A 56,275-nucleotide genomic window follows, 5' to 3' on the forward strand; every position below is an offset into this window, starting at 1 on the left:
CCGGGCTCGGCTGGATCCACACCGTCCCGAACGCCGCCGTCCTGACCGCCGGGCTCCTGTACGGCGACGGCGACTTCACCCGCACCGTCACGCTGACCGTCCGCGGCGGCCTGGACACCGACTCGAACGGCGCGACGGCGGGCTCCGTCGCGGGCGTCCTGTGCGGGGCGGCGGCGATCCCGGCACAGTGGCGGGACCCCCTGGAGGACACGGTGCGCAGCGCGGTGTTCGGCTTCGACGGGGTGCGGATCAGCGAGCTGGCCGAGCGGACGGTGCGGCTGGCGGCGGAGGCGGAGAAGGTGGCCTGACCGGCGCGGATCGGTCCGGCCCGGGACCGGGGGACGCCTGGCACCGGCCGCTACCCTTTCCGGATGACCTCTTCACAGACCGCTGCGGACTTCGCCACGTACATCGCCGGTCTGCCCCGCGTCATCGTCGGGGCGGCCGCGCTCTTCCGCGACGCCGAGGGACGGGTGCTGCTCGTCGAGCCGAACTACCGGGAGGGCTGGGCCCTGCCCGGCGGCACCGTCGAGTCGGACGACGGCGAGACCCCGCGGCAGGGGGCGCGCCGCGAGACGGCCGAGGAGATCGGGCTCGACGTGAGCCTGGGACGGCTGCTCGCGGTGGACTGGGTGCCGGGGGCGGACAGGCCGCCGCTGGTGGCGTACCTGTACGACGGCGGGGTCCTCGGCGCGGACGACCTCGCGGCGATCCGGCTCCAAGAGGAGGAACTCCTGTCCTGGCGCCTGGTCCCCCGGGAGGACCTCACCGCCCACCTGCCGGGCGCCCTTGGCCGCCGTGTACTGGCCGCCCTCGACACCCTCGCGGACGCCACGGGCACGGCGGAACTGGAGAACGGCCACAGGGTGGGCTGACGGGGACCGGGGCAGGACGCGACGCGGGCGGGCTCCGTCTTCCGGGGTTCGCGCCCGGCTCCGCGGCCTCGGAGCATATTCGTTCGCCGCGCCCCGGCCGGGCTCCTACCCTCGGCACCATGAACAAGCCTCTGGTCGCGATTCTCAGCGGTGCGGGGATCTCCACGGACTCGGGCATCCCGGACTACCGCGGGCCCGACGGGCTCTGGCGGCGGGATCCCGACGCGGAGAAGCTCGTGACGTACGAGTACTACATGGGCGACCCCGAAATCCGCAGGCGCTCCTGGCGGATGCGGCGTGAGACAGGGGCGCTCCGGGCCGAGCCGAACGCGGCGCACCTGGCCGTGGCCGAGCTGGAGCGGTCCGGTGTGCCGGTGCGGGTGATCACGCAGAACGTGGACGGACTGCACCAGCTCGCCGGGATGCCCGCACGCAAGGTCCTGGAACTGCACGGCACCGCGCGGGAGTTCGTGTGCACGGGGTGCCACGTGCGCGGCCCGATGGAGGACGCCCTCGCGCGCGTCGACGCCGGGGAGGACGACCCGCCGTGCCTGCGGTGCGGCGGCATCCTCAAACCGGCGACCGTCATGTTCGGCGAGCACCTCGACCCGGTCGTCCTCGGTGAGGCGCTGGCCGTCACCAAGGCCTGCCAGGTGTTCATCGCGGTCGGCAGCACCCTTCAGGTGCACCCGGCGGCGGGCCTCGCCGGCGTGGCCGCCGACCAAGGCGCCCGGTTGATCGTCGTCAACGCCGAACCGACCCCCTACGACGACCGGGCCGACGAGGTCGTACGGGAGCCGATCGGCACCGCGCTGCCCGAACTGCTGCGCAACCTGCGGTGAGTGGCCGGCGCGTCGCCGGCGGGCGGCCACGGCAGTGAGCATTCGGCAGGGCAACAGGAAGCGGACGCGCGTCAGTCGAAGAGGGCGGCGCCGCGTTCGAAGTCGAGAAGGCGTCGTTTGCGGTCGAGGCCGCCGCCGTAGCCGGTGAGGCTGCCGTCGGCGCCCACCACGCGGTGGCAGGGCACGATGATGCCGACGGGGTTCTTGCCGTTGGCGAGGCCGACCGCGCGGGAGGCTCCCGAGTTGCCCAGGATCTCGGCCAGTTGGCCGTACGAGTGGGTCTCGCCGTAGGGGATCAGGCGCAGTTGCTCCCAGACCCGGCGCTGGAACGGGGTGCCGTCGAGGTGCAGAGGGAGGTCGAAGTCCTTCGACTCCCCCGCGAAATAGGCCTCCAGCTGCTCCCGCGCCTCCCCGAACGGCGTGTCGTCGGGGTCGCCGAAGTGCTCCTCGGCCGGGCGGTGGCGCTGGCCCACCATGTAGAGGCCCGACAGGACCCCGTCGGTGGCGACGAGGGTGAGGGGGCCGTAGGGGCTGTCGATGACGGTGTGCTGCTTCACAGTCGGTTCCTCGGAGTCGCTCGTGTCGTCAAGTCGCTCAGACGGGCAGGAAGTTGATGGGGTGGCTGTCGGTCGCCCACAGGTACTGCACCGCGTAGGCCCGCCAGGGGCGCCAGGCGGCGGCGCGTGCGGTGAGCGCGGACGGCGTGGAGGGCAGGCCCAGCTCCTTCGCCGCCTTCCGGATCCCGAGGTCGGTGGGGAGGAACGCGTCCGGGTCGCCGAGGGCGCGCATCGCGATGACGTCGACGGTCCAGGGCCCGAAGCCGGGCAGCGCCAGGAGCCGGGCGCGGCTCTCCTCCCAGTCGCTCTCGACGCCCAGACGCAGTTCCCCGTCGGCGAGTTGACGGACGAGGGTGGCGAACGTGGCCCGACGCGTGCGGGGCATTGCGAGCGACCCGGGGTCGACCGCGGCGAGCGCCTCGGGGGCCGGGAAGAGGTGGGTCAGGCCGCCCTCGGGGTCGTCCACCGGTTCGCCGTGCGCGCGGACCAGGCGGGCCGCGTGGGTGCGGGCGGCGGCCGTGGACACCTGCTGACCCAGGACGGCCCGTACGGCGAACTCGGCCTCGTCGACCGTGCGCGGGACCCGGCGGCCGGGCGCCTTGTCGACGAGCGGGGCGAGCAGCGGATCGGTGCGCAGCTGGTCGTCGACGGCCACCGGATCGGCGTCGAGGTCGAGCAGTCGGCGGCAGCGGCTGATGGCGACGGGCAGGTCCCGCAGGTCGCTGAGGGTGAGGCGGCAGCCGATGTGGTCGGGCTCGGGGGTGAGCGCGGCGACACCGTGCCCGTAGGGCAGGCGCAGCGTGCGCCGATAGGCTCCGTCGCGCCACTCCTCGACCCCCGGCACCGCGGTCGCCGCGAGGTGCCCGAAGAGGTTGTCCGGGTTCAGCGGGGCACGGAACGGCAGGCGGAGCGTCAGCGCGCCGGGCGCGGGCGCCGCCTTCCGCGGGACCCGGGTACGCAGCTCGCTCGGGGAGAGCGCGAAGACCTCGCGCACGGTGTCGTTGAACGTGCGGATGGAGGAGAAACCGGCGGCGAAGGCGACCTCGGCCATGGGCAGGGTGGTCGTCTCGATGAGCAGCCGCGCGGTCTGGGCGCGCTGGGCCCGGGCGAGCGCGAGCGGCCCGGCGCCCAGTTCGGCGAGGAGCTGGCGTTCGATCTGGCGGGTGCTGTAGCCGAGGCGTGCGGCGAGGCCGGGCACGCCCTCGCGGTCCACGGTCCCGTCGCCGATCAGGCGCATGGCGCGGGCGACGAGGTCGGCGCGCTGGTTCCACTCCGGCGAACCGGGGCTGGTGTCCGGGCGGCACCGCTTGCAGGCCCGGAACCCGGCCTGCTGGCAGGCGGCCGCGCTCGGGTGGAACGTCATGTTCTCCGGCTTCGGCGGCACCACCGGACAGCTGGGCCGGCAGTAGATCCGGGTGGTCAGGACGGCCGTGAAGAACCAGCCGTCGAATCGCGCGTCCTTGGACTGGACGGCGCGCACGCAGCGCTCGGTGTCGGTGTGCATCCCGTTCCGCATGCCTCAAGGATCCGGCACCGACGGAGCCGAGGCTCGCGAGAATCCGACATGTGCCTTCGGGGAGGGGGACGGGGCGGGAACGGGGACGGGGAGAGAGGCCCCGGGGTGATCGAGCCGAGGCCCGCCCACGCATCCCGCTCCCTCTCACCCCCGCGTCCCGCGCGTCCCGCCCGGCCCACCCAGAGACACATGAAGAGCCGTTCATGTCTCACGGTGCGATGAGTAGGATGAACCCCATGGGTCATGGAGCCGTCACCGCCGCGAAGGACGCCACCGGGCGCGTACGCCTCGACGCGGCCAACGCCGCCAAGGTGGCCACCACGCTCCAGGCCCTGTCCACGCCCTCCCGCCTGCTGATCCTGGCGCGGCTGCGCGAAGGACCGCTGCCCGCCACGGAGTTGGCCGCCGAGGTGGGCATGGAGCAGTCGGCGTGCTCGCACCAGCTGCGGCTGCTGCGCAATCTGGGGCTGGTCGTCGGCGAGCGCAACGGACGCTCGGTCGTCTACGCGCTGCACGACCACCACGTCGCCGAGCTCCTCGACCAGGCCGTCTACCACGTCGAACACCTGCGCCTCGGGATCAGCGACTCCGCCGATTAGCAGACGCCCGGAGCCGTCACCTCACGTACGCGCTCCCGCGCCCCCGCCAAGGGCGACCCACGACCGCCCACCCGGGCGGGCACGCGCCCAGGCCCCCGCCCCCGCCCTCGGGCCTCAGTCCAGCCGGTCGGCGAACGCCGCGTAGGCGCGCTCGTCGAAGAGCACGAACCGTACCTCCTCGACGGGCGGAGCCGCGGCCTCGCGGACGGTCTCCACGGCGATCCGCGCGCCGTCGTCCAGCGGCCAGCCGAAGATCCCCGTGGAGATCGCCGGGAAGGCCACGGTCCGCGCGCCCAGCTCGGCGGCGACCCGCAGGGACTCGCGGTAGCAGGAAGCGAGCAGCTCGCCGCGGTCCTCGTCGGCCGACCAGACCGGGCCCACCGTGTGGATCACCCAGCGCGCGTCCAGCTCGCCCGCCGTGGTGGCGACGGCCCGGCCGGTGGGCAGGCCCTTGCCGTAGTGGGAGGCACGGAGCCGGCGGCAGTCGGCCAGGATCGCGGGGCCGCCGCGCCGGTGGATGGCGCCGTCGACCCCTCCCCCGCCGAGCAGCGAGGAGTTGGCGGCGTTCACGACGGCGTCGACGCTCTGCCGGGTGATGTCGCCCTGGACGAGGGTGAGGGTGGTCATGAGCTGCGCAGCCTCCTCCAGACGGCCTTGGCCGCGTTGTGCCCCGACATGCCGTGCACGCCGGGTCCGGGCGGGGTGGCCGACGAGCAGATGAAGACGGCCGGGTGCGGGGTGCTGTACGGGAACAGGGTGGGCCTCGGCCGCAGCAGGAGCTGGATGCCGGCCGCCGCGCCGCAGGCGATGTCACCGCCCACGTAGTTCGCGTTGCGGGCGGCGAGCTGGGGCGGGCCGGCGGTCGCGCGGGCCAGGACGCGGTCGCGGAAGCCGGGCGCGAAGCGCTCCAGCTGGCGCTCGACGGCGTCGGTGAGGTCGCCGCTCCAGCCGTTCGGGACGTGGCCGTACACCCAGAAGACGTGCTTGCCCTCGGGTGCCCGCGACGGATCGGCGACGCTGGGCTGCACGGTGATCAGGAAGGGCACGTCGGGTGCCCGGCCCGCGCGGGAGGCCGCGTGCAGGGCGGTGGCGATCTCGGCGCGACTGGCGCCGACCTGCACGGTCCCCGCCCGGCGTGCCTCCCGCGCCGTCCAGGGCACGGGTCCGTCCAGCGCGTAGTCGATCTTGAAGACTCCCGCGCCGTACCGGAAGCCCTCGTAATGGCGGCCGAATCCGGCGATACGGGCGAGGGCGGCCGGTGAGGTGTCGAAGACGTAGGCGCGGGCGGGCGGGAGGTCGTCGAAGTGCTTGACCTCGTAGTCCGTGTGGACGGCTCCGCCGAGGTCCTTCAGATAGGCGGCGAGCGCGTCGGACAGGGACTGCGAGCCGCCGCGCGCCACGGGCCAGCCGCGGGCGTGCGCGGCTAGGGCGAAGACGAGGCCCACGGCGCCGGTGCCGACACCGCTGAGCGGGGCCATGACATGCGCGACCAGGCCGGCGAAGAGCGCCTGGGCCCGCTCGTCCCGGAAGCGGCGCATCAGCCAGGTCGACGGCGGCAGACCGGCCAGGCCGAAGCGGGCGAGGGTGACCGGGTCGCGGGGCAGGGAGGTGAGCGGCAGGGACATGAAGTCCCGGACCAGCGTGTCCCATCGGGGCAGGAAGGGCTCGACCAGTCTGCGGTAGGCGCCGGCGTCACGCGGGCCGAGGGAGGCGGCCGTCTCCGCCACCGAACGGGACAGTACCGCGGCCGTGCCGTCCGGGAACGGGTGCGCCATGGGCAGCTCGGCGTGCAGCCACTCCAGTCCGTACCGCTCCAGGGGCATCGCGCGGAACGCGGGCGAGTTGATGCCCAGCGGGTGCGCGGCGGAGCACGGGTCGTGCCGGAATCCGGGGAGGGTCAGCTCCTCGGTGCGGGCGCCACCGCCCACGGTGCCGTGCGCCTCGAACACCGCCACCGAGAAACCGCGGCGGGCCAGCTCCACGGCAGCCGTCAGTCCGTTAGGTCCCGCACCCACCACGACCGCATCGAGCATCGACGGCACCTTCGGACTCCTTTGTCAGCCGATGGCCACTGGGGATCAGGATATGCCGGGGCTCGACGGCCCCGACGGGGCGGGCGGTCACCGGGACGCGTCCCACCGGGGTCAGGGCGTTCCGCGACCGAGCCGGTCCACCGCTCCAGGCGGGTCCCGGACGGGCCGTCCCGCCTGTTCGAGCGGTCCACGGCCGAAGCATCGCACCGGCCCTGGCCCGCACGGCCGAGACGTACTCGCGGCGCGGCGGATCCGTGGTGGAGGCGTCAGACGCCGCGCGCCAGCAGGTCCACCACGCGGCCCGCCGTGGCGGCGTCCCGGGCGGCAGTGAAGGGGAGGGTGTTGCCACCGGTGATGCGGAACGGCTCCCTCGCGAGCGTCAGGTGGGCGCCGCCCGCCTCCTCGACCAGCAGCAGGCCCGCGGCGTGGTCCCAGGCGGCCTCCCAGCTGAAGGCGGTAGCGTCCAACTCGCCCCGGGCGACGGCGAGATACTCCAGTCCGGCGGAACCGCACGGGCGTGGGCGGACGCCCTCGGTGCGCAGACCGAGCAGCGCCCGCTTCTGCTCCTCGGTCGTGTAGTCCGGGTGGGAGGTGGCGACGCGCAGCTCGCCGCCGGGAGCGGGCGGGCCGGAGCGCAGGGGCGTGCCGTCCACGACGGCACCCCCTCCGCGGACCGCGGTGGCGAACTCCTCGCGGGCGGGTGCGAACGTCCAGGAGGCGTGCACGACTCCGTCCAGCGCGAGCGCGACCAGCGTGCAGAACCCGGGGTCGCCGTGCACGAACTGCCGTGTCCCGTCGACCGGGTCGACGATCCAGACCGGGGCGTCGCCGCGTATCGCCTCGTACGTGGCGGGGTTGGCGTGCACCGCCTCCTCGCCGACGACGACCGATCCGGGCAGCAGCGCGGTGAGCGCTCCCGTCAGATACTCCTCGGCCTTGCGGTCGGCGTCGGTCACCAGGTCGTGCGGGCCGGTCTTCTGGTCGATCTCGTGCGCGGCGAGCTGCCGGAAACGCGGCATGATCTCGGCGGCGGCCGCCTTGCGGACCGCCTCTTCGACGTCTGTCACGTGCTGTGCGAGAAACTCTTCGATCATGCCTCCATGACAGCACGGACCTCTGACAATCCCCGCCCGCCCGGTGTATGCCGGGTGGAATCGGCATGAAACACCGGTGCCCGTCCGGCGGGGAGGGCGTCGGGAGTGCGGCGGCCGTCCGCGGGGACGGCGCGCTGGGGGCGCGGCCCTCAGCGCCCGACCGCGTAGCCCTGCATCCCCCGCGGGTTCGCCGCCGCGGACAGCACGCCGGTGCGCGGGTCCCGGGCGACCGCGCACAGGCGTCCCTCGGTCCACGCCCCGCCCACCAGGACGTCGTGGCCCCGGCGCCGCAGTTCCCTCACGACCTCCGGGTCCGTGCGGGACTCGACGGTGACACTGCCGGGGCGCATGCCGCGGGGGTAGAAGGAGCCGGGGAAGCTGTCGTTGTGCCAGTTCGGGGCGTCGACGGCGCCCTGGAGATCGAGGCCGCCGCGCACCTTGGGGCGCAGGGCGACGGCCAGGAAGAAGTGCGTCTGCCACTGGTCCTGCTGGTCGCCGCCCGGCGTGCCGAACGCCATCACGGGCACCCCGTCGCGCAGGGCGAGGGACGGGGTGAGGGTGGTACGGGGCCGGCGGCCCGGGGTGAGGGAGTTCGGCAGCCCCTCCTCCAGCCAGGTCATCTGGAGGCGGGTGCCGAGCGGGAAGCCCAGTTCCGGCACGACGGGGTTGGACTGGAGCCAGCCGCCGCTGGGGGTGGCGGCCACCATGTTGCCCCAGCGGTCCACGACGTCGAGGTGGCAGGTGTCGCCGCGGGTGCCCCCGTCCGCCGCGACGTCCGGTTCGCCGGGCACCGGGGACAGCGGGCTCGCGGCGACGGTGGGCTCGCCGGCGCCCGGCACGCCGAGCGGGTCGAAACCGGCCTCCCCGGCGGCCGTCACGAGCGCGTGGCCGCTGAGCCGCGGGGCGCGTCCTCCGGGGCTGCCGGGCCGCAGCTCGTACGAGGCGGCGTCGCCGACGAGGGCGCGCCTCGACGCGTTGTACGGCTCCGACAGCAGTTCGCGCAGGGGCACTTCGGCCGCGTCGCCGTACCAGGCCTCCCGGTCGGCCATGGCGAGCTTGCAGCCCTCGATCAGGAGGTGCATGTAGTCGGCGGAGCCGGGGGCGGGCAGCTCCGGGGGCAGCAGGGCGAGCTGCTGGAGCATGACCGGGCCCTGGCTCCAGGGGCCCGCCTTGCACAGGGTCCAGCCCCGCCAGTCGTACGTCGCCGGGGCCTCGTAGGACGCGGACCAGGCGGCCAGATCGGCGGCGGTCAGCGTGCCGGTGTGGCGCTCGCCGCTGGTGTCCAGCGTGGGCCGCTCCGCCTGGCGCACCAGGGCCTCGGCGATGAACCCGGAGCGCCACACGCGGCGGGCCGCCTCGATCTGCGCCTCCCGGTCCCCGGCGTCGGCGACTTCGGCGAGCAGCCGGCGCCAGGTCGCGGCGAGGGCGGGATTGCGCAGGAGTTCCCCGGGGCGCGGGGCGCGGCCGCCGGGCAGATACACCTCGGCCGACGACGTCCACTCGGTCTCGAAGAGTTCGCGCACCGTCTCCACGGTCTCCGTGACGCGCTCGACGGGCGGGTGGCCGTCCTCGGCGTATCCGATCGCGTACTTGAGGACGTCGGCGAGGGCGCGGGTGCCGTGGTCGCGCAGGAGCAGCATCCACGCGTCGAAGGCGCCGGGCACCGCGGCGGCGAGGGGGCCGGTGCCGGGGACGAGGTCCAGGCCGAGGGACCGGTAGTGGGCGACCGTCGCTCCTGCCGGTGCGACGCCCTGCCCGCACAGCACCCGCACCTCGCCGCCCGCGGGGGCGAGGATGACGGGGACCTCGCCCGCGGGGCCGTTGAGGTGCGGTTCGACGACGTGCAGGACGAAACCGGCGGCCACCGCGGCGTCGAAGACGTTGCCCCCGTCCTCCAGGACGGCCATCGCCGACTGCGAGGCGAGCCAGTGCGTGGTGGACACCATGCCGAAGGTGCCCTGGAGTGTCGGTCGGGTGGTGAACACGGGCTGACTCCTCGCTGCGGGGCGGGCGTTGGACGATCGTAGGCATGCCCGTCCGGCGGCCGGGCGCCCCTCTTGCCGGACCGTCACGGCGTCGCGGCGACCCAGGGTGTCGTACCGAGGACGTTGACCGGTCCGATGTCGAGGGACTCCGCCGGGCGGATGTTCACGAGGTCGCGATCCCGCCGGGAGCCCACGCGGAGATAGGTGCCCTCCTCCGCCGCCGTCCGCCAGTACAGGCCCGCCCGCGCGCTCTCGCCGGGGGCGAGGGTGAGCGGTCGGGGGCCCGGGTCCCGCGGTGCCATGGCCACCTCGTCGGTGCCCGCGACGGTGCGCACGCCCCCGAGCGGGGCGCCCTCCCCGCCGAGGACGCGGACGAAGGGGTACCCGTCCACCGTGTACGGGCGCTCACCGCAGTTGGTGAGGGTGAGCGTCATGGCGCGCAGTCCCATGGCGGCGTCCACGGGCCCGGTGCCGTAGCGGACACCAGAGCGCGGGCAGCCGGCGGCCGGCTGGACCGGTACGGCGTGCGGGCGCCCGGGCGTGGCCGTCATCCGCGGCGGGATCTCGAAGGGCACCGGCGGCGTGGGAGCGGGAATCCGCTCGGGGTTGCGCTCACGGTCGAGTTCGGCGGAGAGGCCGCAGCCGCTCGCGCCCAGCGCCAGCAGACAGGCGACGGCTGCGCCACGGGACCACCTCGGGCGTATCGCGATCACCCGCCGATCATCGCAGGCGGCCCCCGCCCACGGCCACGGGTCGCCGAACCGGGCGCGGCCGGGTGTCACGCGCCGGTCCCGCGCGCCGTCACCAGCCCCGACTCGTAGGCGAACACGACCAGTTGGGCGCGGTCGCGGGCGCCCAGCTTGGTCATCGCGCGGCTGATGTGCGTCTTCGCCGTGAACGGGCTGATGACCATGTGCGCGGCGATCTCCTCGTTGGTCAGGCCCCGGGCGGCGAGCGCGGTGACCTCGCGTTCGCGGCGGGTGAGGCACTCCAGGCCGGGAGCGGTGGCCCGGTCCGGGGGCCGGGCGACGAACTCTCCGATGAGGGTGCGGGTGACGGACGGCGACAGCAGCGCCTCGCCGCCCGCGACCACCTCGATGGCCTGCAGCAGGTCGGCGGGCTCGGTGTCCTTGAGCAGGAAGCCGCTGGCTCCCGCACGCAGCGCCTCGAAGACGTACTCGTCGAAGCCGTAGTTGGTGAGCATCACGACCCGGACGGCGGCCAGCCCCGGGTCGGCCGCGATGACGCGGGTGGCCTCGATCCCCGTCATCACGGGCATCTGCACGTCGACGAGGGCGATGTCCGGCACCTGGGCGCGCACCAGCTCCACGCCCTGGAGCCCGTCGGCGGCCTCGCCCACCACCTCGATGCCGTCCTCGGCGTCCAGCAGCGCCCGGAACCCGGCCCGCATCAGGGCCTGGTCGTCGACGAGGGCGACCCGGACGGGCCGGCCCGCCGCGCGCCCGCCGTACCCGCCGTCCGGACCGCTCCCGCCGCTGTCCGCGTCGACGCCGTCGACCGCTCCCCCGCCCCTCACGCGGCGCTCTCCGGAAGGCCGAGCGGCAGGGCGGCGCGTACCGAGAAGCCGCCCTCGGTACGCGGTCCGGTGTGCAGGGTGCCGCCGAGGGCGGTGACCCGTTCGCGCATGCCGGTGAGGCCGGTGCCCGGTTCGGGCGGCCGGGAGGCGACGGCGGTCCCGTCGTCGTCCACGCGCACCGCCAACTCGTCCCGCCCGTAGTCGAGTCGGACGCTGACCTTGGCCGGTCCCGCGTGCCGGGCGGCGTTCGTCAGTGCCTCCTGGACGATGCGGTACGCCGCGCGGTCCACGGTGGCCGTGAGCGGACGCTCGTCGCCGGTCACCGTCAGCTCGACGGCGAGGCCGGCCGCGCGGGCCCGCTCCACCAGCAGTGCGGGCGTCCCGGTGGGCTCGTCGGTGCGCAGGACGTCGAGGGTGGCGCGCAGTTCACGCATGGCCTCGCCGCCCGCCTCCTGGATGGCGAGCAGCGCGGGCGGCACGTCCTCGCCGCGTTTGCGGGCGAGGTGGACGGCGACTCCCGCCTGGAGCTTGACGATCGAGATGCTGTGCGTGAGCGAGTCGTGCAACTCGCGGGCGATACGCAGCCGTTCCTCGCCGGCGCGGCGCAGCGCCGCTTCCTCCCGGGTGCGTTCGGCCTCCAGCGCACGCTGTTCGGTCTGGCGCAGATACGCCTGCCAGTTGCGGTCCGCGAGGCCCGTGACGAGGGCGCACAGGAACCAGCCGGCGAGCAGTGCGGCCCGTTCGACGGCGTCCTGTGTCGTGGGACCGGTGAGGAGGTAGGCGGCGAGGAACACGGCGCTCGCGGCGCCCGCCACCGCGCGGTGTCCGGCCCGGGCGGCGGTGTGCACCGCGGCCAGCACCGGCAGCGCGGACAGCGTGCCGGGCTCCGCGTGCAGGACGTACCCGGTGGAGGCCGCCGTGCTGACGGCGAGCACCGCGCGGGGCAGGCGCCGGTAGCAGGCGAGCGCGAGCGAACCGACGACGATCAGCACCCCGTCGAGGGGCGCCGTGTCCGTGTCGAAGGCCGCAGCGGTCAGGACGATCGCGCCGACCAGGACGGCGAGCGCCGCGTCGGCGAGGTCCCTGCGGGTGAGCCGCTCCCCGTGCATGCCCGCACCCTAGACCGGCGCGCGGGGCCGGGGCGTCAGCCCTGTGGACGGCTCCCGCGCTACTCCCGGCGCAGTAGACCGCGGGGTGAGCGGCCCGCTCGGCGCACGCCGGGGTGCCTCCGGCCGTACGACGCGCGAGGGCACGGTCCGGGGCGAGGGTTCTGTCATGACTTCACCCTTCCGGCACACCCGGCCCGTCCCGCCGAAGTCGGCCACCGGCCGCACCGCCGAGGTCTACGCGCAACTGGCGCGGGACTTCGGCATCGACGGTGCCCCGACGTTCGTCGTCCTGTCCTCCGCGCCCGAACTCCTCACCGCCACCTGGGCGTTGCTGCGCGAGTCGCTGATCGCCGGCGAGGGCGACCGCACCGGCAAGGAACTGGCGGCGCTCGGGGTGTCGCGCGCCAACCGGTGCCCGTTCTGCGTGGACGCCCACACCATGCTGCTGCACGCCACGGGGGACCACGCCCTCGCCGAGCGCCTGGCCCGCGGGGAGCTCCCCCGCGACGACGGGCACGCGCGCCTGCTCGCCTGGGGTGAGGCGACCCGCGTCCCCGGCAGCCCGGAGGTGGCGGCGCTCCCGTTCCCGCCCGCGCACACGCCCGCCTACGTCGGCACCGTGCTGTCCTTCCACTTCATCAACCGGATCGTCTCCGCCCTGCTGACCGAGAACCTGCTGCCCGGCAACGTTCAGCGCTTCCGCGCGGTACGCAGTCTGGTGGGCCGCTCGGTGTCCCGGACGGTGCGCCGTCAGGTGGCGCCGGGTGCCGCGCTCGCACTGCTCGACGAGCCGGGCTCGGCGCCGTCCTGGGCGGCCGGGACGACGGCGGGACCGGCGTACGCGGCCCTGCGGACGGCGTCCGAGACGGGCGCCGCCCTGCTCTCCGAGGAGGACCGCGCCCTCGTACGGGAGACGGTGCGCGCCTGGGACGGGCGGCATCCGCCGCTGGGATGGCCGGGCCTGCCGGGCCGGGCGGACCGGCCGGGTGCGCGACTGGCGCTGCTCGCCGCGCTGGCGCCGTACCGCATCACCGACGAGGACGTGGCGGCCTGGAAGCGGCCGCCTTACACGGACGGGTGTCTGGTCCGGCTGGTGGCCTACGGCGCGTTCGCCGCCGTCGACCGCATCGAGAGCGCGCTGCCGCTGGCCGCCCACGAGGAGATCGCGTGACGGTGCCGCCCAGGCGCGGGAGCCCGCGCCGGGCTCCCGCGCCTGAGGGAGTTGGGCGTCCCGGCGTGTGGCCTCGGTGGACCACGGTCCGTCGCCGGTGGGTCACTGTCACCGCGCGGGCACGGAGCGAGTTCGCCCTTCCGCCCCACAGGGACTCATGTGACACTGGCGTCCCGTCCGCAGTGCGGACTCCTTCCGCACCGTCCCCCACGAGAAGTGCGCCGTGCGTTCTCTTCCTCTGCCGCTCGCCCTGACCGCGCGTCTGCTGCCCGTCGCCGTGCTCGCCTCGGCGGGCTGGGCCCTGACGTCCGGTCCGCTGGCCGCGACGCCGACGGCCGACCACAAGCCGGCGCCGAAGACCGGCACCGACACGCCCTCCGCGCCCTCGGCCTCGGCCGCCGCCAGGACGTACACCGCCTCGCCCGAGCCGTGCCGGGGCGTGAGCGTGAAGACCGTCAAGTCCCTTGTCCCGGGCGCCAAGACGGCCGGTCAGGAGATCGCCTCGACGGACAAGTCCGTGCGCCGCACCTGCTCCTGGAACGCGCTGAAGGAGTTCGACTACCGCTGGCTCGACATCTCCTTCGAGATCAAGAAGTCGGACCAGCTGGCCGAGAACGCGTACAAGCAGCGCACGACGGAGAAGAGCGGCGGCGGGGCGGTTCCCGGACTCGGCGACACCGCCTACTCCGTCGTCAACCTCACCACCAAGGACAAGCAGCAGACCCGTGAGGGCGTGGTGGTCGTCCGCGCGTCCAACGCCCTGGTGATCGTCACGTACAACGGCAGCGACTTCGAGACGAAGAAGGCGCCCTCCACCGATGTGATCAACAAGGGCGCCATCAAGGCCGCGAAGGAGGCGGTGGCCGCGCTGGAGGCCGCTCGCTAGAGCGGACCTCCGGCGCGGCCCGCCGCCGGTTCAGGCGCGCTCGGGTTCCCGCCCTCGCAGCCTCATCAGCACCAGGTACAGCACCGTCGACGTACCGAGGCCCACCGCCCAGCCGTAGTCCGCGAGCGGCTCCAGCACCGGGAGGGGCCGGCCGTCGATCAGCGGATGGAAGTCGGCGCCGCCGACGGCGAGGACACCGCCGGTGACGAAGGCGACGACCGCCCGCCAGTTCCAGCCCGCGTCGTACCAGTACCGGCCGCCCTCGCGGTACAGGTCGGCGAGGTCGAGGCTCGTGCGGCGCAGGATCCAGTAGTCGGCGATGAGGATGCCGGCGACCGTGCCCAGCAGGCCGCCGACCAGACCGAGCCAGGTGAAGATGTAGCCCTGCGGATCGGCGTACAGCTTCCACGGGAAGATCAGCACACCGAGCACGCAGGTGACGAGGGCCCCGGTGCGGAAACTGACCCTGCGGGGCGCGACGTTGGAGAAGTCGAAGGCCGGGGAGACGAGGTTGGCCGCGACGTTCACGGACAGGGTCGCGACCAGCACGGTGACGAGCGCGAAGAGGAGGCCGAAGACGTTGTCGGTCTTCGCGGCGAGCTGGACCGGGTCCCACACCGCCTCGCCGTACACGGCCTGCGAACCGGAGGTGACCATGACGGAGAGGAACGCGAACAGCGTCATGGTGGTGGGCAGTCCGAGCGCCTGTCCCCAGGTCTGGGCGCGCTGGCTCCTGCCGTAGCGGGTGAAGTCCGGGATGTTCAGCGACAGCGTCGACCAGAAGCCGATCATGCCCATCAGGGCGGGTGCGAACAGCTTCCAGAACTCCGGCCCCCAGCCCAGCCGGGACGGTTGGTCGAGCAGCGGGCCGAAGCCGCCCGCCTTGCTGCTCATCCACCACAGCATCGCGCCGGCGCCGACGAGGACGAAGGGCGCGGCCCAGTTCTCGAAGCGGCGGATCGTCTCCATGCCGCGGAGGATGATGGCGATCTGGAGCACCCAGAAGACGGCGAAGGACAGCCACATCGTCCAGGGGTGTCCGCCGATCCGCGACGCGTCCGCCCAGCCGTCGCCGAACAGTTTGCCGGCGAGGAAGTAGATCGCCTCGCCGCCGATCCAGGTCTGGATGCCGAACCAGCCGCAGGCGACCAACGCCCGTACGACGGCGGGCAGGTTGGCACCCCGGACGCCGAAGGAGGCACGGGCGAAGACGGGGAAGGGTATGCCGTACTTGGGTCCGGCGTGCCCGGTGAGCAGCATCGGCACCAGCACGATCAGGTTGGCCAGGGCGATCGTGAGGACGGCCTGCTTCCAGTCCATGCCGACGGCTATCAGTCCGGAGGCGAGGGTCCAGGAAGCGGTGTTGTGGGCCATGCCGACCCAGAGCGCCGAGAAGTTGTACGTGGTCCAGGTGCGCTTCTCCACCGGGACCGGCAGGAGGTCCTCGTTGGCGTAGGGGCCGGTGGGCCGGGAGGCGCCCGGCGCGATCTCCACGCGGCCGTCGGGGAGGGTGACCTGAGCGGGTGGCGGGCTGTCGGTGGGGACGGTGTCGGTCATGAGCAGGCCCATCAGGTGAGGAGTGTCGGGAAAGGCCGTGCGGGTGCGGGCGTGGGGGGGGGTGCGCGCGGAGCGCCCGGACCCCCTTCCCGGGACGGCGGGAAGGGGGGACTCGTGGACGTCAAAAGCCTTGCTCGGACTGTTGATTGACGGGGCGTCAATCAGTTGCCTCTACCGGCCGTTGACGACGGGGATGACCTTCGTGCCGTAGGTGTCGATGACGGCTTCCTGCGCGTCGTGCATGTCGTACAGAGCGAACTGGTCGACGCCGAGGGCGCGCAGGGCGTCCAGCTTCTCGATGTGCCGCTCGACCGGGCCGATCAGGCAGAACCGGTCGACGATCTCGTCGGGCACGAACGCGGTGTCGGGGTTGCCACTGCGCCCGTGGTGAGAGTAGTCGTAGCCCTCGCGGGCCTTGATGTAGGCGGTCAGCTCCTCCGGGATCACACCGGAGTGGTCGCCGTACCGGGAGACCAGGTCGGCCACGTGGTTGCCCACCATGCCGCCGAACCACCGGCACTGCTCCCGCGCGTGGGCGAGGGCCTGCGGCGAGTCGTCCTCGGTGACGTACGCGGGCGCGGCGACGCAGACCTTGACCTCGGCGGGGTCGCGTCCGGCGTCGGCGGCTGCCTGCTTCACGGCCTTGACCATGTACTCGGTCAGGTAGAGGTCGGCGAGCTGGAGGATGAATCCGTCGGCCTCCTCGCCCGTCATCTTCAGGGCCTTGGGGCCGTACGCGGCCATCCACACGGGCAGTTCGGCGCCGGGCCGCACCCAGGGGAACCGGACGACCGTGCCGCCGAGGTCGGCCTCCTCGCCGCGGCCGAGGGCCCGGATGACCTTCATGGCGCCGCTGATGCGGGCGAGCGTGTTCGGCTTGCGTCCGGCGACGCGCATCGCGGAGTCGCCGCGTCCGATGCCGCACACCGTGCGGTTGCCGTACATGTCGTTGAGGGTGGCGAACGTGGAGGCGGTGACCTCCCAGGTGCGGGTGCCCGGGTTGGTGACCATCGGGCCGACCTTGAGCTTGTCGGTGTTCGCGAGGATCTGGCTGTAGATGACGAAGGGTTCCTGCCACAGCACGGCCGAGTCGAAGGTCCAGCCGTGGCTGAAGCCGTTGCGCTCGGCCCGCTTCATGAGGCTGACCACCCGGGAGGCGGGCGGGTCGGTCTGCAGGACGAGTCCGAAGTCCATGTGCGCCACTCCTAGTTCAGGTACTGACAGGTGGAGCGGGGGGTGTAGACGCCGTGCCCGGCACGCCCGGTGAACTCCCGCTCGCTGATGACGAGTTCGCCGCGCGAGAGCACCGTCTCCACCCGGCCGGTGACGTGCTTGCCCTCGTACGCCGAGTAGTCGACGTTCATGTGGTGCGTCTCGACGGACATGACCTGCTCGGCGTGCGGGTCGTAGACGACGACGTCGGCGTCGGCGCCGGGCGCGATGGTGCCCTTCTTCGGGTACAGGCCGAACATCCTGGCCGGGGTCGCGCAGGCGATCTCGATCCAGCGGCGGCGCGAGATGGGCCCGTCGACGACGGCCTGGTGCAGCAGGTCCATCCGGTTCTCGACACCCGGCAGACCGTTGGGGATCTTCGAGAAGTCGCCGCGGCCGAGGTCCTTCTGGCCGGTGAAGCAGAACGGGCAGTGGTCGGTGGAGACCACCTGGAGGTCGTTCGTGCGCAGTCCCCGCCACAGGGCGGCCTGGTGCTCCCTGGGCCGCAGCGGAGTGGAGCAGACGTACTTGGCGCCCTCGAAGCCGGGCTCGGCGAGGTTGTCGGTCGACAGGAAGAGGTACTGCGGGCAGGTCTCGCCGAAGACGTTCAGGCCCTCGTCGCGGGCGCGTGCCAGCTCGGCGACCGCCTCCTGCGCGGAGACGTGCACGACGTACAACGGGGCGCCGGCGACCTGGGCGAGCTTGATGGCGCGGTGGGTGGCCTCGGCCTCCAGCAGCGCCTTGCGGACCTCGCCGTGGTAGCGCGGGTCGGTCTCGCCGCGGGCCAGCGCCTGTTCGACGAGGACGTCGATCGCGATGCCGTTCTCGGCGTGCATCATGATCAGGCCGCCGTTCTCGGCGGAGCGCTGCATGGCGCGCAAAATCTGGCCGTCGTCGCTGTAGAAGACGCCGGGGTAGGCCATGAACTGCTTGAAGGAGGTGACGCCCTCCTCGACCAGCAGGTCCATCTCCTTGAGCGTGTCCTGGTTCACGTCGGAGACGATCATGTGGAAGCCGTAGTCGATCGCGCACCGGCCGTCGGCCTTGGCGTTCCAGGCGTCCAGGCCCTCGCGCAGCGAGTGGCCGGGGCTCTGCACCGCGAAGTCGATGATCGTGGTGGTGCCGCCCCAGGCCGCGGCCCGGGTGCCGGACTCGAAGGAGTCGGAGGCGAACGTGCCGCCGAAGGGCAGTTCCATGTGGGTGTGGGCGTCGACGCCGCCCGGGATCACGTACTTCCCGGTGGCGTCGATCAGCCGCTCGGCCGTCCACGCCTCGGCGGCGGCGCTGCCCGAGGCGGCCAGGGCTGCGATGCGGCCGTCCTCGATCAGGACGTCGGCGTGGATCTCGTCGGAGGCCGTGATGACGAGGCCGCCGCGGATGACGGTACGGCTCATGCTCCCTCTCCTTCCGGTTCGCCCGCGTGCGCCGGGACCGCTCGGTCCGCGCGCACCGGGTGGGTAGCGCTGCTGTTGATCGCCGGAGGCCGGCGCTGTTTCCGGGTAGGGACTGCCGCCGTGGGGCGCGCGGTCCTCGGGAGTGGTCGGCGGCTCGCAGGCGGCCGGTGCCCGGTCGCGGTGGAACCGGCGGCGGCCCCGGACCTCGCCGGGCGCCGCCATGTCCCGTTCGGGGACGGCGAGTTCGCTCTCCCTGCCGCTCGCCACCTCCCCGACGAACCGCGCCTCCGCCGCCACGAAGGACGACGCCACGCGGAGTCCGTCGTCTCCGCGCCCCTCGACGCCCACCCGGCGGTCGCGCCGACGAAGCAGCCGTCCGCCAACGGAAACCGCCGCCGGAGGCAGCCGGAGAGACCGCGCGAGGCCGCCGAGGGACCGACCGCCCTCCCGCGACCGGTGACCGCTACAGGACGCTCCTCAGCGCCCGGTCCAGGATCGCGGCGCCCTCCTCCGCCTCGGCGACGGTCAGCGACAGCGGCGGGGCGATGCGGAGCACGCTCGTGTCGTGGCCGCCGCCCTTGCCGATCAGCAGACCCTCACGGCGGGCCGCCTCCAGGACCGCCGCGGCGGCGTCCGGATTCGCCTCGCCCGTGGCCGGCTCGACCAGTTCGACGCCGATCATGAGCCCGCGTCCGCGCACCTCCCGTACCTCCGGCACCTGCGCCGCGACGGCACGCAGCCGCTCGATGAGCAGGCCGCCGACCCGCCGGGCGTTGCCCTGGAGGTCGTGTTCGAGGAGGTACGTCAGGTTCGCGAGGCCCGCCGCCATCGTGACCGGGGAGCCGCCGAACGTCGAGATGCTGTTGGAGTCCAGGCAGTTCATGATCTCGGCGCGGGCTACGACGCCGCCGATGGACATGCCGTTGCCGATGCCCTTGGCGAAGGTGAGCATGTCCGGCGGGCCCGCGGCGGCGTGCGCCTGCCAGCCCCAGAAGTGCTCACCCGTCCTGCCCCAGCCGGTCTGCACCTCGTCGGCGATCCACAGGACGCCGTGCTCCGCCAGCACCTCGCGGAAGGCCGCGTACAGCCCGTCGGGCGGCATGGTGAACCCGCCGACGCCCTGCACCGGTTCGGCGATCAGGGCCGCGGGCGTCCGGACGTGCCCGAGCAGGTCCCGCAGGTCGGCGACGCAGGCCGCGATGAACTCGGCGTCGCCCAGGTGGGCGTAGGGGCCGCGGGTGCGGACGCCGCCGTGGACGTACTGCGTCTGGAGCGGCGACAGCGAGGTCGGCGACCAGCCCTTGTTCCCGGTGATGCCGACGGCGCTGAACGAGCGCCCGTGGTAGCTGTTGCGCATCGCGAGGATCTGGTTGCTGCGCCGGTACGCGGTGGCGAGCAGCAGGGCGGTGTCGTTGGCCTCCGTGCCGGAGGTGGTGAAGAAGACCCGCGCGTCCGGGACGCCGGACAACTGGGCGACCCGCTCGGCTAGTTCGACCATCGGCCGGTTCAGGTAGAGCGTCGAGGTGTGGATGATGCGCCCGGCCTGCTCGCTGACCGCCTTGGTCACCTCGGGCAGCGCGTGCGCCGTCATCGTGGTGAGGATGCCGCCGAAGAAGTCGAGGTACCTGTTGCCGTCCGCGTCCCAGACGTGGCGGCCCTCGCCGTGGGTGATCTCCAGGGGGTCGGCGTAGTAGAGGGCGAGCCAGTCGGGCAGGACGGCCCTGTGGCGTGCGTACAGGTCGGTCACGGCTGCACCAGCCCCTCGTACGCCTCCGGGCGGCGGTCGCGGTAGAACGCCCACTGCTGCCGCACGTCCTCGATGAGGTCGAAGTCGAGGTCCCGGACGAGGAGTTCCTCGGTCTTGTCGCTCGCGGCGTCGCCCACGAACTGGCCGCGGGGGTCGACGAAGTACGAGGTCCCGTAGAAGTCGTTGTCGCCGTACTCCTCGACGCCGACGCGGTTGATCGCCGCGATGAAGTACTCGTTGGCGACGGCCGCCGCGGGCTGCTCCAGCTGCCACAGGTGCGAGGACAGGCCGCGGTGGGTGGCGGAGGGGTTGTAGACCAGCTGGGCGCCGTTCAGGCCGAGTTGGCGCCAGCCCTCCGGGAAGTGGCGGTCGTAGCAGATGTAGACGCCGACCCTGCCGACCGCGGTGTCGAAGACGGGCCAGCCGAGGTTGCCGGGTTTGAAGTAGTACTTCTCCCAGAACCCCTTCACCTGGGGGATGTGGTGCTTGCGGTACTTGCCCAGGTAGCTGCCGTCGGAGTCGATCACGGCCGCGGTGTTGTAGTAGAACCCGGACTGCTCCACCTCGAACACGGGCACGACGATCACCATGCCGGTCTCCCGGGCGAGGTCCTGCATCCGGCGGACCGTCGGGCCGTCCGGCACGGGTTCGGCCCAGCGGTAGTGCTCCGGTTCCTGGACCTGGCAGAAGTAGGGCGCGTTGAAGACTTCCTGGAATCCGATGACCTTCGCGCCCCGGCGTGCCGCCTCGCGCGCGTGTTCCTCGTGTTTGGCGATCATGGATTCGGTGTCGCCGGTCCAGGTCGCCTGGACCAGGGCGGCGCGTACGACGTTGGCCATGAGGTGCTCCTTCGACAGGACGTCAGAGAGCTTCTACGCCCGTAGACGGTGGCCGTAGAGGCTTGAAACTAAGCCTCTATCGCGGGCTTGCCAAGACCATCGTCGTCAACCCGCTGAGTCGATCATGTTTCACACTCCTGTGGGTGAGCGCGGTCCGCCCGGCGCCGGGTTCACGCGGCGAACCCGGCGACCCGCAGGGCGTGCACGAGATCCCAGTACCGCTCCTCGGAGGCGCCGCGTGCGGACTCCAGGAGAAGCGGGACGAGGTGGGGCGGGTCCGCCTCCGCGCTGCGGGCGGCCTCCTCGGGGGTGCGGACGCGTACGTAGGCGTCGAGGAGCACGCGGACGTCGCGGTGGCGGCCCGCCGCCTCCAGGCCGAGCACGGCGGCCCCTATCTCCGGGGCCGGCCTGGCGACACCCTGGCGCAGCATCTGCCTGCCGTCCGCGACGCGCCCCGCGGCGACGAGGGCGTCGGCCGCGGCGACCAGCCGGTCGGCGGGCAGGGAGGCCGCCTCCCACAGCAGGGTGGCCCAGTCGGCGTCCAGCCCGGCGCGGTGCAGTTCGGCGGCGAGCAGCGGGAAGCGGGCGGCGGGCCAGTGGGCCGCCTCCACGAGCAGGGCGTGCGCCTCGCCGCTGCGGCCCTCGGCCCGCAGCCGCACCAGCGTCGCCACGGTGTCCACGGTGTCCCGCCGCGCCTCGTCGTCCAGCGGCTCCCTGCGGGGCTGGGGCCGCTCGGGCTCCTCGGCGGCGCCGGCGAAGCGCGCGCCCCGGGGGCTGCGGTCCTGGACGCGCGGCGCCGGCACGACGGGGGCCACCGCGGGGGCGGCGACGGGGGCCTCCTCGGCCTCCACCATCCCGGCGAACCTGGCGCCACCGCGCGGGCGCCGCTTGGCGCGCTGCTTGGGGACGGAGGGCGCGGGGGCGGCGACCGGTGGCCGCGCGTCGCCTGGCACGGAGGCGGCCGGGTTCGTGGGGGCGGGGCGCTCGGCGGGCGTGGCACGGTAGGGCGCCTCGGCGCGGGCGGCGCCGGTGTCGTCGCCGGAAGCCCGGCCGGCCGGTTCCCGGGCGCCCGGGCTGTCGGGCCCGCCCCAAGTGCCGGGCGCCGACTGTGCCGCGAACGCGGACCAGGGCGTGCCCGTCCCCTCCGCCGGCCGGCCCGCCCCGACGCCTCCGGGCGGGTCGGCTGGGAAGCCCGCCGTGCCGCGTGCCCGGCCGGGCGCCGTACGGACGTCCAGTCGTTGCATGCGCCGGCGCAGCTCGGCGCAGCGGGCGGTGGCGCGGTCGTGGTCGTCGTGGGCCCAGGCCAGGTCGAGGCGGACCGCTTCGGCCTCCTCGGAGGAGGCCGCCGAGTGCAGCAGGCGGCCGAGTTCGGATCGGCGTTCGGCCGCGTAGCGCTGTTCGCGGAGCATGACGTCGAGGCGGTCGCCGAGGGCGTCGCGGCCGCCGGGCCGGGCGTCGTGGGCCGCGAGCGAGGCGTCGTGCAGGGCGCGGGCCCGCTCCGCCTCCCCGGCGGCGGCCGCGGCGCCGTACTGCGCGGCGAGGTCCTGCAGGAGCGCCTCCACGACGTCCCAGGGCGGCACCTCCCACCCGTCCAGGCAGGCCCGCATCCCCTCGGGGTCGCGCTGCCAGAAGACCGCGCACCAGCCGGCGCGCTGGTCCAGACGTGTCAGCAGCCCGTTCAGAAAGGCAGTGAACTCCCGCACATCGTGCGGGAGTTGTCCTACAGCCATCACCCAACTCCCCGCTGAGACTGGAGTGCTCCGATCCGGTAGCGAACACCAGCTGTGTTACGGGACGGCTACGGGGAGTTTTCCGGCGGTGCGCCATGCGCTCCGCCGGAGCACGTCACACGGACGCGCGCCCCGTCCCCCGGCGGCGGTCGCACCAGCCCGAGTCGCCCCGGTTCAGGCGGGACCCGGTGGTGCGCGACCCGCGGACGGATCGGCACCACTCGGGGTCTCCACGGTCGGCCACCGGCTACCGCGCCGGCCGCACCACCATCGCCGAGCCGCCGCCCCGGCGTACCTTCTCGGCCGCCGCGAGCCACTTCCCGTCCGGCAGACGCTGCACGCCCGTCGCCGCGCCGATCTCGGGGTTCAGCCGGAAGCCGTGCCCCAGGGCCTCCAGCCGGGCCCGCAACGGGCTGTCCCACAGGGCCGGTTCGAGCTCGGTGGTGGCCTGGTTGCGCTGGCTGGCCCGGGGTGCCGCGATGGCGTCCACCAGCGGCAGCCCTCGGTCGACGAACCCGGTGAGGGTCTGGAGCACCGTGGTGATGATGGTCGCGCCGCCGGGCGAACCGAGGGCCACGACCGGCTTGTCGTGCCCGTCGAGCACGATGGTCGGCGCGATCGAGGAGCGCGGACGCTTGCCCGGACCCGGCAGGTTCGGGTCGTGCACGCCGGGGCTCGCCGGGGTGAAGGAGAAGTCCGTCAGCTCGTTGTTGAGCAGGAAGCCGCGGCCGGGGACCGTGATGCCGCTGCCGCCGGTCTGCTCGATGGTCAGCGTGTAGGCGACGACGTTCCCCCACTTGTCGGCCACCGTCAGATGGGTGGTGTTCTCACCCTCGTACGTCGTCGGTGCCGCCGCTCCCGAGGTGGGGCAGCCCGCCGGATGCCGCGGGTCGCCCGGGGCCAGCGGGCTGGTCAGCACCGCGTCGTCCTGGATGAGGCACTCCCGCGAGTCGGCGTACCGCTGCGACAGCAGTTCCCTCGTCGGTACGTCCTCGAAGGCGGGGTCGCCGACCCAGCGGCCCCGGTCCGCGAACGCGATCCGGCTCGCCTCGATGTAGCGGTGCAGGTACCGCTCCTGGCTCGCCCGGGAGAGGTCGGTCCGCTCCAGGATGTTGAGCGCCTCGCCGACCGTGGTGCCGCCGGAGGAGGAGGGGGCGATCGAGTAGACCTTCAGACCGCGGTACGACGTCTTCGTCGGCGCCTGGGACTTCGCCTCGTAGGCCGCCAGGTCCTTGAGGGACAGCTCCCCGGGACGGGCCACGCGCCCCGACGCCGGGTCCACCGGCGGATCGTTCACGGTGTCGACGATCTCCCGGCCGAGGTCGCCGTGGTAGATCTCGTCGACGCCGTGGCGGCCCAACTCCCGGTAGGTGCGCGCCAGATCGGGGTTCCTGAAGGTCGATCCGACCACCGGCAGCGAACCGCCGGGAAGAAACAGTCCGGCGGTGTCCGGGAAGTCCTCGAAGCGGGCCTGGTTGGCCTCCGTCTGCGAGCGGAAGGTGGCGTCGACCGTGAAGCCGTCCCGAGCGAGCCGCTCGGCGGGTTTCAGCAGGGACGCGAGGGGCTTGCTGCCCCACCGGTCCAGCGCGGCCTGCCAGGTGGCCGGGGTGCCGGGGGTGCCCACGCCGAGTCCGCTGGTGACGGCGTCGGCGAACGGGACCGGTTTGCCGTCCTCCACGAAGAGGTTCTCGTCGGCGGTCAGCGGCGCGGTCTCCCGACCGTCGATCGTGTGCACCGTACGGGACTTGGCGTCGTAGTGGACGAAGTAGCCGCCCCCGCCGACGCCCGCCGAGTAGGGCTCCGTGACGCCGAGCGCCGCCGCGGTGGCTACCGCCGCGTCGACCGCGTTGCCGCCCTTCCTCAGGACCTCGATCCCGGCGGCGGAGGCGTCCGCGTCGACGCTCGCCACGGCTCCGCCGTAGCCGACGGCGACCGGCACCTTCTCCGCGGCTCCGGCCGAGGGAGGCGCCGCCGCCCCCACCGACACCATCGCGGCCGAGACCGCCAGGACCGCCAGACTCCGTGCGACAGGGCGACGCATCCGTACCTCCAGTCAACAGTCGTCCGCGCAGCGTAACTTCCCTCCACGCTCGCGTCAGGTACCCCTCGAACACCGTTCGGTCCGACCGCTAGCATGCGCGCCCATGAATGACGACGTGCGCAACATCGTCCTGGGCGTGCTCGCGGCCGGTATCAGCGCCTGCCTCGGCTGGCTGGCCCGCACCTACCTGTGGAAACGCAGACTCCGCCGCAAACAGGCCTTCTTCGGGCTGCCCGACAACTCCGAGTCGCTGCTGGTGGTCAACCGGGAGGCCGGCGGCCCCGAACTGACCGTGATGCGACACGACGTGTTCGCCCTCCTGGAGCTCTCGGCGCTCATCAAGGACTGCGGCGCGCACGCCCACGTCGTCGCCCACGACGCCGCGCAGCAGGGCTTCGGCGAGCGCACCGAGTTCTGTGTCGGCGGGCCCGCCTCGAACCGGCGTATGGCGGCTCACCTGGCGTCGCTGCTGCCGGGCATCCGGGTGAACACCGACGCCGAACCGGGCCCGGACCGCGGCGCCTTCCAGATCGGCAGCGAGCGCTACCGCCTGGAGTCCGGCAAGGGCGAGTACGTGATCCTGGCGCGGCTCACCGCGGACCTCGGCCGGGCGGCGCGGCCCGTCTTCCTGTTCTGCGGGCAGCGCGCGATCACCAACCAGGCGGCGACCCGCTATCTCGCGCGCCACCATGAGCGGCTGGCCCGCAAGTACCGGAGCGACTCCTTCGTCCTGCTGCTGAAGGTCGTCAACTCCCAGGCGTACGGCCCCGATGTCGTCGAACTCGTCGCGGACGTGACCCGGGCCGCGCAGACCCCGGCGCCGGTGACGACGGCCCGCACCTCGCACCGGGCGCAGTGAGCCGGCCCCGGCGCACTCTCACCGGACCCACACCCCCGGAAGGCGGAACGCACACTTCAGCGGCCTCGGCACACACGAAATGAACACTTCAACAATCGTTACTCGCACGTAACTTACCGACGGGTTACCGGCAGTAAGAAGCCGAGGTTACCGTCGGGTCACTTTGCACTGGCACGAGTGAGGAGTGACCCGTGGGACACCCGCGCAAGGCACTGCGAACCACCGCCGCAGGAGCCGTCTCGGCGACGCTGCTCGCCGGCACCGCCCTCGGCCTCGCCCCCACCGCGCAGGCCGCGCCGGCCGCGAGCGGCACGGCGGGCATCCGCTTCGTCGACATCACCGGGGACGGCGGCACGGTGCTGAAGGCGAACGTCGTGACGCCCGCGGGCGCCGACGGCACCCGGCGCTACCCGCTGATCGTGCTGCCCACGAGCTGGTCCCTGCCACAGATCGAGTACCTGGCTCAGGCCAGAAAGCTCGCCGACTCCGGCTATGTGGTGGTCAGTTACAACTCCCGCGGCTTCTGGGAGTCGGGCGGGCGGATCGAGGTGGCCGGGCCGCCCGACACCGCCGACGCGTCCCGGGTGATCGACTGGGCGCTGGTGAACACCCCGGCCGACGCGGCGAAGATCGGCATGGCGGGCGTGTCGTACGGCGCGGGCATCACCCTGCTCACCGCCGCCCAGGACAAGCGCGTGAAGGCGGTGGCCGCCCTCAGCGGCTGGGCCGACCTCATCGACTCGATCTACTCGGGCCGCACCCAGCACGTCCAGGCCGCCGCGATGCTGGGCGGCACGGGCCACCTCACCGGCCGGCCCAGCGCCGAACTCCAGGAGACCCTGAAGAACTTCCTCGGCTCGAACCTGTCGAAGGAGCAGGAGATGATCGACTGGGGGAAGAAACGTTCCGCCGCGTACGCCGTCGACCGGATCAACGCCAACGGCACGGCCGTCATGCTCGCCAACGCCTGGGGCGACACGATCTTCCCGCCCAACCAGTACGCCGACTTCTACGAGCGGCTGGCCGGGCCCAAGCGCCTGCAGTTCCGCCCCGGTGACCACGCCACCGCCGAGGCGACCGGCCTGCTCGGACTGCCCAACGACGTGTGGACGGACACCGGACGGTGGTTCGACCACTACCTCAAGGGCGAGGACAACGGCGTCGACCGCGAGCAGCCGGTCCGGCTCAAGCCCCGTTCCTCCGGCGGCTACGAGAGCTACCCGGACTGGAAGTCGGTGGGCGCCAACACCAGGAAGATCCCCCTCGCGGGCGAGACGACCATCCACACGAACGTCGACTCGGGCGCGAACGGCGGGACCCTCTTCCTCTCCAGCATCCTCGACCAGCTCGCGCAGCTGCCGCCCACGGCGTCGATCCCGCTGCTGCCGCGCCGCTGGGCCGCCGTATGGCAGTCGCCGAAGCACTCCACCGCCCAACGGGTGCGCGGAACAAGCGAGTTGCACACCACGGTCACCGCGACCAAGGAGAGCGGCACCCTCGTCGCCTACCTCTACGACGTGGGCCCGCTCGGCCTCGGCAAGCTGGTCAGCAACGCGCCGTACACCTTCCACGGACAGACGCCCGGCAAGCCGTTCGGCGTCGACCTGGAGCTGTTCTCCACGGCCTACGACGTCCCGGCAGGGCATCGTCTCGCCCTGGTCGTCGACACGGTGGACCCGCTCTACATCGAGCACAACCCGTCCGGCGCGCAGCTGACCTTCTCCTCACCGGAGCACGACCCGTCGTACGTGTCGGTGCCCCTGCGCGAGCAGTGATCTCCGGCTGCTGCCGGGCGGGTTCTGGCCCTCTCAGCTACTGCACACCCGGCAGCAGCGTCCCTGGTTCGGCCGGTGCCACGTCCACGGCCTCGGTCTTGGGACTGCGCCGTTCGCGCCGGTACACCCGAGGGGCGGACCGGAAGAGCGGCACGCACATCCCGGTGCGGAGCGGCTGGATCACCGTCACCACCGGGATGAACGGCAAATCGTAGTCGAGACTCGACGTGATCAGCCTCCCGGAGCGGAGGAACTCCTCACAGCTGACCGGGGAACCCGGTGAGGGATCGGTCAGGGCCGCCGTCAACCGGCCCACCACGGCGGGCAGTACGGCCCGGACGGCGCGCCGCACGGGCACGTGGGGAACGAACCGGATCCGGCGGCCGCCGGGCGCGCGGAACGCACGTGTCCTGCGGATCATGCGAAGCACCCCCGGCTCAGTGCTTGAGGATCTTGGAGAGGAAGTCCTTGGCGCGGTCGCTGCGCGGGTCGGTGAAGAACTCCTCGGGGGTACGGTCCTCGATGATGCGGCCGTCCGACATGAAGACGACGCGGTTGGCGGCCGAACGCGCGAAGCCCATCTCGTGGGTGACGACGACCATGGTCATGCCGTCACGCGCGAGTTGCTGCATGACCTCCAGCACCTCGTTGATCATCTCCGGGTCGAGGGCCGAGGTCGGCTCGTCGAACAGGAGGGCCTTGGGGTCCATGGCGAGGGCGCGGGCGATGGCCACGCGCTGCTGCTGTCCGCCGGAGAGCTGCGCCGGGTACTTGTCGGCCTGCTCGGCGACACCCACCCGGTCGAGGAGTTCGTGCGAGCGCTTGTCGGCCTCGGCCTTCTTGCGCCCGCGGGCCTTGATCTGCCCCAGTGAGACGTTCTGCAGAACCGTCTTGTGGGCGAAGAGGTTGAACGACTGGAAGACCATGCCGACCTCGGCGCGCAGCCGGGCGAGGTCCTTGCCCTCCGCGGGCAGCGGCTGTCCGTCGAGCCGGATGGACCCGGAGTGGATCGGCTCCAGCCGGTTGATCGCCCTGCACAGCGTGGACTTGCCCGACCCCGACGGGCCGATGACCACGACCACCTCCCCCTTGCCGACGGTGAGGTCGATGTCCTGCAGGACATGCAGCTCGCCGAAGTATTTGTTCACGTCATGCAGTTCGATCAGCGGATCGACGGCCATCCCGGACCTGCCCACTCTCAGCTGTGTCGGTCAGCGCAAACTATCCACGGGCGACGGGACTCGGCCGACGACACGCCAGCCCCGCGATTAACCGTATTTGAGGCCCCGCGACGAGGGCGCACGACCACCCCGGCCGCCTGTTGTGCCACCCCGCGGCCGCCGGCGGGCGTGCCCGGGCCGGCCACGCCTAGGCTTCCGCCGCCTCCGCGTAGACCTGCGACAGCTGGGGGGCGCCCTGCACGGCCCAGTCCAGGCCGGCCTCGATGACCGGGATCTCGCGGCCCGACGCGAGGCGCACCACGGGGCTGCCACCCGGCCACACGTGCCAGGAGGCGCCGGGGACCGTACGCACGACGACCGTGCCCAGGTAGAGACCCGCGTCGTTGGCGAGCCAGGGCAGCGCCTCCGGGTCGTCCCGCCAGCGGGGCAGCAACTGGTCGAGCGCGGTCAACGAGGCCGGGGAGTCGTCCAGTTCGAGCCCCGCCATCGCCGCCTGGGAGCGGAGCAGCTCGCACTCCGAGAGCAGTTCGGTCACACCCTCGGGGTCGTCCTCGAAGGCCACGGCGAGCACCTGGCCGCGCCCCGCGAGGTGCCGCCTGCGCCACTTGTCCAAGAAGGGGATGTTCATCACCGGCCTCTCCATGAGGGAACGATCGCCGAAGGGCCCGCGTTCCCGGCATGTCATGAATGTAGCTTGCGGCAGTTGATCACGGAATCATCCAAATGACCGGACCGCGGTTCCGCCGGACCCGCCGCGCTCGCGGGCAGGGCGGACGGTGCGCACCGCACGGGCCGGTAACGGTGGGCCCGGGCGCTGGAATGCCCGGTCTCCGCCGGGCTCGGGCACGCCGTGGCCGGCCGGCCTCGCCGGACGTGACCGCCTTGCGGGCGGGGTGAGTTCGGCGCCCGTTCACACGCGGCTCATTGACGCCTCCCGGCCCTCTCCCTAGTTTCATGGGGCACCTGTCATCCCGTCTGTCACCGCTCTGGGAGGAGCCGGGCGTGCGCCGATGTCTGTGGGGAGTGGTCGTGGTGCTGGGCCTGGCGCTGGGCGGCGCGCCCGTCGCCCACGCCGAGTCCGCCTCCGTACCCCCGTCTGCGAAAGCCGGGCCGCGTCCGCTGGAACGGCTCTTCGACAACACCGCCGTCAGCGACGACACGCGGCCCGGCGAGGCCGACTTCGACGGCTCGGGCGGCTCGTTGTCCGCGCGGGACCTGACGGCCGCGGGCTGGACCCCGGGGCGCACCCTGACCGTTCAAGGGGCCCGCCTGGCATGGCCGCAACGGGAGCCGGGCGAGCCCGACAACGTGCGCGCCGACGGACAGGCCGTGCGCGTGCGGGGCCGCGGGGACGCGCTCGCCTTCCTCGTCGCCGGCACGGGCGGCGGCGACGCGAGCGGCACGGGCGCGGTCCGGTACGCCGACGGCTCCGTCTCCTCGTACCGGCTCACCGCCCCGGACTGGCGGACCGGGCCGCTCGCCACCAAAGCGGTGGCGCTGCCCCACATCAACACCCCGGAAGGCCAACTCGCCGAGAAGGCACGGCTGTACGTGGTGACGGTGCCGCTCGCCCGGGGCCGCGAGGTCGCCTCGGTGCGACTCCCCCGCGACCGGGCGCTGCACGTGTTCGCCCTGGCGGTACGGCCGTCGACGCGCGCCTGGACGGGCAGTTGGGCCGCTTCGACCTCCGGGTACCAGGCCGTCGGTCCCTGGACGGACCGGACGCTGCGGCTGGTGGTGCACACCTCCGCGGGTGGCCCCCGGGTGCGGATCCGGCTCGACAACACGTTCGCGTCCGCGCCCGTGACCATCGGCGGAGCGACGGTGGCGGTGCGGGAGGCGGGGGCGCGGCCGGCGGCGGCGCCGGTCCCGCTGTCGTTCCGGGGCGCGGCCGGGACGACGATCCCCGCGGGCGCGCAGGCCGTCAGCGACCCGGTGGACTTCGACGTGCCCGCAGACGCCGACCTGCTCGTCAGTTTCCATCTGCCGGGGACGGTGACCGCGGCGCCCGTGCACCGGCTCGCGGTGCAGCGCTCGTACGTCAGCGAGCCGGGCGACCACGCCGGCGACGCCGCGGCGGACGCGTACACCTCCACGATCACCAACTGGCCGCTGCTGAGCGGGGTCGACGTGGGGGGCGGCCCCGGTTCCGTGGTCGTGCTGGGCGACTCCATCACGGACGGCGAGAAGTCGCCGACGGACGCCAACCGGCGCTGGCCCGACCTGCTCGCGGACCGGGTGCGGGCCTCCTCCGTCATCCCGCACTACGGGGTCCTCAACCAGGGCATCTCGGCGAACCGCGTGGTCACCGACCGCTATCCCGGCGACGGGGTGTCCAGCGACAGCGGCGGGGTGAGCGCGCTGCACCGCCTGGACCGGGACGTCCTCGCCCAGACCTCGGTCCGTACGGCCGTCGTCTTCCAGGGCGTGAACGACGTGCGCTGGGGCGCCACCGCGGAGCAGGTGATCGCGGGGCTGCGCGAAATCGCGGACCGGGCCCACGCCCGCGGCGTCCGGGTCCTCGCCGCGACGGTCGCGCCCTGCGAGGGCGAGTCGCTGTGCACCGCCGCGGCCGACGCGCAACGGGTCGCGGTGAACGAGTGGATCCGCGACGGCGAGGACTTCGACGGCGTCCTCGACTTCGACGCGGTGCTGCGGGACCCGGCACGGCCCGCGCGGCTGCTTCCCGCCTACGACAGCGGGGACCATCTGCATCCGGGCGACGCGGGCCTGGCCGCCCTGGCCGATTCCGTGGACCTCGGGCTGCTGGAGCCGTAGGACGCGGGGTGCCGCCCGTCCCGGGACGCGAGCGGGGACGGACGGCACCCGCAGGCCCGGAAGAGTGCTGTCCGGCGGTTACACGTCCAGGTCGACCACGACCGGCGCGTGGTCCGAGGCGCCCTTGCCCTTGCGCTCCTCGCGGTCCACGTACGCGTCGGTCACGGACTTGGCGAAGGGCTCGTTGCCGTAGACCAGGTCGATGCGCATGCCGCGGTTCTTGGGGAACGCGAGCTGGCGGTAGTCCCAGTAGGTGAACGGGTGCTCGTACTTCAGGGGGCGCGGGACCACGTCCGAGAGGCCGGCCTCGCGCAGGGAGGCGAGGGCGGCCCGCTCAGCCGGGGTGACGTGGGTGGCGCCCGCGAACGCGGCGATGTCGAAGACGTCGTCGTCCGTCGGCGCGACGTTGTAGTCGCCCAGCACCGCGAAGGGGCGGCTGCCCGCCGCGTCACCGGCGACCGCGGCCTTCAGCGCCTCGAACCACTGGAGCTTGTAGGCGTAGTGGGGGTGGTCCACCTCGCGGCCGTTCGGCACATAGACCGACCAGACGCGGACCGGGCCGCAGGTCGCGGAGATGGCGCGGGGCTCCACGGCGCCGTCGTAGCCCCCGTCGCCCGGCAGGCCCTTGACCACGTCCTCGATGCCGACGCGGGAGAGCACCGCGACCCCGTTCCACCGGCCGGTCGCGTGGACCGCTGCCTCGTAGCCCAGCTCGCGCAGCTGGTCGACCGGGAACTGCTCCTCGGCGACCTTGGCCTCCTGAAGGCACAGCACGTCGGTGCCGCTGCTCTCCAGCCAGGCCAGCAGCCGCGGGAGTCGGGCGGTGATCGAGTTCACGTTCCAGGTGGCGATGCGCATGCCCTCCAACCTACCGGGCGGGTACGACAACGCCGTCGCTCAGACCTCCGCCGACGCCCCCGGCACCAGCCGCAGGTGCTCCGAGCCGCCCAGGGCGCCGATCTGGTTGTCGTAGATCGGGCGGGCGAGATCGGTCAGGAGCGCGTCGTGGATGTCGTAGGCGCGCTGCGGCCCGACCTCGCGGACGTAGTCGATCACCTCGGAGATCTTGTTCCAGGGGGCCATCACGGGCAGCATCAGCGTCTCGACGGGCCGGCCGGGGACGGTGAGGGCGTCGCCGGGGTGGAAGACGCGGCCGCCGTCGATCAGGTAGCCGACGTTGGTGATGCGCGGGATGTCCGGGTGGATCACCGCGTGCAGTTCGCCGTGCACCTGAACGTCGAAGCCGGCGGCGGTGAAGGTGTCGCCGTGTCCGACGGTGTGCACCCGGCCCGGGAACGCGGCCGAGATCTTCTCCGCGACGGATTTCAGCGTCCAGATCTCGGTGCCCGGACCGGCCTCCATGGCGGCCCGCAGCCGGCCCTCGTCGAAGTGGTCCGGGTGCTCGTGCGTGACGAGGATCGCGTCCGCGCCGACTGCGGCGTCCGCCTCGGTGAACCCGCCCGGGTCGAGGACGAGCGTCCGCCCGTCCTTCTCGAGCCGGATGCAGGAGTGCGACTTCTTCGTGAGCTTCATGAGTCCATCCTGCCTCCGCCCGCGCGGCGGAGGGCGGCCAGGACCGGCGCCGGAACCGGTGCGTCCGCCATCCGCCCGCTTCCCGGCCGGGACTCCGCGCGGCAACGGGGGGACGGGACCGCACGCGTCACTCCTCGGGGGTGGTCTCCTCCCGGATGACCGCCTGCGCGACCTTGAAGGCGCTGTTGGCCGCCGGGACACCGCAGTACACGGCCGCCTGAAGCAGCACTTCCTTGATCTCGTCCGGGGTGAGGCCGTTGCGCAGGGCCGCGCGCGTGTGGAAGGCCAGCTCGTCGAGATGCCCGCCCGCGACCAGCGCGGTGAGGGTGACACAGCTGCGCGAGCGCCGGTCCAGCCCCGGGCGGTCCCAGATCTCGCCCCACGCGTACCGGGTGACGAACTCCTGGAAGTCCCCGGAGAACGCGTCCGCCGAGGCCAGCGCCCGGTCCACGTGCGCGTCCCCGAGCACCTCGCGGCGGACCTTGATCCCGGCGTCGTACGGGTCGGGACGGCCGAGCGCCTGCGGCTGCGCCACGGCGGACGCGATCTCGGCGACGGGCGCCACCGGCGTGGGCGGACTCAGCACCGGGGCGACCGGGGCCGCCGGGACGGCCGTCTGGCCGGTCCCCGGGTCGTACGTGTTCTGCCAGGCGGTGGAGAAATGGCGTACGAGCAGGTCCGTGACCGCCGCCGGCTGCTCCACGGGGACCAGGTGCGAGGCGCCGGGGACGACGGCGAGCCGGGCGTCCGGTATGCCGGCGACCAGGGTGCGCGCCTCGGCGGGCCCGGTGACCTGGTCCTCGGAGCCGACCAGGACCAGGGTCGGCACCCCGATCCGGCCCAGCTCCGCCCGTACGTCGAACGCGGCGAGCGCCTCGCAGGCCGCGATGTAGCAGCCGGGGTCCGTGGTCCGCACCATCTGGACTGCCCACTCGGTGATCGCCGGCTGGGCCGCGGCGAACCCGCCCGTGAACCACCGCTCGGGGGCCGTGCGCGCGATCGGCTCCAGCCCGTTCGTCCGCACGATCACCCCGCGCTGGCGGAACTCGTCGGCCGTGCCGAACCGGGGCGAGGCGGCGATGACCGCGAGAGAGGCGAGCCGCTGGGGGTGGCGCAGCGCCAGCTCGACCCCGACGGCACCACCGAACGCGCATCCCGCGTACCCGAACCTCTGCACGCCCAGCGCGTCCAGGGTGGCGAGCAGCCTGGCCGCCGACTCACCGACGGAACCGGAAGGGTAGGCCGGCGCTCCGCCGTGTCCCGGCAGGTCGTACCGGAAGACCCGCCAGTGCTTCACGAGCTCCGGGATCTGCCGGTCCCACATGTGCCAGGTCGTACCCAGTGAGGGACCCAAGATCAGGACAGGGGCGTCTTCCGGCCCGTCAAAGCGGTATTGCAGGGTGTTCATCGGTGTCTCACTCACGCCCTGCACGGTCTCACATTCCGCGGCACCCCCATGACGGGGGCCGTGAGGACACCGGCCGGATCAGGTGAGAACCTCGCCGACTGCCGTGGTGACGGCGGCGGTTGGCGGAGCCGTGGCGGATGGCGTCGTCGCAGGCGACGGGAACGGTGGGGGCGAGCCGGGTTCCCGAGGCCCCGGCGTCGGGTGCGGGAGCGGTGCCGGGGGGCTTGGACGTGGACCCCGCGCTCCCCTCCCGGGCCGGGAGGGGACGCGAGGTGGACCTCAGACCGCCGTCACCGGATGCCGGACGACGGCGTCGAAGAGGTAGCCCTGGGTGTTGGGGACCGTCGTGTCCGGCTGGGTGCGGCCCGTCGTGTCCGTGGCTCGGGCCAGGAGCGTGTACGGGCCCGGTGCCGCCGGACGCCAGTCGGTGGACCAGCGGACCCACGAGGCGCGGCGCGGGGTGTCGTGCAGCCGGGCCGGACGCCAGCGGGCGCCGCCGTCCGTGCTGACCTCGACCCGGGTGACGGCACCCGCTCCCGACCACGAACGTCCGGTCAGCCGCCGCTCGACACCGGCGGGAACGCTTGCCTCCCACGGCAGTTCGAAGGCGCTCTTGAGGGTCTGCCGGGTGAGCGGCGCGCTGCCCCCGGCGGGGTGGGCGTCACCGAAGAGGCGGTAGAAGTCGGTGTTCCAGGGCGAGTAGAGGGGCCGCGCGGACACCTCGATGTCGCCGACCCACTTGACGGAGGCGATACCGACCCACGACGGCACGAGCACGCGCACCGGGTGGCCGTGGTCCGGCGGCAGCGGCTCGCCGTTCATCTCGTAGGCGAGCAGGACGTCGTCCAGTGCCTTCGACACGGGCAGCGGCCTGCGCACGTGCCCGAGGTTCGTCCCGTCGGCGGTCACGTACTCGGCGTCGAGGCCGACGGGCATGACGTCCACGGCACGGTGGCTCAGCCCGGCACGGCGCAGCACCTCGGCGAGCCGGACACCGCGCCACTCGGCCGTGCCGACGGCACCGAGCGTCCACGCCGTGCCGGTGACGGCCTGCCCCTGCTGGGAGGTGAAGAAGCTGCGGCCGTTGCCCGCGCACTCCACGAACGCGGTTCTGGTCGTCACCGGCAGCCGCTTCAGGTCGTCCAGCGTGAACTCGGCGGGCTTGGCCCGGTGGAGGCCGTCCCCCCGCACGGTGAGCGTCCAACTGTCCGCGTCCAGAACGGGGGTGGAGGTGTGGTTGCGTACGAAGAAGCGCTCGGCCGGGGTGTGCAGACCGGTGCCCGCGAGGGCCGCGAACCTGGTCTCCGCGTTGGTGCCGCGGACGGTGAACCACTCCTCCGGCAGCGGCTTCACGATGCCCGGCGCGCTCGCCGCGACGCGGGTGCTCCCCGCCGTCCCGTCCACGGCGGCGGGCGCCGCGCCCGCCGCGGCTGCCGGTGAGGCCAGGGCGGCGGGGGCGGCGGCGGTGAGTCCGGCCGCCGCCAGCAGCCTCAGCATGTCGCGCCGGGCGACCCCGTCGGCGCGGGCGTCTCCCGCCAGCCACTGGCGGAGTCTGCGACGGTCGTAGGCGAGTTCGGAGGGGGACATGGGGACCTGCCTTTCGGGGCGGTTGTGCGGTGGTGACTGTCCACGGGGCGGGACACGACGGGGGCGCGGGACGGTCGCGGCGGGAACGGCCCCTACGCCGGGAGCGGTCCGTACGGCGGGAACGGTCCGGGTCGGCCGTCTCGGTCGATTCCGGTTTCGGGCGCGCCGGGCTGCTCACGGGCGGAAGCGCGGAGTGCGCGAGGACGCGTGACGGGTCCGCCGAGGGGCGAGCGGGGTGGCGGAGGGGGGACGGGCTCAGGGGCGAGTCCGGCAGTCCGGTCACCTGTCCTGCGCCGAAGTGCCCCTGCTACCGGGCCACTTCGGGGTTCGTCACGCGCGTCGCGCCGGTGAGGAGGATCAACAACAGCCGCGCGACAGAAGCGCGCGGGACCGCGGGGCGAGGCGGTGGCTGTCGAGAATCATGGGCGCCATCGTACGAGTTCGGGCCTCAACTCGGCGTGGAAACGGCGGAGTCCGACGACGGGGAGGGGAGGGACACCTGGCGGTGGCCGGGGTGGACGCGTGAACGTCTTGTCGCCCCGCGCTCACAGGTCGTCGGGCGTGCCCAGGCCGGTGAGCGCGCCCACCGGGTCGAGGTCGGGGGTGCCGCGGGGCCACCAGTCGTCGTGGCCCGGTTCGGACTCGTACGCGTACCAGAGGCCGTCCCGGCCGAGGCGGAGCTGGACGTGGCCGCGCGGGTGCGTGAGGTGGTTGCGCCAGGGCCGGAAGGCGGGGAGGTCGGCGGCGAGGAGCAGCGGGCGGGCCCGGTCGAATCGGCCCGCGGGCGGGTCCCAGGGCTCTTCGAGGACCGCGAGCCCCTCGATCCCGCCCTGGCGCCAGGCGGCCACCGCACGCGCCAGCTCGGCCGGGGTGCGCCGGGTGGCGGTCGCCAGCGACGAGTACAGGGCGCGGGTGCCCGCCGTGAGTCCGGAACCCGGACGGGCGGCGGCGAGCCGTACCGCGTCCTGCCACAGCGTCAGGTCCCCGACCGGATCACGTCCGGCGATGAGCAGCGCGTGCGCGCGGGCGGCCGCGTCGGTGGCCAACTGGTCGAGCGCGAACGGGTCGGGGCCGCCCGGCGCGCCCGGGTACGTCGGCGGCTGCTCGGGATGCGGCGGCGCGGGCAACGGGGCCGGCAGCGCGGGCAGCGAGCGGGGCGCGAGGGCGTCGCGGGCCCGTACGCCCGGCAGCGGGGCCGGTTCGCGGTCCTGGGCCGCGCGGGCCGCGCGCGCGGCGTTCCGGCGGGACAGCTCGTCGAGCAGTTCCCGTTCCCCGCGACCGCGCAGCAGGAGCAGCACGAAGGGGTCCTCGTCCAGGAGCCGGGCGGTCTGGTAGCAGAGGGCCGCCGCGTGCTTGCAGGGGTGCCCGGAGTCGGGGCAGCTGCACCGCGGTTGCAGGTCCGCGGGGCCGGGGAGCAGGGCCACACCGCAGTCGGCGAGGGACTGGGGCATCTCCTTGTCGAGCAGCGCGGCGATGTCCCCGGGCCGCTCGGCCGCGATGTCGAGGAAGCGCTCCCAGTCGGCGTCGGTGAGCGTCCGCAGCCGTACCTGCACGCGGTACGGGCGCGCCCGCGTGCCGTGCACGTACGCGAGGACGACTCCCGGGGTGACCGTGATGGCGTCCACGTGGCCCCGTCCGGCGTATCCGCGCCCCCGGGCGAGCCGTGCCGGGTCGAGCGCCCCCTCCTCCAGCGCCGTCACCCACGCGTTCCCCCACCACGTCTCCGCGAACGCGTCGGAGGCGGGCGCCGACCGCGCCGGGAACGCCGGAAACGTCCTGCGCAGCTCCCCGTCCCGGCCCGGCGATGCCATGGAGCGCCGGCCCGGTCCGCCCGCGTGCGTGCCCTGTGCTTCGCTCTCCCGCCGTGCCGGGCGGGCGGGCGCCGGCTCGGCATTGTCGCCGTCGCCGTCGCCGTCACCGCGTCGTGCGGCGCGGATGTCGCCGACGGAGGCCGTCGCCTGCCGCGGGTGCGGGGTGGACGCCCAGCCGGAACGCCATCCCGCGTCCGCCGCGTCGGCGTGTGTCCCGGCGTCGGCGTGCGTCTCCACGTCGGCATGCGTCTCCGCGTCCGTGTACGTGTCCGCGTTCGCGTTCGCGTAGGTGTCCGTGCCGGCGTCCGCGTCCGCGTCCTCGTCCGCTTGCGCGGATGTGCTGCGCGTCTCGTCGCCCGCTGTCGGTACGGCTTCCGCGGTCTCCGTGGAGGCGTGCGCCCGGCCCGAGGACTGTTCCTCGGCAGGGACGCGCCGCTCCCCGATACCGCTCCCCTCCTCCAACTCGGGCTCGTCCGTGGGGAATTTGAAGGCTCCCGCCAGAAGGTCCCTGAGGTCCTGGGCGCGGTTCCCCTGCGAGGGGTGTCGGGTCGGCCGGCGCTCCCGGTCGCCGGGGGGTGCTCCGCCGGCGGCTCGGCGCCCGCGCTCGATGTCCCGGCGCGAGGCGGCCTTCCGCTCGCGGTCCTGCGCTCCGCGGGCGGCACGCAGGGCCTCCCGGGCGATGTCGGCGGGACGCGCGGTACCGGCTGTCTCGCCGGTGTCGGCGGGACGCGCGGTACCGACGGCCTCGTCGGCCTCGTCGGCCTCATTGGTACCGGGCGGCGCCTCGTGAGGTGTCGTCTCTCGACCCGCAGGGCTTCCCGGCTCGCTCGCGGGCTCCGGGGTGGGCCCGTCCTCTCCGGTCACCGCCGCCTCAGGGGCGACGGGGGCCGCCGTATTGCCGGTGGCCGCACGGCGCAAAGCCTCGCGGGCCGCGTCGCCCGGGCGGGTGCGGGGTGGCACCGCCTCGACGGGCGCCGGAGTCCGAGTCGTCCGCGCCGGGTGCGCGTCCGGGCGGTCGCCGAACGCCTCGGACGCGCGGATGTCACGCTCCCGAGCGGCGCGCAGTGCCCGTCGGGCCGCGTCGGCGGGCCGGACGCCCTCGGGCTCCGCGGACTCGTCCTCCCGGTCGCGGTCGACCGGCGGCTGGTCCTCGGCCCCTGCTGCCCCCGCCCCTGCCCCTGCCCCAGGGGAGGACTCGCCGGAGGTCCCGGTCACCGGGGTCCGACCGGCGTCCGCGGAGCTCTCCCCCGCGGCTCCCCCGTCGGCGTCCCTCACCGTGCCGGTCCCCCCGGCGTCCTCCGCCGTACGCGTCTCCGTGAGGCGGTCCTCGCCAGGCTCGTCCGTCGCGGCGTTCATGCGGGCCTCCGCAGGGAGACCAGGTCGGACAGTTCCCGGTCGGTCAGTTCGGTGAGGGAGGCCTCGCCCGAGCCCAGGATGGCGTCGGCGAGGGCGCGCTTGGCCTCCAGCATCTCCGCGATGCGGTCCTCGACCGTGCCCTCCGTGATCAGGCGGTGGACCTGGACGGGCTGGGTCTGGCCGATGCGGTACGCGCGGTCGGTGGCCTGCTCCTCGACGGCCGGGTTCCACCAGCGGTCGAAGTGGACGACGTGGCCGGCGCGGGTCAGGTTCAGCCCTGTGCCCGCCGCCTTGAGGGAGAGCACGAGGACCGGCGTGGCACCGCTCTGGAAGCGGTCGACCATCCGCTCGCGCTCCACGACCGGTGTGCCTCCGTGCAGCAACTCGGCGGGGATCGCGCGGGTGGCCAGGTGGGAGGAGATGAGCCGGGCCATCCCCACGTACTGGGTGAAGACCAGCGCGGAACCGTCCTCCGCGAGCAGCGTGTCCAGCAGTTCGTCCAGCAGCGCCAGCTTGCCGGACCGGGCGGCCAGACCCTGGGCGGCCGCTGCCGCGCCCTCCTTCAGGAACAGCGCCGGGTGGTCGCAGATCTGCTTGAGGGAGGTGAGGAGCTTGAGGACCATGCCCCGTCGGGCGATGCCCTGGGCGGCCTCGATCGCGAACATCGACTCCCGCACCACGGCTTCGTAGAGCGAGGCCTGTTCCCTGGTGAGCGGGACGGGGTGGTCGGTCTCCGTCTTGGGCGGCAGCTCGGGGACGATGCCGGGGTCGGACTTCTTGCGGCGCAGCAGGAAGGGCCGGACGAGTCGGGCCAGCCGGGCCACGGCCTCGTCGTCCTCGCCGTTCTCCACCGCGCGGGCGTGGCGGGCGCGGAACGACTTGAGGGGGCCCAGGAGTCCGGGGGTGGTCCAGTCGAGGAGCGCCCACAGCTCCGAGAGGTTGTTCTCCACGGGGGTGCCCGTCAGCGCCACGCGCGCGGGGGACGGGATGGTGCGCAAGGCCTTGGCGGTCGCCGAGTACGGGTTCTTGACGTGCTGGGCCTCGTCCGCGACGACCATGCCCCACTGCTGCTGGGCGAGCCTGGTCGCGGCCGAGCGCATGGTGCCGTAGGTCGTGAGGACGAAGCCCCCGCCGAGGCCGTCCAGGGTGCGGTCGGGTCCGTGGAAGCGGCGCACGGGGACGCCGGGGGCGAAGCGGGTGATCTCCCGCTGCCAGTTGCCCAGCAGGGAGGCGGGGCAGACGACGAGGGTCGGCTCGGCGCGGTCACGTCGCAGGTGCAGCGCGATCAGGGTGATCGTCTTGCCGAGGCCCATGTCGTCGGCGAGGCAGCCGCCGAGTCCGAGGGACGTCATGGTGTCCAGCCAGCCCAGGCCCCGGAGCTGGTAATCGCGGAGGGTGGCCGCGAGTCCGGGCGGCGGCGGCACGGGCGCCACACCCGCCGTGAGCCGGTCGCGCAGGGCGGCGAGCGCGCCGACGGGCACCGCTTCCACCGTCTCGCCGTCGACCTCCGCGCTGCCGCTGAGGGCGACGGAGAGGGCGTCGACCGGGTCGAGCAGGCCCAGCTCCCGCTTGCGCGCCTTGCGGACGAGCGCCGGGTCCACGAGCACCCACTGGTCACGCAGCCGCACCACCGGACGGTGGGCCTCGGCCAGGACGTCCATCTCGGCCTCGCTGAGCGGGTCGCCGCCGAGCGCCAGCTGCCAGCGGAACTGGAGGAGGTCCTCGCTCTCGAAGAAGCCCGTGCCATCGGTCGCGGAGCCGGGCGCCGGGCGGACCACGGCGGCCGCGGTGAGGTCCTGGGCCAGGTCCCGGGGCCAGTGGACGGCGACACCCGCCGCGCCCAGCCGGGTCGCCGCCACGCCGAGGAGATCGGACAGCTCCTGCTCGGACAGGGCGAGGACATCGGGCGTGTCCTGCTCCGACAGGCGGTCCAGGGGCGGCCAGACGCGGGCCGCGCGGCGGACGGCGAGGGCGGCGTCCACCCGCGCGCGTGGCCCGAACGTCGCGTCGGCCGTGCCGGCCCACAGTTCGGCCGCGTCCACGACGAGCGTCGGGTCGGCGAGGCTGTGCACCTGGACGACGGCCGCGCCCGCACGGTGCGCGTCCTCGCTGTCGTCGAACAGCTGGTACGCCGACAGGTCCAGGCGCAGGGAGATCCGGACGCCCGCGTCCATGCCCGCGGCGACCTCGGCCGCCCAGTCGTGGGCGCCCGGCATGCGCTGCGGGCCGCGGGCGGCGAAGGGCCGGCCGGAGGCGTACGGCGCGGCGGGGGTGCGCGGCAGGGTGTCGGCGACCGCGTCCAGGAACGAGCGCATCAGCGCCTCCGGCTCGGGCAGCCGGAGCGGGCCCTTGCCGGGGAGGGGCACCGCGTGGCCCTCCGGGGGCAGGGCCGCGGCGATGGCCCTCAGGTGGGCGATGTCGTCCGGGTCCAGCGGTCCGGCCCGCCAGGCGTCGTGGGCGTCGGCCGTCAGGCCCGGCAGCAGCCGCCCGCGCGCGACGAGCCGCAGCGCGTGCAGTGCGGCGGCGCCCCAGCAGGCGGTGGCGGGGTGGGCGCCCGGGTGGCGCCGGGCGTCGGTGAGCAGCGGGAGGGCCTCGGCGATCCCCAGCGTCAGCGCGGGCACGGTCGCCCGCCGCACTCCGGAGCCGTGGCGCCGTACGACCGTCAGCTCGGTCCGTCCGACGGGGGGCGCGTCCGAAGCGGCATCCCGCGCGTGCCGGTCGTCCGGTCCTGCCGTCCCGCTCCCTCTTCCGGGGGCCGGTCCCCCGGCGTCTTCGGGCTCGCGCCCGGCCTGCGTACGCGCGGTGTCCTCCGCGTCGGGGTCCCAGAAGGCGATCCGGCCGTCGCGCGGCAGGGGCGCGGGCAGGAAGACGGCGGCGAGCCGCACGGACACGGCGGGGCCGCTCCCGGCCGGGGAGCCCGCGGAGGCGTCTCCCAGGGAGCCCGGGCCGGTCCCGGCGGTCGCCGACAGCACCGCACCACTCATACGCCCGGTCACCTCCCGCCCCGTGTCGATTCAGCTGTCTTCGACTCTACGGGCGAGGTCTGACAATCGACCGCGCCACCAGCACCGACGGCCGTCCACGCGCCCCGGCGAACCGGGGCCGACGGCCACTCACGAACCCCGCGGAGCCGGCACTGCCGTGCATCCACGGACCCCGCGGAGCCAGTACCGCCCGGCACTCAGGGGCCCGCAGAACCGGTCCCCGACGAGCATCCACGGACCCGGCAGAACCGAGGTGGACGGGCGACGCCCGACCCCGGAGCGCCGGCGCGGGCGCGCACCGGCGCCCGGGGCGCCGGCCGTCGCCATGGTCGCCGCGACGGAACCCGCCGTCGGCCCCGCGGCACTGGCGAGGCCCACTCCCCCGCCGCGTCCCCGCTCCGTCCGCCCGTCAGGGCGTCGTGCGGGAGACGACGTACACCATGGGGTGCTCGGGGTCGGAGCGGTTCACGACGACGTCGTGGTTGGGCGCCGGGTTCTTCGTCTTGTGGACGAGTCCCGACCAGGGGCCGGGGCCCGTGAACTCCCAGCCGGTGACGCGCCGGTCGCGCGCGCTGATGGTGATGTCGTCCAGTTCCAGCTCGCTGCGGCTGGTCCCGATGTTCTGGAAGAACTCGGTCAGCTCCGCGTCGCTGGTGCGGAACTGGACGTACAGCCGGCTGGTCTTCCAGTTGTTCGTCTCGTAGTACGCGACGTCGGTGGAGTCGCCGGGGACGGGCACCTTGTACAGGCGGCGCTGGACGCGGGAGGGCCAGCCCTCGGTGAGGCCGGTCGCGGAGTACTTGGCCTCCTTGTCCTTGCCGCTGTTGCGGCTCTGGTCGGCCGAGATCACCAGGTAGCCGGCGGGCACGCCGATCAGGAGCACGATGATCAGCAGGGTCAGGGCGCGCCTGCGGATCACGTGGCGCCGGTCCTCGGGGGGCCTCGGCGGCTCGTCCGGCGGGGTGGCCTGGCGCGGCAGCGAGGCGGTCACATCGAGTCCGTGGTGGTGCGGCGGGACTCCGCGAAGCGCTCGTAGCGCTCGTAGCGCTCCACGCGGCGGCGCTTGGCACGGCGGAAGCGGCGGGCGACCAGCCGGGCGAGGTCGGCGGCGCCGACCATGCCGGCCTCGGGGCCGAGCTGGGCACGGGCGATCCGGGCCTCGGGGCGGTAGCCGCGGCCCGTGAGGTGCCGCCGGAACGCGTCGCGCGCGGGGCCGATCAGCAGGTCGTCGGCGGCCGAGACACCGCCGCCGATGACGAAGCAGGACGGGTCCAGAGCTGCGGCCAGGTTGGCGATGCCGACGCCGAGCCACTGGCCGATGTCCTGGAGGAGCTCGATGCACATGGCGTCGCCCTCGCGGGCGAGTTCGGTGATGAGCGGTCCCGTGATGTCGGGGATGTTGCCCTTGACGCGCTCCACGATCCCGTACGCCACCGGGGAGTCAGCGGCGGCGAGTTCGCGGGCCTCGCGGACCAGCGCGTTGCCCGAGCTGTACTGCTCCCAGCAGCCGCGGTTGCCGCAGGGGCAGCGGTGCCCACCGGGCACGACCTGCATGTGGCCGAACTCGCCGGCGACGCCGAACTTGCCGCGCTTGACCTGGCCGTCCTCCAGGATCGCGCCGCCGATGCCGGTGCCAAGCGTGATCATGACGAGGTGGTCCTCGCCGCGGCCCGCGCCGAAGCGCCACTCCGCCCAGGCGGCGGTGTTGGCGTCGTTGTCGACCAGGACGGGGACGGCGAGGCGCCCGGCGATGCGGTCCCGCAGAGGCTCGTTGCGCCAGGACAGGTGGGGCGCGAACAGGATGCGGTTGCGGTCCGCGTCGACCCAGCCGGCCGCGCCGATGCCCACGGCGTGCACGTCGTGCCGGTCGGAGAGGTCCAGCACCAGCTCGACGATGGTGTCCTCGACGACCTTGGGGCTCTTGGACTTGTCCGGCGTCTCGGCGCGGACCTTCTCCAGGATGTTGCCGTCGGCGTCGACGACGCCCGCCATCACCTTCGTACCGCCGATGTCGATGCCCACGGTGGGGACGCGGGGCGCCGTCAGGTGGGATCGGCGCTCACGCGTGCCCACGGTCAGGACGGTGGCCCGGCGGGAACCGATGGGGGCGCTCCCTGCTCGAGCCGAGCCGAGAGCCCGGGGCAGGGCGAGGTCGCGGTAGGTGCTCATCGCGCCGATTCTGCCTCACACCTCCGCGGCCCCGCATGGCGGCGCCCTGACAAGGGTCCGTCACTCCCCGGGGACGTCGCTCCTGGAGTGCCCGCCGAGGTGGGTCGGGACCGGAGCGCGCTCCAGCTCGTGGCGGAGATCGTCCAGCTCGCTGCCGCCCGCCATCTGACGGGTGAGCTCGTCGAGGGTGATCTCGTCCCGGGTGTTGCTGCCGAACATGGCGCCGCGCTTGAGGAGCACGAAGCGGTCGCCCACGAGGTACGCGTGATGGGGATTGTGGGTGATCAACACAACACCCAGTCCGGCATCCCGTGCGGCAGCCACATATTTGAGGACCACACCGGACTGCTTCACGCCGAGGGCGGCGGTGGGCTCGTCCAGGACGAGGACCTTGGCGCCGAAGTAGACGGCGCGGGCGATCGCCACGCACTGGCGCTCGCCGCCCGACAGGGTGCCGATGGGCTGGTCGACGTCGCGCAGGTCGATGCCCATGCGCAGGAGTTCCGCGTGGGTGGTCCTGCGCATGAAGTCGACGTCCAGGCGCTTGAAGGGTCCGGCGCCCTTCGTCGGCTCGGAGCCGAGGAAGAAGTTCCGCCAGACCGGCATCAGCGGGACGACGGCGAGGTCCTGGTAGACCGTGGCGATGCCGAGGTCGAGGGCCTCGCGCGGGGAGGACAGCCGGGTGTCCGCGCCCTCGATGCGGAAGACGCCGGAGTCGTGCTGGTGCAGCCCCGCGATGATCTTGATCAGGGTCGACTTGCCCGCGCCGTTGTCGCCGAGCACGCAGGAGATCTCGCCCGCGTGGACCTCCAGGGACACGCCTTCCAGGGCGCGGACGTTGCCGTAGTACTTGCTGACGTCGGCCAGCTCCACCAGCGGCGTACGTTCCTCGACTGCCGTCTTGTCCGTCACTTCGTGGCCTCCGCGCGCTTGCGGACCCAGGCGTTGAGCAGGGTCGCGAGGAGCAGCATCGCTCCGAGGAAGAACTTGAACCAGTCGGGGTTCCACTCGGCGAACACGATGCCCTTGTCGGTCATGCCGAAGATGAACGCGCCGACCGCCGAGCCCACCGCCGAGCCGTAGCCGCCGGTGATCAGGCAGCCGCCGATGACGGCCGCGATGATGTAGATCAGTTCCTTGCCGACGCCCTCGCCGGACTGTACGACGTCGAACGAGAACAGCAGGTGCTGGCCGGAGATCCAGGCGGCGAAGGCGACGCCCATGTAGAGGCCGATCTTGGTCCGGTCGACCGGGACGCCGACCGCGCGGGCCGCGTCCTTGGCGCCGCCGACCGCGAAGATCCAGTTGCCGACGCGGGTCCGCAGCAGGATCCAGGACGCGACGGCGACGAGGGCGAACCACCACAGGATGGTGATCTTGAAGTCGACGCCGCCGACGGTGAGGACGGAGGCGAAGACGTCCTTGGCGGAGTCGAAGCCCTCCATGTCGGAGATCGACTTGGTGGAGACCGTGCCGCTGATGAACTTGGTGAAACCGAGGTTCATGCCGGTCAGCATCAGGAAGGTGCCGAGCGTGATGATGAAGCTCGGGAGCTTGGTGCGGGTCAGCATGAAGCCGTTGAAGGCGCCGATGGCGAGCGTCACGACGAGGGAGACGAGGACACCGACCCACACGTTCGCGGTCATCTGGTAGCTGAACATCGACGAGACCAGCGCGGACGACGTCACCATGACGCCCGCCGACAGGTCGAACTCGCCGCCGATCATCAGCAGCGCGACGGGCACCGCCATGATCCCGATGGTCGAGGCCGCGTAGAGGACCGTGCTGAGGCTGGACGCCTGGAGGAAGCTGTCCGCGACGACGGAGAAGAACAGGAACACGGCGATCGCGCCGACCACCGAGCCGAGCTCGGGACGGCCGAGGAGCCTGCGCAGCGGCGAGGTCTTCATCAGCCGTTCGTCGGCCTGGGTCTCCGGCGCCGGTGCCGGTGCTGTCGCGGTCATCGCGTCCCCCGCTTCGTGTACTCCTCGAGCGCGCCGGCCTGGTCCTTGGTGATGATCTGCGGGCCGGTGAGGACCGGCTTGCCGCCACCGAGGACGTCGGCGTTGTACTTGTACAGCCACAGCAGGTCCACTGCCTGGTAGCCCTGGAGCCAGGGCTGCTGGTCGACGGCGAAGCCGAGCGTGCCGTCCTTGAGCTCCGCGGCCACCTTGGCGTTCAGGTCGAAGGTGTCGACCTCGGCCTCGCTGCCCGCGTCCTTCTTGGCCTTGACCGCGGTGTCCGCGTAGGGGGCGCCCAGGGTGACGATCGTGTCGATGGACTTGTCGGCCTGGAGCTTGGCGCCGATGGAGGACTGCACGGCGGACATGTCGGTGCCCTGGACGTACAGGTTCTGCACGTCGCCGCCGAAGGTCTTCTTGACGCCGTCGCAGCGCTGCTCGTGTCCCACGTTGCCCTGCTCGTGCAGGATGCACAGGGCCTTCTTGCGGTGGCGCTTGTCGAGCTCGTCGCCGACGGCCTCGCCGGCGATGGTCTCGTCCTGGCCGACGTGGGTGAGCGCGCCGAAGGCCTTGGACTGCTCGGAGCCGGAGTTCACGGTGATCACCGGGATGCCGGCCTTCTCGGCGCGGGCGACGGCCGCCTTCATGGCGTCCGGCTTCGCGAGCGAGACGATGATGCCGTCGACCTTCTTGTCGACGGCCGCGTCCACGAGCTGCGCCTGCTGCTGGGCCTCGGCGTTGTGCGAGTACAGGAACTTGATGTTGTCCTTGACGGCGGCCTGCTCGGCGCCGCTCTGGACGATGTCCCAGAAGGTGTCGCCGTCACCCGAGTGAGTGATCATGGCGAAGGTCCAGCGGGGGGTGTTCACCGCCGCCTTCCCCTGGGCGGACGCGGCCTTGCGGGCGTCCTCGGCGCGCTTGCCGCCGGTGCTGCTGCAGCCCGCGAGGGACACGCCGAGCGCCCCTGCCAACGCGATGGATACCCATGTCCGAGTCCGTGCCACGAGGCCGTGCCCTTCTTGCTCTGCTACTTGGTCCGCCCAAGTATCGAACACGGGGAGCGTGCACGTGTTCATCGGGTACCGCGCGCGGTGTACTTCTCGAGTGCGGGCACGTCCTTCTCGGTGATGATCTGCGGGCCGGTGAGGACGGGCTTGCCGCCGCCGAGGGTGTTGGCGTTGTAGGCGTTGAGCCACAGCTCGTCGACGGCGAGGTAGCCCTGGAGGTAGGGCTGCTGGTCGACGGCGAAGCCGACCTCCTTGGCCTTGAGCCGCTTGACGACCTCCGCGTTCAGGTCGAAGGTGTCGATCTCCGCCTTGCTGCCCGCGTCCTCCTTGGCCTTGACGGCGAGGGCCGCGATCGGGGCGCCGAGCGTGACGACGGCGTCGATGTCCTTGGACGCCTGGAGCTTCGCCTCGATCGCGGACTGGGCGGAGGGGGCGTCGGTGCCCTCGACGTTGATGTTCTCCACCGAGCCGCCGAAGGTCTTCTTGACGCCCGCGCAGCGCTGCTCCAGGGAGACGTTGCCCTGCTCGTGGATGACGCACAGCGTCTTCTTCAGGTTGCGTCCGCTCAGCTCCTCGCCGACCGCCTCGCCGGCCACGGACTCGTCCTGGCCGATGTGCGAGAGGGCGCCGAAGTCCTTGGAGAACTCGGAGCCGGAGTTGATGGTGACGACCGGGATGCCGGCGGTGCGGGCCCTGGCGAGGACGTCCTTCATGGCCTCGGGCTTGGCGAGGGAGACGACGATGCCGTCGACCTTCTTGTCGATGGCGGACTGGACCAGCTCGGCCTGTCCCTTGGCCTCCTTGTCGTTGGAGTACAGGAACTGCACGTTGTCCTTGGCCGCCGCCTGCTTGGCGCCGCTCTGGACGATGTCCCAGAAGGTGTCGCCGGCGCCCGCGTGGGTCACCATGGCGATCTTCAGCCGGGGGGTGTCGACGGACTTGCCGCCGCTCGCGCCGCCGCCCGAGTCGTCCTCGGAGTCCTTGCCGCCGGAGCCGCTGCACCCGGCGGCGAGCGCGATCACGGCCAAAACCGCTGCTGCTGTTCGGGCTGTACGCATCCTGGGACCACCCTCTCTCGCGCCGCCCCGTTGCGGCTGAGGGGAGTTCTAGCCTCGGCCCCGCGCACCCGTCAATGGGTTTGTCAGAACATTCTTACGATTGAGATTGACGGACTCCCGGAGCCCTCCGCGGCGACGCCCACGACGGCGCTCAGGGCCGTACGAGGAGCTGGAACTCGAAGGAGTAGCGCGAGGCGCGGTAGGTGTGCGAGCCGAACTCGACGGCGCGGCCGGTGTCGTCGAACGTGGTGCGCTGCATGGTGAGCAGGGGCGCGCCCGCGGGCTCGCCGAGCCGTTCGCCCTCCTCGGCGGTGGCGGCGCGGGCGCCGACGGACTGGCGGGCGCTGTGCAGGGTGATGCCGGCGGCGCGCATCAGCCGGTAGAGGCCGGTGGCCTCCAGGCGGTCGCTGTCCAGCTGGAGCAGGCCGGGGGGCAGGTGGTTGCAGAGGTACGCCATCGGCTCCCCGTGCGCGAGGCGCAGCCGTTCGACGCGGTGCACCTCGCTGTCCTCGGCGACCCCGAGCGCGGCGGCGACCTCGGCGGACGCGGGTTCGAGGACGTTGTGCAGGACCCGGGTCGCCGGGCGCTGCCCCGCCGCCTCCAGGTCGTCGTACAGGCTGCTGAGTTCCAGTGGGCGCTTGACCTGGCTGTGCACGACCTGGGTGCCGACACCTCGGCGCCGTACGAGCAGGCCCTTGTCGACGAGGGACTGGATGGCCTGGCGGACGGTGGGCCGGGACAGGCCGAGCCGTCCGGCGAGTTCGATCTCGTTGCCGAGCAGGCTGCCCGGGGTCAGGGTTCCGTGCTCGATCGCGGCCTCCAGTTGCTGCGACAGCTGGAAGTACAGCGGGACCGGACTGCTGCGGTCGACGCTGAGCTGGAGCGACACGGTCGGGTCCACATCTGGTTTCGGCACGGCCCGAGCGTAGCCGCGGGGAATGATGACGGGAAGTTCTGAAGTTCGATTGTCAGGACAAACCATTGACAGGGTGCGGGGTGCGCCCTCAGTTTGTTCCCATGCGCATCGGACTTATCGGAACGGGTCGTATCGGTACATTTCACGCGACCGCTCTCACCCGCCATCGCGAGGTCGGCTCCCTCATCGTCACGGACGCGGACAGCGCGCGGGCGCACGCACTCGCCGACCGGCTCGGTGCCACGGTGGCCCCCGGCACGGACGAGATCTTCACCTGGGGCGTGGACGCCGTGGTCATCACCGCGGCGACCGCGGCCCACGCCGAGCTGATCGGCCGGGCTGCACGCTCCGGTCTACCGGTGTTCTGCGAGAAGCCCATCGCCCTCGACCTGCCGGGCACGCTGGCCGCGCTCGCCGAGGTCGACGCGGCCGGGACGGTGCTCCAGCTCGGCTTCCAGCGCCGCTTCGACGCGGGCTACGCGGCGGCGCGCGAGGCGGTGCGCGCCGGCCGGCTCGGGCGGCTGCACACGATCCGGGCGATGACGTCGGACCAGTCGCCGCCCCCGGCCGCGTACCTCCCGCTCTCCGGCGGGCTGTACCGCGACTGCCTGGTGCACGACTTCGACATGGTGCGGTGGGTGACCGGCCGCGAGGTGACCGAGGTGTACGCGATGGGGTCCGACGCGGGGCCGGCGATGTTCCGCGAGGCGCACGACATCGACACGGCCGCGGCCGTCCTCACCCTCGACGACGGCACGCTCGCCACCGCGACGGCGACCCGGATGAACGGCGCCGGCTACGACGTGCGCATGGAGCTGGCCGGCGAACTGGACCAGATCGGTGTCGGACTCGACGACCGTACGCCGATCGCCTCCACCGAACCGGCCGGGCCACCGGCCGCGGACAAGCCGTGGACCGGTTTCCTGGAGCGCTTCGGACCCGCGTACGAGGCCGAACTCACCGCCTTCGTCGAGCTGGTGCGCGGCGAGCGCACCAACCCGTGCGACGGCCGGGAGGCCCTGCACGCGCTGCGCATCGCGGAGGCCTGCGAGCTGTCCCGCCTCGAACACCGCCCGGTACGCCTCGCGGAGATCCCGGGCGGCAGGAACTGAGGGTCTGTCCGGGCCTCAGGGGGTGTCCTCCTCCAGGAGGCCCGCGTCGTACGTCAACAGGGCTATCTGCACGCGGTTGTTGAGTCCGAGCTTGGCGAGGATGCGGGAGACGTGGGTCTTGACCGTGGCGACGCTCATGAAAAGCTCGGCGGCGACCGAGGCGTTGGAGCCGCCCCGGCCGACGGCGACCGCGACCTCCCGCTCGCGGTCGTTGAGGGTGTCGATGCGCCGGCGGGCGGCCGAGCGGCGGGTGTCGGCCGGGGCCCCGGCGGCGTGCTCCATCAACTGCCGGGTGACGGCGGGCGAGAGCACCGGGTCGCCGGCCGCGACGCGACGCACCGCCTGGAGGATCTCGGCGGGCGGGGTGTCCTTGAGGACGAACCCGGCGGCCCCCGCGCGCAGCGCCCGCAGCACCTGGTCGTCGGCGTGGAAGGTGGTCAGGACGATCACCTGGGGCGCGTCCGGGCGGCCGCGGAGCCGCTCGGTGGCGGCGAGTCCGTCCACCGTGGGCATCCGGATGTCCATGAGGACGACGTCGGGCCGGGTGCGGTCGACGAGCGCGCCGACCTCGGCGCCGTCGGCGGCCTCGCCCACGATCTCGATGTCGTCGGCGCCGCCCATCATGAAGGACAGGCCGGCCCGTACCAGGGGGTCGTCGTCGACGAGAAGCAGTCGGATCGCAGTCATGGCCCTACCGTAGTGAGGCCGCCCGGCCGGGCGGCCCCTCCCGTCAGCCGCGCAGGGCGACGCCGTAGCGGGTGCGCAGCCGCTGGACCTCCCACCAGACCACCGCCGTCACCGACGCCGGTCCCCCGAGCAGGGAGCAGGCCTGCACCAGGGGCGGCCCGGGCGGGGGTCCGCCCATCACCAGGCCGATGACGGCGAACTCCCAGACCAGGACGCCGGTGAGCAGGGCGGGCAGCGCCGCGTGCACCGCGGCGGTGTTGAAGGCGCTGCGGACGGCGGGGCCGGTGGCGAAGACGACGAACAGCGCCGCCCACAGCATCGGCACCATCAGCGCGATCGCGGTATAGCCGGCCGCGTCGGGCCCCGCGACCTGCTGGACGCCGTAGGCCCCGAGACTCAGCAGCGGCACGGCGGTGAAGGCGCCGATGTAGCGGACCGCCGACCTGCCCGCGGCCCGTAGCCGCACCCGCATGCTGTCCTTGGCGGCCGGTGACGCCCAGCGGAACAGCATCGCGACGACGACGGGCGTGCTCAGCAGCAGGAGCCAGGGCGTGACGATCAGCCGGAACATGAACTGCTCCTCCGCCTGGGCCATGTCCTCCGGCCTGCCGTACGCGACGAGGATGACCACGGACATGAGGGTGGCGAGCCAGGCGCGCGTCTTCTGCACCCGCATCACCTCGGGGTCCTCGATCCGGCGGTGGCCCCGCGAGGGGAAGATCCGCCGGGCACTGCGGCGCGCCGAGCGGGCCAGCGGGTAGCCCAGCACCACGGGCAGGAACACGGCCCAGGTGCACGGGATGAGCAGCAGCGACCAGGCGCAGCCGCGGATCCTGCCGCCGAGCAGTTCGCGCAGCGGGGGCCACTCGTCCTCGCGCAGCCGCTGCCACACGGACTGCGGCGGTCCCGGCGGGAGGTACGGCGGGTACGGTCCGGGCTGGGGCGGCCAGCCGGCCTGTTGCGGCACGTACGGCCCCGGATGCGGGGGCCACCCTCCCTGCGGCGGGTACGGGCCGGGCCCCTGCGGATACGGCCTCGGTGGCGGCGGCCGGTACGGATCGTGTCCCCCGAAAGTCACGCTGCGGTCCTCCTGATGCGCGAGTGCTGGGTGTTCCGCAGCCAGTCAACTGCCTCGCCCGCGCCGGGACATGAGGTTGCGCGTCTTTGCCCGGCGCGCGCCCGTGGATACGCTTCGCGCGCCCCCGGAGGGTCGCCCCGCACGCGGCACGAGCGCCCCGCTCGCGGGTGGCGGTGGGGCCGCGCCCGCGCCGGGGCGGTCTCAGCTCCAGGGCAGCCAGGCCCGTACCTCGAACCCGCCGTCCTCCCGGCCGCCGTGGTCGAGCCGGCCGCCCGCCAGCGTCGCCCGCTCGGTCAGGCCGATCAGCCCCTGGCCGGAACCGGGCACGGCCGGGACCGGGCCCACGGGCGCGGGGTTGCTCACGCGGACGGTGAGCCCGTCGCCCGGGGCACCCGCGACGGACACGCTGACCTCGGCCCCGGGTGCGTGCTTGCGGGCGTTCGTCAGGCCCTCCTGTGCGATGCGGTACGCGGTGCGGCCGACGGAGGCGGGGACGCCGGCCGGGTCGCCGACGCGGTGGTCCAGGTGGACCTTCATACCGGCGTCGCGGGACTCGCGGACGAGGGCGTCGAGGGCGGACAGCGTGGGCTGCGGGCGCCCCGACGCGTCGCCGCCCTCGTTCGCCCGCAGCACGCCGATGATCTCCCGCAGGTCCTGGAGCGCCTCGTGCGCGCTCTCCCGGATCACCCCGGCGGCCCGCGCGACCTCCTCCCGGGGGGCGTCCGGCCGGAACTCCAGGGCGCCCGCGTGCACGCTGAGCAGCGTGAGCCGGTGCGCGAGCACGTCGTGCATCTCGCGCGCGATGGACTCCCGGGCGAGCCGCTGCGCCTGCTCGGCCCGTAGCTCCGCCTCGGTCTCCGCCCGCCGTGCCCGGTCCCGCAGGCTCAGCAGCAACTGCCGCTTGGACCGGACGAACATGCCCCAGCCGACCACGGAGACGGTCACCAGCACGGTGAGGGCGACCGCGGCGGCGTAGGGCAGGTCCGGGTCGGGGCGCAGCCAGAAGACGAACGGGACGAGCGACAGTGTCACCCCGGCGACCCAGCCCACGTACGGGAACGGGCGGTGCACGGCGAGGGTGAAGAGGACGACCATGCCGGCGCCGCTCGCCGTGTTGGAGAGCAGGCCGACCGGGACCATCGCCACGGCGAGCGCGAGGGGCCACCGGCGGCGCAGCCACACCGCCGCGCAGGCCAGGGCGCCCAGCCACTGGTCGGCGACGGCGAGTCCCGGCGGGATGTTCGGGTCCCCGGACACGGTGTCCGCGGCGAGCAGCCCGATGACGACGGCGAGCAGGAAGCAGCCGAAGTCGACGATCCAGTCGCGCACGGTGCGGCGCGGCCGGCCGGAGCGCCCGGTGCGGTCGGGGCCGGCCTCGGCGGTCAGGGCGGACGGCAGCAGCCAGCGGGGCCCGGGCAGGGGGCGCGGCTCCGGCACCATCCGCTCCGGCGTCCCCCGCGCCGCGAGCGCCGGATGTCTCTTCCTCACGGTCGACGAATCTACGCAGGCGCGGCCGCGCACACCCTCCCCCGGGACCGATCGCCTCCCTAAGTCGCGGCGTTCCGCGACTTTCGGCGAACTCCCCCTGCCCCGGGCGCGACTTCGGTCGCGCGGATCCCGCCCCGCGGCCGATGAGGTCCGGAGTGTCGCGGGGCGAGGATCGCCGGGTGAAAAGGATTCTGGAGGTTCTCGGCTTCGTCGCCCTGGTGCAGGGCACCGTCGGTCTGGTGCAGGAGGTCACGGGCCTGCTGCGCGGCTGGGGTCTCGTGCAGCGGTTCGGCCTGTTCGACGGTTACGAGATCTACGCGAGCGTCGCGCTGCTCGTGCTCTCGTTCGCCCTGTTCGCGGCGGCGGAGAGCGGGTAGGCCCGGCCGGACGCCGGCCGGTCCGTGCCGGGTGTCGCGGACCCAGGGTGCCTCAGCCCGCGTTCGTCGAGAAGAGACCGCCCGTCGGGCCCTGCTTGTCGCCGCCCTGTGCCTTGCGCAGGGCGTTGGCGAGGCTCTCGATCGTGAGGGACTGGAGGATGACGCTGCCGTTGCCCTCCAGGGTCGCGAGCGAGAGTCCCTCACCGCCGAAGACGGCGTTCATCAGCCCCTGGCGGTTGAGTCCGCCGATGCGCTGGACGCCGTACGTGATGCCCTCCTCGAAGGCGACGACGCACCCGGTGTCGACCTCGATCCGGCCCCCGAAGTCGGCGGGGTTCAGGTCGATGAAGTTGCCCGCGCCGGCGATGATCACCGTGCCCCGGCCCGTGAACTTCTCCAGGACGAAGCCCTCGCCGCCGCTGCGCCCGGTGCGTCCGCCCTGGAAGGCGATACCGAAGTCCACGGTCGACTCGGCGGCCACGAAGGCGTCCTTCTCGGCGAACCACGCGCGCGTGCCGTCCAGCTCCAGGGCGCGCATCTCGCCCGGCAGCACGCCCGCGAAGCCGACGGTGCCCTCGCCGCCCGCCGAGGTGAAGTACTGGAACGCGAGCGACTCACCGGCGAGCGCGCGCTGGCCGGCCTGCATGGCGGTACCCACGGCCTGGCGCAGCATCCCGCCCATGCCGCCGCCCGCGCCGGGCTGCCCGCCGCCGCCCGAGGGACCGGAGAGGCGGGTCTCCATGGTCACGTTCGTGGTCTTGAAGAGGAACTTTCCGGCCTCGCAGTACACGGTCTGGCCGGGGGCCAGGTTCACGACCGCCATCTGCATGGCGTTGCCGACGATCTCTCGCTGAAGGGTCACGAGAGGAGAACGCACGAAACGGAGGGAAGAGTTCCGGTCAGTTCGGTGTCCGTTCCCCGCCAGCACCCGGCCCGGCCGGCCGCTGGGATGGAGCCATGACTTCTTCGACGACTGCACGGACGCAGGAACCCGCGGGCGGACCGCTGCGCGGCAAGGTGGCACTGGTGACCGGCGGCGGGCGCGGGATCGGGGCGGCGACGGCGCTGCGGCTCGCCCGGGACGGCGCGGACGTGGCCCTCACCTACGTACACGACAAGGAGGCGGCCGAGGCCGTCGTACGGGAGGTCGCGGCGCTCGGGCGGCGGGCGCTCGCCCTGCGGGCGGACTCCGCGGACCCGGCCGAGGCCGCCGGGGCGGTGGGCCGCGCGGCGGACGAGCTGGGGCGGCTCGACGTGCTGGTCAACAACGCGGGCGTGGGCCTGATCGGTCCGCTCGGCTCGCTGTCCCTCGCGGACGTGGACCGGGTGCTCGCCGTGAACGTGCGCGGGGTCTTCCTGGCGTCCCAGGCCGCCGCCGCGCGCATGGAGCGGGGCGGGCGGATCGTCACCGTCGGCACGTGCATGACGCAGCGCGTGCCCGGGCCCGGCGGCACGCTCTACGCGATGAGCAAGTCGGCGCTGGTGGGACTGACGAAGGCGCTCGCGCGGGAGCTGGGCGAGCGGGGCGTCACCGCGAACATCGTCCATCCGGGGCCGGTCGACACCGCGATGAACCCGGCGGACGGGCCGTTCGCGGCGGGGCAGGTGGCGTTGACCGCGCTGGGGCGGTTCGGGTCGGCCGGTGAGGTGGCGTCCGTGGTGACGTTCCTCGCCGGAAGCGGGGGCTCGTTCGTCACGGGGGCCGAGTACTCCGTGGACGGCGGGCACGCCGCGTAGGTACGACCCCGGGGAGCCTCTCCATCCGGGGGTGTGCCACCCGGCCTGCTTTTATCGGGCGTCGCCCCTCGGGCTCGGGGTGGGGTTTCTTCGCCCCCTCCGCCCCTTCCCGTCCCGACACGGGGCTCCGCCCCGGACCCCGCTCCTCAAACGCCGGAGGGGCTGGATTTTCACGCCGGGGGGCTGAATTTTGACGCCGGAGGGCTGGATCCCGGAGGGGCTGGATCGTCGGTCCGGCCCCTCCGTGGGTGGGGTCAGCCGCCGAGTTCGCGGTGGCGGGAACCGAGGCGAGTGGCGCCCTCCTCCGTGAGGGAGCCGAAGAGCCTGAGCCGGGAGATGCCGCCGTCGGGGAAGATGTCGACGCGCGCGTGGGTGGCGACGACGGGTGCGTCGAGGACGAAGCGGTGGTCGGTGTCGGGCTGGAGGCGGGTGCGCGGGAGGATCTCGGTCCACCCCCCGCCGTCCGCCCCGCTCGTGTCGTCGGGGTCGTTCCTGACGGAGACCGAGGCCCAGCCCGCGGAGTTGCCCTTCAGGTAGGCCGTGTCGATCTCGATCGCGCGGATCTCCGACTGGGCGGCGAGCCGGTAGCGGATCCAGTCGTTGCCGGTGTCACGGCGGCGGCGGGTCTCCCAGCCGTCGTCCATCTTGCGGGAGCGGCCCGGCTGGATGGTGTTGGTGGCGGGCGAGTA

General features: G+C 73.4%; 49 protein-coding genes (2 of these 49 only partly in view). 12 read left to right on the forward strand and 37 right to left on the reverse strand.

Annotated elements, in window-relative coordinates:
* From ACFYQQ_RS02405 to ACFYQQ_RS02415, 3 genes are all read left to right on the forward strand, one after another.
* On the forward strand, window positions 1-308 hold the 3' end of the coding sequence (locus tag ACFYQQ_RS02405) for an ADP-ribosylglycohydrolase family protein (protein WP_355786461.1). The gene continues 769 nt to the left of window position 1, outside the view; only the last 308 of its 1,077 coding nucleotides appear in the window; the start codon falls outside the window, past its left edge; the stop codon is at window positions 306-308.
* A gap of 63 nt (window positions 309-371) precedes the next feature.
* Window positions 372-875 (forward strand): NUDIX hydrolase, encoded by a 504-nt coding sequence (locus ACFYQQ_RS02410; protein WP_355786464.1) that lies wholly within the window; start codon window positions 372-374, stop codon window positions 873-875.
* A gap of 119 nt (window positions 876-994) precedes the next feature.
* Window positions 995-1,717 (forward strand): Sir2 family NAD-dependent protein deacetylase, encoded by a 723-nt coding sequence (locus ACFYQQ_RS02415; protein WP_355786467.1) that lies wholly within the window; start codon window positions 995-997, stop codon window positions 1,715-1,717.
* A 71-nt stretch (window positions 1,718-1,788) separates the two neighbouring features.
* Here the strand turns inward: ACFYQQ_RS02415 and ACFYQQ_RS02420 are convergent, their stop codons facing one another.
* Both ACFYQQ_RS02420 and ACFYQQ_RS02425 read right to left on the reverse strand, forming a co-directional pair.
* Window positions 1,789-2,274 (reverse strand): methylated-DNA--[protein]-cysteine S-methyltransferase, encoded by a 486-nt coding sequence (locus ACFYQQ_RS02420; RefSeq protein WP_355786470.1) that lies wholly within the window; start codon window positions 2,272-2,274, stop codon window positions 1,789-1,791.
* A 37-nt stretch (window positions 2,275-2,311) separates the two neighbouring features.
* Window positions 2,312-3,790 carry an AlkA N-terminal domain-containing protein gene (locus ACFYQQ_RS02425; RefSeq protein ID WP_355786473.1) on the reverse strand — a complete coding sequence of 493 codons (1,479 nt, stop codon included), beginning with the start codon at window positions 3,788-3,790 and terminating at the stop codon, window positions 2,312-2,314.
* Between the two features lie 236 nt (window positions 3,791-4,026).
* Between ACFYQQ_RS02425 and ACFYQQ_RS02430 the strand changes: the two genes are divergently transcribed.
* Complete coding sequence (locus ACFYQQ_RS02430) at window positions 4,027-4,389, forward strand: metalloregulator ArsR/SmtB family transcription factor (RefSeq protein ID WP_355786476.1); 363 nt, start codon at window positions 4,027-4,029, stop codon at window positions 4,387-4,389.
* A 114-nt stretch (window positions 4,390-4,503) separates the two neighbouring features.
* On the opposite strand, the gene ACFYQQ_RS02435 is transcribed toward ACFYQQ_RS02430, so the two are convergent.
* The 7 genes from ACFYQQ_RS02435 to ACFYQQ_RS02465 form a co-directional block, all read right to left on the reverse strand.
* Window positions 4,504-5,016, reverse strand: a complete 513-nt coding sequence (locus ACFYQQ_RS02435; protein ID WP_355786479.1) for an O-acetyl-ADP-ribose deacetylase — start codon at window positions 5,014-5,016, stop codon at window positions 4,504-4,506.
* Complete coding sequence (locus ACFYQQ_RS02440; protein ID WP_356166710.1) at window positions 5,013-6,422, reverse strand: NAD(P)/FAD-dependent oxidoreductase; 1,410 nt, start codon at window positions 6,420-6,422, stop codon at window positions 5,013-5,015. Before ACFYQQ_RS02440 ends, ACFYQQ_RS02435 begins: the two co-directional genes overlap by 4 nt.
* Window positions 6,423-6,688: 266 nt before the next feature.
* The gene (locus ACFYQQ_RS02445; protein ID WP_355794388.1) at window positions 6,689-7,516 is read right to left on the reverse strand and encodes an inositol monophosphatase family protein; all 828 of its coding nucleotides are present in this window, start codon (window positions 7,514-7,516) and stop codon (window positions 6,689-6,691) included.
* Window positions 7,517-7,665: 149 nt separating this feature from the next.
* Window positions 7,666-9,501: a gamma-glutamyltransferase family protein gene (locus ACFYQQ_RS02450; protein WP_388903011.1), complete on the reverse strand. Its 1,836-nt coding sequence runs from the start codon at window positions 9,499-9,501 to the stop codon at window positions 7,666-7,668.
* Window positions 9,502-9,584: 83 nt separating this feature from the next.
* Window positions 9,585-10,214 (reverse strand): DUF4232 domain-containing protein, encoded by a 630-nt coding sequence (locus ACFYQQ_RS02455; protein WP_355793383.1) that lies wholly within the window; start codon window positions 10,212-10,214, stop codon window positions 9,585-9,587.
* Window positions 10,215-10,279: 65 nt separating this feature from the next.
* Window positions 10,280-11,038: a response regulator transcription factor gene (locus ACFYQQ_RS02460; protein WP_355793381.1), complete on the reverse strand. Its 759-nt coding sequence runs from the start codon at window positions 11,036-11,038 to the stop codon at window positions 10,280-10,282.
* Window positions 11,035-12,147: a sensor histidine kinase gene (locus ACFYQQ_RS02465; RefSeq protein ID WP_355793379.1), complete on the reverse strand. Its 1,113-nt coding sequence runs from the start codon at window positions 12,145-12,147 to the stop codon at window positions 11,035-11,037. Before ACFYQQ_RS02465 ends, ACFYQQ_RS02460 begins: the two co-directional genes overlap by 4 nt.
* 166 nt (window positions 12,148-12,313) lie before the next feature.
* Between ACFYQQ_RS02465 and ACFYQQ_RS02470 the strand changes: the two genes are divergently transcribed.
* Window positions 12,314-13,318, forward strand: coding sequence for a carboxymuconolactone decarboxylase family protein (locus ACFYQQ_RS02470; RefSeq protein WP_356166725.1), 1,005 nt, complete (start codon window positions 12,314-12,316; stop codon window positions 13,316-13,318).
* A 223-nt stretch (window positions 13,319-13,541) separates the two neighbouring features.
* Window positions 13,542-14,204, forward strand: coding sequence for a hypothetical protein (locus tag ACFYQQ_RS02475; RefSeq protein ID WP_356166728.1), 663 nt, complete (start codon window positions 13,542-13,544; stop codon window positions 14,202-14,204).
* Between the two features lie 30 nt (window positions 14,205-14,234).
* Here ACFYQQ_RS02475 and ACFYQQ_RS02480 read toward each other — a convergent pair whose 3' ends face one another.
* The 7 genes from ACFYQQ_RS02480 to ggt all read right to left on the reverse strand — a co-directional run bounded on the left by ACFYQQ_RS02480 (window position 14,235) and on the right by ggt (window position 24,724).
* The gene (locus ACFYQQ_RS02480; RefSeq protein ID WP_355785897.1) at window positions 14,235-15,761 is read right to left on the reverse strand and encodes an NCS1 family nucleobase:cation symporter-1; all 1,527 of its coding nucleotides are present in this window, start codon (window positions 15,759-15,761) and stop codon (window positions 14,235-14,237) included.
* 171 nt (window positions 15,762-15,932) lie between these two features.
* Window positions 15,933-16,955, reverse strand: coding sequence for a TIGR03842 family LLM class F420-dependent oxidoreductase (locus ACFYQQ_RS02485; protein ID WP_355785894.1), 1,023 nt, complete (start codon window positions 16,953-16,955; stop codon window positions 15,933-15,935).
* Window positions 16,956-16,966: 11 nt separating this feature from the next.
* The gene (hydA, locus tag ACFYQQ_RS02490; protein ID WP_355785892.1) at window positions 16,967-18,367 is read right to left on the reverse strand and encodes a dihydropyrimidinase; all 1,401 of its coding nucleotides are present in this window, start codon (window positions 18,365-18,367) and stop codon (window positions 16,967-16,969) included.
* Between the two features lie 463 nt (window positions 18,368-18,830).
* Complete coding sequence (locus ACFYQQ_RS02495) at window positions 18,831-20,114, reverse strand: aspartate aminotransferase family protein (RefSeq protein WP_355785889.1); 1,284 nt, start codon at window positions 20,112-20,114, stop codon at window positions 18,831-18,833.
* Complete coding sequence (locus tag ACFYQQ_RS02500; RefSeq protein WP_355785886.1) at window positions 20,111-20,953, reverse strand: nitrilase-related carbon-nitrogen hydrolase; 843 nt, start codon at window positions 20,951-20,953, stop codon at window positions 20,111-20,113. Before ACFYQQ_RS02500 ends, ACFYQQ_RS02495 begins: the two co-directional genes overlap by 4 nt.
* Before the next feature lie 170 nt (window positions 20,954-21,123).
* Window positions 21,124-22,683 (reverse strand): hypothetical protein, encoded by a 1,560-nt coding sequence (locus ACFYQQ_RS02505; RefSeq protein ID WP_388903021.1) that lies wholly within the window; start codon window positions 22,681-22,683, stop codon window positions 21,124-21,126.
* Window positions 22,684-22,930: 247 nt separating this feature from the next.
* Window positions 22,931-24,724 carry a gamma-glutamyltransferase gene (gene ggt / locus ACFYQQ_RS02510; RefSeq protein WP_355792970.1) on the reverse strand — a complete coding sequence of 598 codons (1,794 nt, stop codon included), beginning with the start codon at window positions 24,722-24,724 and terminating at the stop codon, window positions 22,931-22,933.
* Window positions 24,725-24,827: 103 nt separating this feature from the next.
* On the opposite strand from ggt, the gene ACFYQQ_RS02515 reads away from it, so the two are divergent.
* Both ACFYQQ_RS02515 and ACFYQQ_RS02520 read left to right on the forward strand, forming a co-directional pair.
* The gene (locus ACFYQQ_RS02515) at window positions 24,828-25,583 is read left to right on the forward strand and encodes a hypothetical protein (RefSeq protein WP_355792972.1); all 756 of its coding nucleotides are present in this window, start codon (window positions 24,828-24,830) and stop codon (window positions 25,581-25,583) included.
* Window positions 25,584-25,774: 191 nt separating this feature from the next.
* Entirely contained in the window at window positions 25,775-27,358 is a 1,584-nt protein-coding gene (locus tag ACFYQQ_RS02520) for a CocE/NonD family hydrolase (protein WP_388903025.1), read from the forward strand.
* Between the two features lie 37 nt (window positions 27,359-27,395).
* On the opposite strand, the gene ACFYQQ_RS02525 is transcribed toward ACFYQQ_RS02520, so the two are convergent.
* The 3 genes from ACFYQQ_RS02525 to ACFYQQ_RS02535 all read right to left on the reverse strand — a co-directional run bounded on the left by ACFYQQ_RS02525 (window position 27,396) and on the right by ACFYQQ_RS02535 (window position 29,167).
* A complete protein-coding gene (locus ACFYQQ_RS02525) occupies window positions 27,396-27,779 on the reverse strand; it encodes a hypothetical protein (RefSeq protein WP_355792914.1) in 384 nt (127 codons plus the stop codon).
* Between the two features lie 16 nt (window positions 27,780-27,795).
* Window positions 27,796-28,539 (reverse strand): amino acid ABC transporter ATP-binding protein, encoded by a 744-nt coding sequence (locus tag ACFYQQ_RS02530; RefSeq protein ID WP_355792922.1) that lies wholly within the window; start codon window positions 28,537-28,539, stop codon window positions 27,796-27,798.
* A 187-nt stretch (window positions 28,540-28,726) separates the two neighbouring features.
* Window positions 28,727-29,167: a DUF6278 family protein gene (locus ACFYQQ_RS02535; protein ID WP_355792916.1), complete on the reverse strand. Its 441-nt coding sequence runs from the start codon at window positions 29,165-29,167 to the stop codon at window positions 28,727-28,729.
* A 326-nt stretch (window positions 29,168-29,493) separates the two neighbouring features.
* Between ACFYQQ_RS02535 and ACFYQQ_RS02540 the strand changes: the two genes are divergently transcribed.
* Window positions 29,494-31,317, forward strand: coding sequence for an SGNH/GDSL hydrolase family protein (locus tag ACFYQQ_RS02540; protein WP_388903029.1), 1,824 nt, complete (start codon window positions 29,494-29,496; stop codon window positions 31,315-31,317).
* A 78-nt stretch (window positions 31,318-31,395) separates the two neighbouring features.
* Here ACFYQQ_RS02540 and ACFYQQ_RS02545 read toward each other — a convergent pair whose 3' ends face one another.
* From ACFYQQ_RS02545 to ACFYQQ_RS02605, 13 genes are all read right to left on the reverse strand, one after another.
* Window positions 31,396-32,175 carry an exodeoxyribonuclease III gene (locus ACFYQQ_RS02545; protein WP_355790444.1) on the reverse strand — a complete coding sequence of 260 codons (780 nt, stop codon included), beginning with the start codon at window positions 32,173-32,175 and terminating at the stop codon, window positions 31,396-31,398.
* A 39-nt stretch (window positions 32,176-32,214) separates the two neighbouring features.
* The gene (locus tag ACFYQQ_RS02550) at window positions 32,215-32,850 is read right to left on the reverse strand and encodes an MBL fold metallo-hydrolase (protein ID WP_355790441.1); all 636 of its coding nucleotides are present in this window, start codon (window positions 32,848-32,850) and stop codon (window positions 32,215-32,217) included.
* Window positions 32,851-32,977: 127 nt separating this feature from the next.
* Window positions 32,978-34,273, reverse strand: a complete 1,296-nt coding sequence (gene pcaC / locus ACFYQQ_RS02555; protein WP_355790438.1) for a 4-carboxymuconolactone decarboxylase — start codon at window positions 34,271-34,273, stop codon at window positions 32,978-32,980.
* A gap of 264 nt (window positions 34,274-34,537) precedes the next feature.
* Window positions 34,538-35,845, reverse strand: coding sequence for a sulfite oxidase (locus ACFYQQ_RS02560; protein ID WP_388903033.1), 1,308 nt, complete (start codon window positions 35,843-35,845; stop codon window positions 34,538-34,540).
* A gap of 545 nt (window positions 35,846-36,390) precedes the next feature.
* The gene (locus ACFYQQ_RS02565; RefSeq protein ID WP_388903036.1) at window positions 36,391-39,012 is read right to left on the reverse strand and encodes an SWIM zinc finger family protein; all 2,622 of its coding nucleotides are present in this window, start codon (window positions 39,010-39,012) and stop codon (window positions 36,391-36,393) included.
* A complete protein-coding gene (locus tag ACFYQQ_RS02570) occupies window positions 39,009-41,996 on the reverse strand; it encodes an SNF2-related protein (RefSeq protein WP_388903039.1) in 2,988 nt (995 codons plus the stop codon). The genes ACFYQQ_RS02565 and ACFYQQ_RS02570 overlap by 4 nt, the downstream gene beginning before the upstream one ends.
* A gap of 409 nt (window positions 41,997-42,405) precedes the next feature.
* A complete protein-coding gene (locus ACFYQQ_RS02575; RefSeq protein ID WP_355782830.1) occupies window positions 42,406-42,987 on the reverse strand; it encodes a sugar kinase in 582 nt (193 codons plus the stop codon).
* A complete protein-coding gene (locus ACFYQQ_RS02580; RefSeq protein ID WP_355782833.1) occupies window positions 42,984-44,165 on the reverse strand; it encodes an ROK family glucokinase in 1,182 nt (393 codons plus the stop codon). Before ACFYQQ_RS02580 ends, ACFYQQ_RS02575 begins: the two co-directional genes overlap by 4 nt.
* 60 nt (window positions 44,166-44,225) lie before the next feature.
* Window positions 44,226-45,077, reverse strand: coding sequence for an ATP-binding cassette domain-containing protein (locus ACFYQQ_RS02585; RefSeq protein ID WP_355782836.1), 852 nt, complete (start codon window positions 45,075-45,077; stop codon window positions 44,226-44,228).
* On the reverse strand, window positions 45,074-46,129 hold the full coding sequence (locus ACFYQQ_RS02590; RefSeq protein WP_355782839.1) for an ABC transporter permease: 1,056 nt from the start codon (window positions 46,127-46,129) through the stop codon (window positions 45,074-45,076). Before ACFYQQ_RS02590 ends, ACFYQQ_RS02585 begins: the two co-directional genes overlap by 4 nt.
* Window positions 46,126-47,130 carry a sugar ABC transporter substrate-binding protein gene (locus ACFYQQ_RS02595; RefSeq protein WP_355782841.1) on the reverse strand — a complete coding sequence of 335 codons (1,005 nt, stop codon included), beginning with the start codon at window positions 47,128-47,130 and terminating at the stop codon, window positions 46,126-46,128. Before ACFYQQ_RS02595 ends, ACFYQQ_RS02590 begins: the two co-directional genes overlap by 4 nt.
* A gap of 68 nt (window positions 47,131-47,198) precedes the next feature.
* The gene (locus tag ACFYQQ_RS02600) at window positions 47,199-48,191 is read right to left on the reverse strand and encodes a sugar ABC transporter substrate-binding protein (protein ID WP_355782844.1); all 993 of its coding nucleotides are present in this window, start codon (window positions 48,189-48,191) and stop codon (window positions 47,199-47,201) included.
* A gap of 151 nt (window positions 48,192-48,342) precedes the next feature.
* A complete protein-coding gene (locus ACFYQQ_RS02605) occupies window positions 48,343-49,080 on the reverse strand; it encodes a GntR family transcriptional regulator (protein WP_355782853.1) in 738 nt (245 codons plus the stop codon).
* 128 nt (window positions 49,081-49,208) lie between these two features.
* Here ACFYQQ_RS02605 and ACFYQQ_RS02610 point away from each other — a divergent pair, with 128 nt between their 5' ends.
* A complete protein-coding gene (locus ACFYQQ_RS02610) occupies window positions 49,209-50,219 on the forward strand; it encodes a Gfo/Idh/MocA family oxidoreductase (RefSeq protein WP_355782846.1) in 1,011 nt (336 codons plus the stop codon).
* Between the two features lie 15 nt (window positions 50,220-50,234).
* Here ACFYQQ_RS02610 and ACFYQQ_RS02615 read toward each other — a convergent pair whose 3' ends face one another.
* From ACFYQQ_RS02615 to ACFYQQ_RS02625, 3 genes are all read right to left on the reverse strand, one after another.
* Window positions 50,235-50,906, reverse strand: a complete 672-nt coding sequence (locus ACFYQQ_RS02615; RefSeq protein ID WP_355782849.1) for a response regulator transcription factor — start codon at window positions 50,904-50,906, stop codon at window positions 50,235-50,237.
* A 43-nt stretch (window positions 50,907-50,949) separates the two neighbouring features.
* Window positions 50,950-51,873: a hypothetical protein gene (locus ACFYQQ_RS02620; RefSeq protein ID WP_355782851.1), complete on the reverse strand. Its 924-nt coding sequence runs from the start codon at window positions 51,871-51,873 to the stop codon at window positions 50,950-50,952.
* Window positions 51,874-52,185: 312 nt separating this feature from the next.
* Window positions 52,186-53,424, reverse strand: coding sequence for a histidine kinase (locus ACFYQQ_RS02625; protein ID WP_356166993.1), 1,239 nt, complete (start codon window positions 53,422-53,424; stop codon window positions 52,186-52,188).
* A gap of 227 nt (window positions 53,425-53,651) precedes the next feature.
* Between ACFYQQ_RS02625 and ACFYQQ_RS02630 the strand changes: the two genes are divergently transcribed.
* Window positions 53,652-53,849 carry a hypothetical protein gene (locus ACFYQQ_RS02630; RefSeq protein WP_355789475.1) on the forward strand — a complete coding sequence of 66 codons (198 nt, stop codon included), beginning with the start codon at window positions 53,652-53,654 and terminating at the stop codon, window positions 53,847-53,849.
* A gap of 52 nt (window positions 53,850-53,901) precedes the next feature.
* On the opposite strand, the gene ACFYQQ_RS02635 is transcribed toward ACFYQQ_RS02630, so the two are convergent.
* Window positions 53,902-54,711, reverse strand: coding sequence for an AIM24 family protein (locus ACFYQQ_RS02635; RefSeq protein WP_356166782.1), 810 nt, complete (start codon window positions 54,709-54,711; stop codon window positions 53,902-53,904).
* Window positions 54,712-54,806: 95 nt separating this feature from the next.
* On the opposite strand from ACFYQQ_RS02635, the gene ACFYQQ_RS02640 reads away from it, so the two are divergent.
* On the forward strand, window positions 54,807-55,586 hold the full coding sequence (locus ACFYQQ_RS02640; RefSeq protein WP_388903050.1) for an SDR family oxidoreductase: 780 nt from the start codon (window positions 54,807-54,809) through the stop codon (window positions 55,584-55,586).
* Window positions 55,587-55,840: 254 nt separating this feature from the next.
* On the opposite strand, the gene alc is transcribed toward ACFYQQ_RS02640, so the two are convergent.
* On the reverse strand, window positions 55,841-56,275 hold the 3' portion of the coding sequence (gene alc / locus ACFYQQ_RS02645; protein WP_355790574.1) for an allantoicase. Its footprint extends 702 nt past the window's final position; the window shows 435 of its 1,137 coding nt (coding positions 703-1,137); its start codon lies off the right edge, out of view — the gene reads right to left on this strand; the stop codon is at window positions 55,841-55,843.

The organism is Streptomyces sp. NPDC005496 (genome assembly GCF_042872045.1).
GTDB lineage: Bacteria > Actinomycetota > Actinomycetes > Streptomycetales > Streptomycetaceae > Streptomyces.

What these genes read in the sequence shown, in the direction of transcription:
- ACFYQQ_RS02625 (WP_356166993.1), bottom strand. Translation starts at nt 53,424, where the DNA reads ATGGTGCCGGAGCCGCGCCCCCTGCCCGGGCCCCGCTGGCTGCTGCCG.
- ACFYQQ_RS02565 (WP_388903036.1), bottom strand. Translation starts at nt 39,012, where the DNA reads ATGAACGCCGCGACGGACGAGCCTGGCGAGGACCGCCTCACGGAGACG.
- ACFYQQ_RS02435 (WP_355786479.1), bottom strand. Translation starts at nt 5,016, where the DNA reads ATGACCACCCTCACCCTCGTCCAGGGCGACATCACCCGGCAGAGCGTC.
- ACFYQQ_RS02525 (WP_355792914.1), bottom strand. Translation starts at nt 27,779, where the DNA reads ATGATCCGCAGGACACGTGCGTTCCGCGCGCCCGGCGGCCGCCGGATC.
- ACFYQQ_RS02610 (WP_355782846.1), top strand. Translation starts at nt 49,209, where the DNA reads ATGCGCATCGGACTTATCGGAACGGGTCGTATCGGTACATTTCACGCG.
- ACFYQQ_RS02425 (WP_355786473.1), bottom strand. Translation starts at nt 3,790, where the DNA reads ATGCGGAACGGGATGCACACCGACACCGAGCGCTGCGTGCGCGCCGTC.
- ACFYQQ_RS02570 (WP_388903039.1), bottom strand. Translation starts at nt 41,996, where the DNA reads ATGAGTGGTGCGGTGCTGTCGGCGACCGCCGGGACCGGCCCGGGCTCC.
- ACFYQQ_RS02580 (WP_355782833.1), bottom strand. Translation starts at nt 44,165, where the DNA reads ATGAGCACCTACCGCGACCTCGCCCTGCCCCGGGCTCTCGGCTCGGCT.
- ACFYQQ_RS02600 (WP_355782844.1), bottom strand. Translation starts at nt 48,191, where the DNA reads ATGCGTACAGCCCGAACAGCAGCAGCGGTTTTGGCCGTGATCGCGCTC.
- ggt (WP_355792970.1), bottom strand. Translation starts at nt 24,724, where the DNA reads ATGCGTCGCCCTGTCGCACGGAGTCTGGCGGTCCTGGCGGTCTCGGCC.
- ACFYQQ_RS02480 (WP_355785897.1), bottom strand. Translation starts at nt 15,761, where the DNA reads ATGACCGACACCGTCCCCACCGACAGCCCGCCACCCGCTCAGGTCACC.
- ACFYQQ_RS02545 (WP_355790444.1), bottom strand. Translation starts at nt 32,175, where the DNA reads ATGCGCATCGCCACCTGGAACGTGAACTCGATCACCGCCCGACTCCCG.
- ACFYQQ_RS02540 (WP_388903029.1), top strand. Translation starts at nt 29,494, where the DNA reads ATGGGGCACCTGTCATCCCGTCTGTCACCGCTCTGGGAGGAGCCGGGC.
- ACFYQQ_RS02590 (WP_355782839.1), bottom strand. Translation starts at nt 46,129, where the DNA reads ATGACCGCGACAGCACCGGCACCGGCGCCGGAGACCCAGGCCGACGAA.
- ACFYQQ_RS02560 (WP_388903033.1), bottom strand. Translation starts at nt 35,845, where the DNA reads ATGTCCCCCTCCGAACTCGCCTACGACCGTCGCAGACTCCGCCAGTGG.
- ACFYQQ_RS02410 (WP_355786464.1), top strand. Translation starts at nt 372, where the DNA reads ATGACCTCTTCACAGACCGCTGCGGACTTCGCCACGTACATCGCCGGT.
- ACFYQQ_RS02415 (WP_355786467.1), top strand. Translation starts at nt 995, where the DNA reads ATGAACAAGCCTCTGGTCGCGATTCTCAGCGGTGCGGGGATCTCCACG.
- ACFYQQ_RS02430 (WP_355786476.1), top strand. Translation starts at nt 4,027, where the DNA reads ATGGGTCATGGAGCCGTCACCGCCGCGAAGGACGCCACCGGGCGCGTA.
- ACFYQQ_RS02485 (WP_355785894.1), bottom strand. Translation starts at nt 16,955, where the DNA reads ATGGACTTCGGACTCGTCCTGCAGACCGACCCGCCCGCCTCCCGGGTG.
- ACFYQQ_RS02640 (WP_388903050.1), top strand. Translation starts at nt 54,807, where the DNA reads ATGACTTCTTCGACGACTGCACGGACGCAGGAACCCGCGGGCGGACCG.
- hydA (WP_355785892.1), bottom strand. Translation starts at nt 18,367, where the DNA reads ATGAGCCGTACCGTCATCCGCGGCGGCCTCGTCATCACGGCCTCCGAC.
- ACFYQQ_RS02550 (WP_355790441.1), bottom strand. Translation starts at nt 32,850, where the DNA reads ATGAAGCTCACGAAGAAGTCGCACTCCTGCATCCGGCTCGAGAAGGAC.
- ACFYQQ_RS02440 (WP_356166710.1), bottom strand. Translation starts at nt 6,422, where the DNA reads ATGCTCGATGCGGTCGTGGTGGGTGCGGGACCTAACGGACTGACGGCT.
- ACFYQQ_RS02500 (WP_355785886.1), bottom strand. Translation starts at nt 20,953, where the DNA reads ATGGCCAACGTCGTACGCGCCGCCCTGGTCCAGGCGACCTGGACCGGC.
- ACFYQQ_RS02505 (WP_388903021.1), bottom strand. Translation starts at nt 22,683, where the DNA reads ATGGCTGTAGGACAACTCCCGCACGATGTGCGGGAGTTCACTGCCTTT.
- ACFYQQ_RS02515 (WP_355792972.1), top strand. Translation starts at nt 24,828, where the DNA reads ATGAATGACGACGTGCGCAACATCGTCCTGGGCGTGCTCGCGGCCGGT.
- ACFYQQ_RS02445 (WP_355794388.1), bottom strand. Translation starts at nt 7,516, where the DNA reads ATGATCGAAGAGTTTCTCGCACAGCACGTGACAGACGTCGAAGAGGCG.
- ACFYQQ_RS02535 (WP_355792916.1), bottom strand. Translation starts at nt 29,167, where the DNA reads ATGAACATCCCCTTCTTGGACAAGTGGCGCAGGCGGCACCTCGCGGGG.
- ACFYQQ_RS02530 (WP_355792922.1), bottom strand. Translation starts at nt 28,539, where the DNA reads ATGGCCGTCGATCCGCTGATCGAACTGCATGACGTGAACAAATACTTC.
- ACFYQQ_RS02615 (WP_355782849.1), bottom strand. Translation starts at nt 50,906, where the DNA reads ATGACTGCGATCCGACTGCTTCTCGTCGACGACGACCCCCTGGTACGG.
- ACFYQQ_RS02465 (WP_355793379.1), bottom strand. Translation starts at nt 12,147, where the DNA reads ATGCACGGGGAGCGGCTCACCCGCAGGGACCTCGCCGACGCGGCGCTC.
- ACFYQQ_RS02470 (WP_356166725.1), top strand. Translation starts at nt 12,314, where the DNA reads ATGACTTCACCCTTCCGGCACACCCGGCCCGTCCCGCCGAAGTCGGCC.